The sequence below is a fragment of the Parabacteroides sp. AF14-59 genome (assembly GCF_003479515.1).
Classification (GTDB): Bacteria; Bacteroidota; Bacteroidia; order Bacteroidales; family Tannerellaceae; genus Parabacteroides; species Parabacteroides faecis.
On the sequence record NZ_QUHH01000014.1, the window covers coordinates 1 to 57671 of the forward strand.

Genomic DNA, 57671 nt, shown 5'->3' on the forward strand with positions numbered 1-57671 from the left:
CAAAGATATAGATCATTTACTAAACCGTCAGTTAAAACTGACGGCAAATAAACTTGTAACTAAGTATGTCTTATTTATGAACGATCTCTTATGCTCGGATAGGTTCTCATTTCTAAAATTGAATCTTTATTCTTCTTCCTTTTTATAATAATGTATCCTATTTTCCGTTCTAATATACATTGAGCATGAATTTTAGATTATGAGCAGTATATATGATTCCCGGCAACGGCTGAAATATCTTTTTATTTTAATTGCCACATTGATTGCGATCGTATCTGTGTTCGTTTCTGATAAACTTGTGAAGAGTTTGGCACAGGAAGAACGCCAGAAGGTTGAGATTTGGGCAGAAGCGCAACGTATGATCGCTTCTGAAACGAATGGGTCGAATATGGCTCTTATCCTGAAAATTCTGGAGAGTAATACGACTATCCCGGTTCTTTGGTGTAATGAAAAGGATAGTGTCATCGCTGAGAAGAATATCGAACTTCCCGAAAAGGAGGTCGACCAGTTTCTCAAAAATAAGGTACGTGAATTAAAGAGTAAGAATCCTCCCATTCTGATCGATATGCAGGATGGAACTTTCCAGTATCTGTATTATGATGATTCCATTATCCTGAAAAGGCTTCTTATTTATCCTTATGCCCAGTTGACAGTTGTATTCATATTTATCCTGATCGCTTTCCTTGCTCTTGCCAGCACGAAGAAAGCCGAACAAAATAAAGTATGGGTCGGACTATCCAAGGAAACAGCCCATCAGCTCGGAACCCCTATATCTTCGCTGATCGCGTGGGTGGAATATCTCCGTACCAAAGAAATAGATCCGTCGTTGCTCAGTGAGATGGAAAAAGACGTGAAGCGTTTGGAGATGATTGCAGAGCGTTTCTCAAAGATCGGATCTAATCCGGACCCAATGCCTGTCAATATCAGTAATTCGATCCGTACGGCTTTAAGTTACATGGAAACGCGCATTTCTTCCAAAGTAAAGATATATACTCATCTTCCGGAAAAACCGGTATTGGTTTTAATGAACGATTCTTTATTTGCCTGGGTGATTGAGAACCTGACAAAAAATGCAGTGGATGCTATGGAAGGACAGGGTGAAATCACTTTCCAGGTAGAAGAACGCGATAAGACGGTACGTATCGACATTACGGATTCAGGTAAAGGCATTCCCAAATCAAAATACAAAACAGTCTTCAATCCGGGCTATACGACCAAGAAACGCGGATGGGGACTCGGGCTGTCTTTGGTTAAGCGTATCATTGAATCTTATCATGGAGGTAAGATATTCGTTAAGAACTCGGAAGTAGGAAAAGGTACGACATTTCGTATAGAGCTTCGGAAATATAGAGGCTAATTCATTCAATAATAAAAAATAACTGTAAAGGTATTGCATTTGTGTTTAGTTTTTTCGTACCTTTGCAAGGTTTTTACACTAAAAGGCTTTGGGAAAATTTAAATTATATAATGTAGATTTGAAAAATCTCGCTCCAGGAGTACACGAATTCGAGTATTTACTGGAGAACAAGTTTTTTGTGGACATTGACGGAGATGAAGTCCAGAAGGGCAAAGTCAAGGTTCACCTGACGGTGAAACGTACGTCAGTGGCTTTTGAAATGAACTTTCAGATTGAAGGTGTAGCAATCGTTCCGTGCGACAGATGTCTGGACGACATGGAGATCCCGGTTGATACCCATAATCGCTTGGTGGTGAAGTTCGGTAAAGAATATGCCGAAGAGAGCGACGAAGTGGTAGTAATACCCGAAGAGGAAGGTGCCATAAATCTGGCATGGTTCCTTTATGAGTTTATTGCATTGGCAGTACCGATGAAGCATGTACATGCTCCGGGCAAATGCAATAAGACTATGTCGACGAAGCTGAAGAAGCACACTGCTAAAAGTACAGATGACGGAGATGATGATTACGAAGAAGAAGAAGTGGACGATATTTCCATGGATGATGACGTAAGCGGTAATTCTGATCCTCGCTGGGATGCCCTGAAAGGTTTAATAGAGAATGATAACAATTAAATAAATTAAAACATGGCACATCCTAAAAGAAGACAAGGTAAGACAAGAACAGCCAAGAGAAGAACTCATGACAAGGCTGTCACTCCAACAATGGCTATTTGCCCGAACTGCGGCGCATGGCATATTTATCACACTGTATGCGGCGAATGCGGCTACTACAGAGGTAAATTAGCTATCGAAAAAGAAGCAGCTGTGTAAGTTTGTCACGAACATAACAGGTTCTGATAAACGAAAGAAATAGCCCTAAAAGTATTTTTAGGGCTAATTTTTTAATTGGGATATAGTCTCTATTATTTTTTAAGTTATGGATAAATTAAATGCGGTTATAACAGGTGTAGGCGGATACGTTCCTGAAGATGTATTGACAAATGAGGATATCTCGAAGTTGGTCGATACGACGGATGAATGGATCATGACACGTGTTGGTATCAAAGAACGCCGAATTTTGAAAGGAGAGGGCGTAGGAACCTCTTACATGGGCATACGTGCTGTGAAGCAACTGCTTGAGAAAACGAATGTAAACCCGGAAGAGATAGAAGTGATTCTGACGGCTACTACGACAGCCGATCATCATTTCCCAACTACCTCTTCAATCATCGCTTACCATACGGGATGCAAGAATGCAATGACTTTCGATTTGCAGGGTGCTTGCGCAGGTTTTCTGTATGGTCTGGAAACAGGTGCAAACTATATTCGTTCGGGACGTTATAAGAAAGTAATTGTTGTTGCCGGTGATAAGATGACATCAATTACTAATTATGAAGATCGTTCGACTTGTCCTTTGTTTGGCGATGCTTGTGGTGCCGTCCTACTGGAACCGACAACGGAAGATGTCGGTGTTATCGATACGATCTTGCGTACGGATGGTACAGGCTATTCTCACCTGATTATGAAATCGGGTGGCTCGGCATATCCTTCCAGCCATGAAACTGTTGATAATCGTGAACATTTCGTTTTCCAGGATGGTAAATATGTATTTAAGTATGCTGTTTCTTATATGGCCGATGTGGCTGCTGAGATAGCAGAGAAAAATAACTTGACTCACGACGATATTACATGGATCGTACCTCATCAGGCCAATTTGCGCATCATCGATGCAACTGCAAAACGCTTGGGTGTGGATATGGAGAAGGTAATGATCAATATCCAGAAATACGGTAATACAAGTGCCGGAACAATTCCTATCTGCCTTTGGGAGTGGGAAGACAGGCTGAAGAAAGGGGATAACCTGATCCTGGCTGCATTCGGTGCCGGTTTTACCTGGGGTGCAATTTATCTTAAATGGGGTTATAATGGAAAACAAGCATAAGTCCGGCTTTGTTAATATTGTCGGTAATCCTAATGTAGGGAAGTCTACGCTGATGAACCGTCTGGTGGGGGAACGTATCTCCATCATCACATCGAAGGCTCAGACTACCCGCCATCGTATCATGGGGATTGTGAATACCGACGATATGCAGATCGTGTATTCAGACACGCCGGGAGTCCTGCATCCAAACTATAAGTTGCAGGAATCTATGCTGAATTTTTCGGAGTCGGCACTAGGTGATGCCGACGTGTTACTCTATGTGACCGATGTCGTTGAGACAATCGATAAAAATGAAGAGTTTCTTCAACGGGTAAAAACGGTAGAATGTCCGGTCCTGTTGCTGATCAATAAGATCGATACAAGTAATCAGGCCGAACTGGAAAAGCTGGTCGCCCATTGGAAAGAGATACTTCCGAAGGCAGAGATCATTCCGATCTCAGCGCTTTCGAACTTCAATATTGATTATGTGAAGCAACGGGTGGAGACTTTGATGCCCGAATCTCCCCCTTATTTTGAAAAAGACGCACTTACCGATAAACCGGCCCGCTTCTTTGTGACGGAGATCATTCGTGAGAAGATACTCCTGTACTATCAGAAGGAGATTCCGTATGCGGTGGAAGTCGTTGTAGAGCTGTTTAAGGAAGAAGAAGAAATGATTCACATCAAAGCGCTCATCATTGTGGAACGGGATTCCCAGAAAGGGATTATCATCGGGCATAAGGGACAGGCTCTGAAAAAGGTCGGAGCGATGGCCCGCAAGGATATTGAACGTTTCTTTGATAAGAAGGTATTCCTGGAAATGTTTGTCAAGGTAGAAAAAGACTGGCGTAACAGGGATAACATTCTGAAGAATTTTGGTTATCAGCTGGATTAATAACAGCGTACAGAAAGGAAATTTATGGGAAATATTGTAGCAATCGTTGGTAGGCCCAACGTAGGAAAGTCCACCCTGTTCAACCGTCTGACACAATCGCGTCAGGCTATCGTGAACGATGAAGCAGGGACTACCCGCGACCGTCAATACGGTAAAGTGGACTGGACCGGTAAAGAGTTTTCGCTGGTAGATACAGGCGGATGGGTAATTAACTCGGATGACGTTTTTGAAGAAGAGATAAACAAACAGGTACAGGTCGCACTCGACGAAGCAGATGTGATCTTGTTTGTCGTAGATGTATTGAACGGTATTACCGACCTGGATATTGAAGTGGCTAAGATTCTGCGCCGCAACAAGAAGCCGGTTATTGTTGTTGCTAATAAGGCAGACAATTTTGAGATGCATGCTGCTTCTGCGGAGTTCTATTCATTCGGTTTGGGTGATCCTTTCTGTGTATCGGCTATCAACGGTTCCAACTCGGGCGACCTGTTGGATAAGATCATTGAAACGCTTCCTGAAGACAAACCGGAGGAATTGGAAGAAGAACTGCCCCGTATTGCCATCATCGGCCGTCCGAATGCCGGCAAGTCTTCCCTGATCAATGCGTTTATCGGCGAAGAGCGTCATATCGTAACGGATATTGCCGGTACGACCCGCGATTCGATCTATACGAAATACAATAAATTCGGCCTGAATTTCTATTTGGTGGATACAGCCGGTATTCGTAAGAAAGGAAAAGTGAACGAAGATCTGGAATATTATTCTGTGATCCGTTCGATCCGTGCTATTGAAAATTCCGATGTTTGTATCTTGATGGTGGATGCCACCCGTGGTATCGAGAGTCAGGATCTGAATATATTTTCTTTGGTGCAGAAGAATAAAAAGGGTTTGGTTGTCTGTGTAAACAAATGGGATCTGGTGGAAGATAAGAGCCAGCAGGTGATCGACAGTTATACGAATGCCATTCGTGAACGTTTGGCTCCGTTTACCGATTTCCCTATTCTGTTTATCTCGGCGTTGACCAAGCAGCGTATCCTGAAAGTGTTGGAAACGGCTAAAGAAGTCTACGACAACCGCCAGAAACGTATTCCTACAGCGAAATTGAATGAGGTCATGTTGCCGATCATCGAGAACTATCCGCCTCCTGCATGGAAAGGAAAGTATATCAAGATCAAATATATTACCCAATTGCCTGCCGGATCTGTTCCTTCGTTTGTTTTCTTTGCCAACCTGCCGCAATGGATCAAGGAACCTTATAAACGCTTCCTGGAGAACAAGATACGGGATAACTGGGATTTCACCGGGACACCGATCAATATTTTCATTCGTGAGAAATAAGAAATAAAGGGGACTATCCGATTTTGGACAGTCCCTTTTTATTTGGTTGAAAATCATGTCATGTTTATTTTTTTACATCGTTCCAACCACTGAGTTTGCCTAAGGATCTACTCTCCAGATGTTTAACTTTATTGTTGGGAGTTCCTGAATAAATGGTCTGCTGATGTGTTTCTCTTTCGTCATTCTGTAGGATAATATACTCTGTATTTGTTTTGGTTGTAAAAGATATAACATCTCCGGATTCTATCTTAAATTTTACTTTGTTCTGATTATCAGTTTGCCGGATTATAATATTTTTGTTACCGGACCAGGGATTTTGGATTCTACAAATATTCCCTTTTAAACTTTTTATCCCTATTTGGCTAACCTGAGCTTGCTCGTCTCTTTCAGACGATACAATAAATGCTCCTCTGGCAAGCAATGTAAAAGCAATTCTAGTCGTGTCCCAGGCTGTAGGTATAGCAGGGAATACTCTGATTTTATTTTCGTTGCTTTGTAACATCATTTCATTTATAGCTGTTCCGTAATTACTAATCGCTTCCATTCCACATTGGAAAAATGCCTGGGAGCGTATTGTATATTTATGGTCCAACAAGTCATGAATCGATTTAAGATCATAAATGTTATCTGGATAACCAGTCACGTTATGCATCAATCCCTGAGGATACATTTGATGAATATTGACCCCATTTATCAGATATTGTAAAGCTTCGTTTCCCAACCCCATTCGGGCTGCAATTTCCGGAACTGGATAGTGGGCATTAGCTTCATCCTTTGATTTTACCAAATTGATTACAGCTTTTCCTAAACGAGAGTCTTTATCATCAATGCCGATCAACCCGGTGGGGAATGCAACAGAGCCGCCGCTAGCCCAGCTCCAGGGTGAATAACGTTTTTCTGTGTAATATTCTTCTGCAGGGGCTATCATTTCTTCATCTGTCCCAAATGGCTGATACGATCTTTTCCATAAATGATCCACTACATGATTCCATTTAGTTCTTTTATCTTTGTCGGTATGTAGCAGAGAGGAGGCCTCTATACAGTTATTAAAGAGTTGTTCAATGCAGTTCCTGTCGCTGATTGTATTCTTTACATGGTCGATTGGTGCTGATTCATACAAGGAAGACAGAAGATAGTATTCTTTTTTATCTTCATCCCACTGTAATTTGTCAAGATAAAAATTTGCAGCCTTTTTCATGAAGACGTAGGCTTTGTTCTTTAAAAACTCTTTGTCTCCGGTAAAAGTATAATAGTCCCAAAAGAGAGAGGCTATTTGTGAAGCTGGGGTAAAATTGTTTTTCATATTATTCCAGTCTTTACTTATTTGCTCTCCTGTGAAGCTGTGGGCTTCGGTTATGAGTAAAGCATCATTCGGGGCATTTTTCTCTTTTGCCAAAGCATCTCCGAACGGGATCATTTGAAAATAAGTGTTCAAGTAGGGGAGCATTAATTGACAATCGTTTTGAGCACATAATCCCCAATACTGTTGTTGGGTATTCCAATGATGGGGAGTAACCCAGTTTAATACATCTCGGTTCCAACGCCACAATCCACCGTTGAAAGCGACGGGAAATTTTCCTTGAGAGCCGGCAGCCATTAGGTATCTGCGTAAATAATAGATATTTTCAAGGTAATCGTTACCCAGCTTGACAAAAGAGTTTGACCAAAAATTTCTATACCAACTATTTTTTTCTTCTTTTAGCTTTTCAATGCCGTCTATCTCTGCTTCGTCAAGCAATCTTTTGGCTGCCTCTGTTGGGTGTGGATTTTCCTGTTTTGTAACTACACTTATAAGAATAGTGAATTTGTTTTTTTCAGTTTTTAGCTCGGTCCTGCGTGAATTGATTATGGTTGGTGAGGTCATTTCTTTAATAATTCTGCAAGCAACAGTAAAATCCAATCCTTCTCCTGTCTCTTCTATGATCATATCACGGTTGTTAATAGATGACTGTGTTTTACCGAGTCCGACTGCCGGATCATTCGGAAACCATCCACCGTACCAACCGGCAAAGGAACGGCTTCCTAATCGTTCTAGTGAAATTGTTGTAATCAGACTATCTCCTAAAAGACGATTATCAGGTAAATTTTCACATTCTAAAATCCAAATGTTTTTACTGTGGGCCAGCCATGTCTTAATATTTGTCGATGAATAAGCTGTTACAGCTTTATAGCTGGCTTCACCGTTTTGCAACGTTAGTCTGCCTTCGAAGTTTTTGAGATGAATCCAACTAAAAACAGGAATACCGAAATCGATTTTTAAACGTGCTGCATGTTTGAGAATCGAAGTATTTCCTTCGTCAGGACTTAATGCAGTCCATAAATCATTCTTGTTGATCTGTAATTCGATACCATTATCGTTATTCCAGATCATGCCTCCGATATTTCCATTCCCCATGGGAAAACCTTCGGCTTCAAGTTGGGTAGGGGAAAAGTAAACAATATCGTGTTTCTGAAGATAATTTTCATCTACGATAAAAGGAGAAGATGCCAATTTCAGATATTCATACTTTGCCCCTTCCTGAGCATTGGAAAATAAGCTCATTAATATAAAAAGAAGTAGGATAATTTTTTTCATATACAGAATTATAGTTTATTTCTCGCAAAAAGTAATATTGCTTGTACTACATATTTTTAATTTCATTCAGTTTCCTGCTGAAAAAACTTTTGTTTCATTGGCAGGAAACTGTTTTGGCACAATGAGACAAATGTCATCAGTGTTCTGATTCTTTTTGGGGCTTGCTTACTTTTACGTAGTCCACCTCCATTATAGCTGGTAAATTCGCATCATCCACTGCTCCAGCCCACGAACCGGTATCTCCTAAAGACATATTTAAGATCAGATAGAAAGCCGATTTTTCACTAAATGGCCATTGCATAACTTCACTTTCATTGGGTAGTCGAAGATTTGGGTAACGTAGAGTTTCTACTCCGTTGACATAAAAAATGATCTCGTCAGCATTCCATTCCATACCGTAAAGATTATAATTTTCATAATCGCAAACTACATTGGTTGTATTTATAGGATCTTTAATTTCCAAATTGAAAGTATAATTGGAATGTACTGTTTGATGAATACAATTTTCCTGTTTTACATGTTCCATTATATCTATTTCTCCACTGATAGGATTGGTATTTATACCGGAAGGCGGATAGATAGGTTTTTCCGGCATCATCCAAATGGCCGGGAAGTTTCCGTCCGGATGGCGCGTAACACGTGCGCGAATTTCTACTTTACCAAAAGTAAAACAGAATTTACCGAGCGTTTGTACACGGCCTAATTTATAGATGTTACCGTCTATGTCTGCTTTTAAGACCAGATTGCCATTCTCTGCGTAACAATAATCGTTACTTTCCACCCATTTGTTGATAGCTTCACCTTTTTTCCTTTCAAAATAAAACGGAACCCATTTTTTTCTATCGAGAGGACCGTCTGTATCAAAGTCGTCATAGAAAATAATATCTCCCGATTCTTCCTTATAATCGGGGAGTTCGATAGTATATATGGTTTCCGTTCCATTTTTCGTTGTTACAGTTACTTCCTGTTTTTGTTTCCACTTTCCTAAAAAAGTGTTGGGATCGGGGGATATGGTAGCTTCGTCGTTTACCAATGTGTATTCCACATCTGTGATTACATAAGGATTTTCAATAGAACCAATAGTTACTTTACGAGTTTCTTGGTCTATACTGCCATGGTAACGGATGGTACCGACTTTTACTGCAAAAGAGGTTAAAGGTGGGAGAGGTACATTATTCAATTCATTATCATTGTTGCTGGAACAATTTGTACTCAACAAACAAAAGCTTATTAATATCAGTAAAATGTTAATATGTTTATACATGATAATTATGGTATTTAATAGACATTATATCGAATAAGATTTTAGGATGCTGAAAATCCGCAAACCTGTTCCTTATTCAATATAAACTATAATGTTTATTGTTTTATATACTATTTTATAATTGGTACTTATACGAATCAGTAGTTAAATATATCCGCCTTTTCGTCTTATAACTCTGTCGGTTATCTTATTGAAATATTGCAGATTGCATTAGTTAGTAATTTTGGTAGAAATAACCATTTCTACTGCTTATATTAATTAATAACTTGCTTTGACCTCCATTTAATGGTTCGCAGGAAACAGATACAGTTTCTTCTGCGCCTTTCTTCATTACAGGTATCTGCCCACGGATGAGTTTATCAGCAATAACCTTGTGTTCAGAATTATAAACACATATCCAAGGGACTGAAAAGGGGATTGCTAGATATTCGCCAGGCTGTAATACCATCGGTATTTCGATGAGTTGATCGCCGAATTGAACTTTTATGTTCTTAACTCCGGAAGGGGCATTACAGGGTACACGTGCCACAAATTGGAAATGTTGCCCTTCACATGTCATTTTCCATTGAGAAGGAGTTGTACCTTTTGTATGAATCAGATCGTCAGAGAGAATAACTTCATCACAAGTGCCCGGGTTATGTGTCCAAAACCAGCTGATGCTACAAGGCGCTATTGTCTCCTTACCACCACTTATTGGACGAAGGTTAAATACAGAAGAAGAGAGCTGCTTAAAATTGGGACTCTGCCAAAACTTGCCAAACATAAGATGCCATTTTCCATCACTCTCTTTTTTCAATGAGTATTCAACATCGGCCTGCCGTAATAACATTTTCTGCTCTTTGGTAAATATCTTTTCATCGCGTGCGTCTGTCCACAATGCAGATTGTTCAATGATACGTTTACGGTTAGGATTTTTGGCAAATTTATTCAAATCCAATTGAAAATCTACTCCAGAATTCCATCCGGTAGAGATTCCCATGGCCCATTCTATATCCTCAACCGAAGCATTATCCGGATAGTATTGTCCCATCTTTTTGGGGATAAGATTCTTTCCCAATTGTATTTGTCGGCAGATGCGATAGTCGAGCATTGAGCCGCGCATACCCCTCTTCAAGTCCCATTCCCCCCAGCTCATATGAGAGAGCATATGCCAAGTGTACTGAGTTATGTTAGAACCAGTGATCAATGTCTCATGTTTTGCTTTCCGGCAAATATCATAATAGTTTTTCAAGAATGTATTACCACCATAACAACCATATCCCAACTCCAGACAACTTTCAAACCCATCAACAACAAAGTTTTCCGCACCTGTTTGCAGAGTCCGTTTCGCCAATGTTGTAGATACTTCGTTGCTCAAGTTTAATGTGCCTGGGTAAAAATTGTGATAACCAGATACATACATTAGTATAGCCTTACTTTGTTTCGTATGATTGGTTATTGCTGTATGGAATGTACCACGTTGGCATTTGTCTGTCACTATATGTGTGCCATCTTCAGTAAAGTTCTTGAACTCTATTATTTCGTTGTCAACCCTTACCACCTTATTGGCTGCAGCATTTAAAGTGGCGATCAATTCATCGCTTTTTTGGAATGTCATAACCGTATCGTCTTTGTTGAAATCTTTGGCTAATACAGCTTGGACTTTCCAAGTCTGAAGACGGTGGTCTGGAATAGGGGCTATATAAGGTTCACGTTCGTTCATCGGTTTCAAGAAAGATGTCAAAGTATAGACAGTTGTTGTTAGTCCTTTCGTTTTGGCTTTCTCTCCATCTCTTTTGACAGCCTCAATACCACTGGGGTATGAACTTTTATCGATGTCGAAATGTCCCCAATTAGCGAAGAATCCATTCGGGCGGCAGATAATACGGGCTTTCATTTGCGATGCAATCTCCAAGAAGTCGTCGAACGTATCCTCTGTGTAGTAACCCCATAGGCAGAATTTCTGTCCCTCTTTTGTGCGCTTATTCCATTCTCCGTGAAACATGGGATGTGGTAGGTGTTCTGCCAGCTCAATCTTCTCGATCTGTGCCAATTCGTTATCTTTGCCCGAATTCGATCCATATAGTGCCACTGCAGATCCTTTAACGGTTACATTATGAAGAGGCTCGACATGACGGAGTGTTTCGTTGTTATTATGACCATGATAAAATCTGTCGCGTGTGTAATCGCGAGATACTAGGTGTAGTGATGATCCATCATTGGTATATGATGCTACTTCTGTCATATGACTGTCTGCGTCAGTGTTAGGTTCTAGCCCCATTAAACCGATAGTAAAATTATCGCTACGGGTCATTCCCAACCAGTGAGCCGTAAGCCCCATCATGGTCGTATGGTAAGGGCCCCAATTGACTTGGCTTACAATTCCTTTGGGGGCTACATTTATTATCTCCATTCGAATATAGTCTGACTTCTCTGCAAGGCTGACAGTAATTTCAATTTCTTTTTCATATCTTAAACAGATTACGGACTTTCCATTCCCTCTTTTTAGTACTTCTGCTGAAAGTGGAGGCATAACCTCTCCATCTCTGTTTTGCTCGTTATAGATCTGGCATGTAAGCAAGTAACTATCTTTGGATGGAGAGATATAGTTTACCTTATGAACAATATCTTCCAAACAGATAATATGTCCATTGTTGTCTAATTCCAGCCGGAGGTTGTTGGTTTGATGTTTAATCAATATATCCGACGCACTGGCTGAAAATATTCCTATATAAAGAAATATCACTATAAAATATACATCTTTTGATATTTTCATATGTAAATATATTTAGATATTAACCATTAGATTTTATATCGGATAAGGAGTGTGCTTTTTTATTTTCAATATTTTAAAGCCTTATTTGATATAGTATAGTATTAATCTATAAATCCTTAATTCTGTACTAAATAGAACTAAGGATTTATGTGAAATTAAAGTGTTTTTTATTCGTAGGGTTCGTAATTTATCGATTTAACGATCAGATAATCTCCTTCTGCAGCTTCTGGATATTGGATATACATACCATATCCGTTGGGGAATTTATCGGGTACTAAAGTAAAAGGATTGACACCTCCGCCAATGGACACTTTTTCGAGGCCGTTGATAAGTAAACGATAGCGAAGTTTAGCATTGTCAGCCGGATCATCTTCAATAAAAATCTCAACTTTTTTAACAGCTTTCAGCTCTTCTTCCCTAAAAGTCACAGCTTGTTCGTTTCCTTCCCATGTACCGTCCGGACGTACAATGTTGCGTGTAGTGAAACTTCCGTTACAAGTCATTTTGTAATTGTAGAAGGAGGCATATCCATCTATACGGTCCCCATCCATATTAAATAATAGCTGACTTCCGTCACTCAAATTTACTTCTTCAAACTCGAAAGTTAAATGACATTTTTTGTAGTTGTATATTGCTTGAATGGTTGTACCGCCTTGGTTGGCACTTGTTATCTTTATATTCCCATTTTCATCGGGTAGTGCACCATTAGGGAACATATACAATATGTTTTGTGTTAATTCAATATCGATATCCTTAGATCCTTCCATCGGCTCTTTTGTTGTCAAGGTAACAATACCTTTTCGCGGAATAAACAATTTGTTATTTTTCAACATCAAACTTACTTCATTATTGTTTATTTGGGTGGCAGTGATCCATTCTTTATATTCTGGTGCAATGGATACTTGCCAATCGATGTCTGTATTCAGCTTAATTATCTTTTCTGTTGCCCATCCATCTAAATCTATTTTATTTTCATTCGGATTTTCGAGATCTAAAAAATGTCCATCTTGATGCACTGTGAACTCTTGAAGATAAGTGTCGGTCTTTATTGTTATTTTTCCGTCACGAGCAAAGCCATTATTAGGAGTGAAGGTTACGGTAAAAGTTTCCGCTTCTCCGTTTTCATTCCCGTTTCCGGATACTTTATCTATAGAAAGAAACGTATCTTCCGTCTCTATTTTCCAAACTTTGTTAGCAATGATTTTGAAAGTCGCCTTTCCTCCTTTACTTGGGATTTCTTCTTCAAAAGCTTCTACTACAAATTCGTCGCGTCCGGCTTGGACGATTTCAATTGTCTGTTTCTCCTCGATACCTTTGCCCGATATAGTTAAATTAGCCTTACGATTTTTCCATTCATTATTTTTTTCCAGCATGACAGAAATGGAGGTGACTAATGAACTGGTTGAACTTTCGGTCGGAGTCACTGTACACCATGTTTGGTCGCTTTTAATATCCCATGGTGTATTTGAATTAATATTAAATTCTATGGAAGTTGAAGTTGGAGAAACTATATAGCTCTCCTTGGCATCCGTCTCTACTTTAGGTGCCATCTCCGGCTGAGAATCAATAGAATTCTCTTGACATGCGCTCAAATTAAATAAGCAAAGTGCAACAGTAAGTTGCAGTAATATATTCTTGTATATCATAACTTTATATTTTACAATGAATTAGATTTAAATGTAATACATCTTTCATATAGTATTTATTGATGATTTTTCAGCGAAAGCTCCTCATTGATTGCTTTCAGTAGTTTTTTATTTCCGTTTTCCGCATCGTAAAACAATTGCCAGATCATCACTCCACCTAACTTTTCGTCAATAACATATCGGCATTTTTTACGAATGGTTGTTTCTCCGTTAAAATAAGTACGTCCAATAATATCGTCGTTCAATGTAATCTTTCCTGCATGATCAGACAATATCTGTTCATAAGTGAAACTCATAACGTTTTCTTTGTCCCATGACCATCCGTAAAAAGGAAGACCAATCACTAATTTTTTATGGGGAACTTTTAAAGTTTTTGTCCAAGTCTTCACTCCGTCTACCATTTGTTGAAAAGGAGCGTGAGGTCCTTCTTGTGCCCAAGGTCCTGTGGCATCATAAGCCATCATATTGATAAAATCAAAATATTTGTGCCACTTGTCCGTGTACCCTCCCTCTTTTGTCGGATTAAAACAGGGAACCGCACAGGTTTGTAACATTTTTCGACTTTTCACCTTATGTATTTCTTTTGCAAATAGAACTAATTCGGGACAAATATGATCATACAGCTCATAATCCAAATCGAAGCCATCTAAGTTGTTCGCTTTTACGTAGTCGATTATATTCTGAGCCAGTTTTTTCCGGACCAGCGGATTCTTTACGGCCTTGTAAAAACCATCCCCGTCACTTTGTAAAGAGATCAATACTTTTACATTGTTCTGATGTGCTGTTTCTGTAATTTCAGGCAAACGCTGTTTTATACCATCGTCTTTCAATTCTCCGTTTGGACCGATAAGCATAAATGCTACATTCAAGTGAGTAAGGTAATCCCAACGAAGATCTGAAAATTTTTGGTCGAATTTATTGTCGTCCATGATATAACCTACCACACGAGGATTTGAAGCGTAAATACACAAGGTGTTAAAAATTAAAACGATGATTGTTACTATTTTTTTTATCATTTTTATTTTCTTTAAAAGAGGGTATATCAAATAAAAATTATGATATTGTTTGATATGCCCTCTGTTTACTAAATCAATTATTTTTACGGTCTGTTATTCACCCCAATCAACAGGAGGTGTGTATTCGTACCAGTCATATTTGGCACTGCCTGCCATATTACCAAAGTAAACGGTAAAACTGGTATTATACAATGTTTCTATCGTGCTGGAGCAGATTGCTTCACCGTCAAGATACCATGTACAATAGAAATATTTGCCACTAGTCTCATCCAAGTTCATATCAAGGGCTATGATATGCGGTTTCTTCATGTCATAGGGTTTATTGTCAATACCGGGTCCCCATGGATTGGAACTGATTTGAGTAGAACCTCCTCCTATATGATAACGGATTTCATGTCCATCGTCCGTCACAAACCACAATGACGGGTTGGAATCTTCAGAAGTTTCCATGATATTAAAGGTGTAAAGGCCCGGACGGAAACCACTTCTTACCAAACGAGCAGCACCCGGTCCGAGATGTGCATCGCCATCGAATACGACTTTACCTGGTCTACCGCCTTCGACTGACCATAAACCAAGCTCTGAATCGGTAAATTCATAACGTGTGGTTCTGGGTTTGTAACCTTGCTTTAAAGTTATGACTTTTGTGACAGGTTGAATGCCTTCAGTAGCTTTCGTTTCCAGAACAATAAGAGAAGAACGTGTTTCCCCTCCCGGATTCTCATTGAATGTAATGGAGATTTCACCGTTACCGTCGAATGAGGTATTTTCCAATTGGAACCAAACATCATCTTCGTTATCTTTTTTCACTGTCCATTCTCCATTGCTTTCTACAGGGATCTTCAGCGTTTGTTTTTGATAGAATACCTTGAAAAGTTCCTTCGCTGGTAATAAAACGACACCTTCCTGAGTAACATCCACTGTTCCGCATTCTACTTCATGACGGTCATACACCGTAATTTGTCCCGAACGTTTTTCACCTGTGTTCTTTGTGCAATGTACGGTCACTTCTCCATTTAACTTTCCTGTATTCCCCTTTGTAATAGAAATCCATTCTTCTCCTTCGGTTACCTTGGCACTCCAATCTTGATTAGAAATTATGTTAAATGTACGTTCGCTACTTTCGAGCGGAAGCACAAAGTTTTCAGTGTTTTCCAAATTCAGGAAAGCGGTACCCTTTTGGGTAATGACAAAGCGCTTGCCTATCCGGAAATCACTTTTAATAGTAATGGTATCTATACGGTCATCCAGATCCGTATTGTCTTCGCAAAGGATGGAAACTGTGGTGGTCTCTCCCGGATCACCGTGGTCTGGGGTGATACTATGCCAATTTTGGCTGCCAAATACCTCCCAAGGATCGGATGACTTTACCTGAATTTCTATTTTCTGGGCATTCGTTGCATCTACGAGATAAGGTTCATCAACCTTATAACGCAAATCAACATATTTCAATGTCTCTTCGTTATCACAACTTATAAATACCCCTAAAGTTGTAAAAAGTAATGTTGTGAATAGAATACCATATTTAATATTTAATTTTTGCATAATAAATACTTATTAATTTGTAATACAAATATTTTTATCACCAACCTGGATTCTGAGGTAAGAGATTGGTGTTTTTATACAATTCTGATTTAGAAATGGGATACAAATACATTCGGTCATTCCAGAATCTTGATTCATAAATTACTTTCTTGTATGATTTTGTTCCTGACTCATTTTTGGTAATGGATACTCCATACAATTCTTTTTGAGTTTCCGGTCCCATTTTCCAACGACGGATATCCCAAAAACGATGGTCTTCAAATGCGAATTCTACGCGCCATTCATTACGTAACTTGATCAAAAATTCTTCTTTACCACAAGGTTGGATAGCTGGCATACCTGCATTGCTACGAACTTGATTGATTGCCCATAATGCAGAATATTTATATGTACCATCTGTATATCCAGGGTCGTCAAATGCTTCAACCATGGATTCTGCATAAGTAAGTAAGGTCTCTGCATAACGATAAATTACCCAGTGATGTTTTTTCATTACTTCATTATCACGTACAAAATTAGCTTCTTCTTGAATGTATTTTTTCAAAAAATAGCCGGTTACTGAACCTCCGGCAGATCTTTCCAGGTCATCTTTTCCTCCTGTAAAAAGCTCTATTGTTTCGCCTTTGAATTCATCGCCATCAGCAATGAGAGTTCTAGCCATGCGAGGATCACGATTCTTGTAAGGATGGAGCGGATCGAATTGAGGATCTGCAGATTCATAACCTGTGCTGGTTAATGTGACGGAGTAACCATTAATGGTTTCGAAAGCGGAAGCCAGGTTTTCTGAAGGGAAAGTGGAAGAAGTCAAAAAGCCTCTTCTGCCTTCAGTGAATCGAATGGGGAAATTGTTTAATTCAAAACTGAAATCATCACCATTCATACGACAAAGCACCAATTCTTTCGATACATTATTATTGACAACAGCATCCTTGTCTAATTGGTAGAGCTCGGTATTTATTAAATCTAATGCGGCTTTAGCAGATCGTTCCCATTTTTTCTTGTCCATGGATGGGTTGTGTAACTTACTGGACGCATAAAGGAGCGCTTTAGATTTCAATGCCATGGCGAAACCTTTGGTAACCCTGCCTGTTTCACTGCCTAGCACATTATGATAAGTTTCTGGCAGTTCGGGGGCACAAGCATCACACTCGTTAGTAATAAATTCTATAACGTCGTCGAACTTTGTTTTTGTTACAGTATTGGCTTCGTCCATTCCTAATACGGTTAACGGCATGGCAATATCTCCATATCTGCGAGCCAACTCAAAAAAGTAAAAAGCTCTCAACACTCTTGCTTCATAAGGAAAATATTTCAATTGATCCATCCATTGTTTATACGATCCGTTATATTGATAATCCGAAAAGTCCACATTTTCTATTTCAACCAGAAATCCATTTGCTGCACGAATTGCGTTATAAAGTCCCCAAGCGTTGTCATGTGTATTTAATGAAGACCAGTTTCCATTGTTGAAATCCTGTACAGCTGCACCTATATAAGCATATTCTGCATCATCCGAAGCACAGTCACGCATAGCTCCATCCAAGCTGCCAAAATCTTGTGGCATATAAGAATAAATATGGGTTAACATCGACTTGGTATTATCGAAGTAGCGATAAATATCCTCTTTGGTTCTCAGTCCACTGGTTTCATCGAAATCCAGATAATTACATGAGGAGACCAAGGAGAATGAGATCGCTAGAAATAAATATTTTGCTTTCATATTTATGTGAATTTATAAGTATTAAAAATTAAACTTTACACCTGTCCAATAGGCTGTAACAGATGGGTATCCGGCACCCAACATTTCAGGGTCGGCAAAATCGATTTTGTCAATCGAGAACAAGTCGCTGCCTTGTACGAATACTTTCAGGTCTGCCAGGCGAATCTTTGATTTAGGAATCGTATAACTGATCATCAAGTTTCTTAATTTCAGGAATGAACCATCGCGATACCACATAGAACTACTACGGTAATTATTCGCATTGGCTTGTGTGGTAAGCCGAGGCATTGTCGCGTTTTCAGAATTGGCAGTCCAGGGTATTTCCCTATCCAGGAAAGTTTGAGAAATGTTTCCATTGTTAACCAATGGTCGATACAACGGGCTGTTTAACAAATTCACCGTTACACCTCTTCTACCTTGTAAGTCTGCGGAAATCTCGAAATTCTTATAAGAAAGTTTAATATTCAAACCAAAATAAAAACGTGGTGATCCCGTATCATACATACGAACCACATCTTTATCATCGATTTTATTATCTCCATTCTGGTCTTTGTACTTAATATCGCCGGGACGAACTTCTGAAAAAGTCTGATGTGGACTGTTATTGATCTCTGTTTGGTCTTTGAAGAAACCTAGCGCTTCCAAACCATAGCTTTGACCGATTCTATCGCCCATGTGATATAAATAATCAAACTCTTCAAACGCTTGGTTTTCATTAATCACCTCGCTATTTAGACAAGAAACGTTTGCGATGATTCCATAGCCGAAATCACCTATTTGATCCTGCCAACCTAATGACAGGTCTGCGCCTTTATACTTATATATTCCGGCATTGATTTGGTTCATGCCAATACCGATGATGGATGATATGGAGTTGGAGGCAGATACCAGTATATCACTTCTTTTTTCATAGAATAAATCACCGGAAAAATTTAGTCGGTTATTGAAAACAGCAAGGTCAATACCTAATGTGGCCTTTTCAGATTTCTCGACTGTAAGGTTTTCCACAGGAAGAGTACCTTCGGCAGATCCCCCTTGACCACCTACGCCATCACCGAATGCGTAAGAGCCACCTCCACCGTAAGATTGGCGGAACAATTCATGTCCAATACTTCCATCCCATCCTGAGAGACCATAAGAAGCCCTAACTTTTAGCAAGTTTAAGAAATCAATCTCTTTTAAAAAACTTTCGTTAGATGCTACCCACGTAGCTGATACTGCCGGATAAGACCTGTATTGATCATTAGGTGGTAGAACTGCACTTCCGGAATAACTGAATGCTCCGTTTACAATATAACGGTCCTTGTAATTATAAGTTGCGGTTGCCATTATGGATTGGCGCTTATGTGAATTGTTTCGACCGTTTCTGGTGAAAGCTTGCTGGTCATATAAAAGTGCGCCACTTACCCTATGTGCTCCGGCAAACAGACGTTCGTATCCTATTTTGGCCTGTAAATCAGTTCTCATATAGAGACTGGAGAATCCGGAAGGATGCGATAGCGTTTCTGAATCCTTACCATATATAACAGGGGCGGTAGTCAAAACACCTTCATTAGTAAATTGAGGCCGGAGATCCATGTAACGATATTCTTTTGATGTTCCATCATACATGGCTCCACTATTGTCAAATGAAATAGCAATAGAAGCCTTAAGGCCTGGAGTCAGCATATCCAGGTCTTGAGTGAGGTTCAAATCGGCCAGTAATGTACCATATGTACTTGCCGAGTTTCCTGAGTCGAAAAGCATACCGACCGGGTTATTTTTCCATATATCGGTACCACCGTATATTCCTCCCTCATGCTTAACCGGGAATGCGGCCGACGGAGTGCCGTAAATAGCAGAAATCACACCTCCACAGGCAGCAGCTTGATTAACTTCCTGCAATTTACCATACAATCCCAGTTTCATATGAGTTGTATTGGTAATTTCAGCTAAAATATTGGTGCGCAAATTGAGTCGCGTATCGGTAGGATTCACATTATAACGATTGTCTTCATTGGAATGATTATACATGGCTTGATCTCTAAAATACTCTACGGTTGTAAAATATTTAACGCGCTGGTTCCCGCCGGTGAATGTCAAATCCAGCCGATGATTGGAACCAGTATTGTTCATCGCCTCATTCCACCAGTCTACATTTGGAAATTCGTTAGGATAAGAACCGTTTTTAAAAGCATCCAATGCGTATTGATTATACCGTTCTTCAAGCCCGTCATTTTTTAATGCCGTATTTACGTTTTGTGCATAAGTATAAGCATCTGCAAATCGGGGTTTTCTGAATGCATGATTGATACCAAACTGATATCCTACTTTTACATTCAGTTTACTTTCTTTCCCCTGTTTTGTAGTCACAAGTATTACGCCATTAGCTCCTCTCACACCATAAAGAGTTGCTGCCAAGGCATCTTTTAACACTGCAACCGATTCGATCTCGGTTGTCAACAAATCTTTTATGTCGCGTGGAAATCCGTCGACCAATACAAGTGGAGCATGGCCATGAAGGCTTAATCCTGAAAAATTATCGGCAGAAGTACCAGAACCTTGCGATACATTAAGTCCGGCAATTTTCCCATACAAAGCTTTTGCGATATCAGTTTGTGGTGCATTTTCAAACACCTCTTTTCCAACACCGGATACGGAAAATGCGCTCGTTTTTTGAGGCACAGATATTTCATAGCCGATATTTAAAGAATCAGCGAACTGATTATTAAATGGCTTGTCGGTTTGTTGGGCGAAAGCCGCACATCCTAAGCCATTGAGTAATATAGTTATAATATATTTTTTCATGTTTTTTCTCAATATTAAATTAATCCATTACCAACCCGGATTTTGAGTCATTCCATAATTTTTATTCACTTCTTTCTGTGGAATAGGAGCGAGATACCATTTCGTATCCCATTTCGTATTCCAGTTGCGGGTTTCCAGCAAGAATGGTTCATAAGTATATCCTGTAGGATGATATACATCGGATCCAAGTCCTTTGGTACGCAATCCATATAAAGGTTTACGGAAATCTTTCTCCATTTTCCAGCGCACTAAATCATACCAGCGTACTTCTTCGAATCCAAGCTCACAAGCCCGTTCTTGCAATAAAGCTTCCCGGAATTCAGTTTGGTTCATATTCTCTTTTAAATCAGAGAGTCCTACGCGACGACGTACATCATTTACACAATCGTAGGCGGTGGCGTCAGGACCATTTTTATATTCATTGATAGCTTCTGCATAACTCAGTAATGATTCCGCAAAACGTAAATAAGGCCAATGGGAGAGATGCCCTTCACGATCTGCTCCGGAAGGTAGATCCCATTTCATTAAATAAAATCCAGAAAGTTTTTTATTATAATTCGGACTGTTTGTATAGCTGGCAACAATATTACCATCCCAGTAATGTGAACCAGGGACAGCCACAGTTTCATACAACCGCGGATCACGAGTGGGGCTTAAACCTTCACCGTCTTTCTCTGAATATTCTTCATAAAAAGGAGCTTTCGTCGGATTTTTCCAATCAAAATCTTCGGGGAATTTTTCACCATCGGCCCAAGGGAACATATTGACATAATTCAGTGTAGGACATCCTGCACTACTGTTCCAATGAAATTCTGAATTTACATTACTTGAAGAAACGCGTGTGGAAATAAGTGACTCGCTAGTTCCACGATCGTAGTAAGCTTCACGGAATGCTAAACGGCGATCTATATGACTATCTCCTTTAGGCTGTACCAATCCGTAGTATCCGTTATTTTGGATAGCTTTCATCAACTCTTCGCCAGCTTCCATTGCTCTTTTCCAACGGTTGCGGTCTTCGTTGCCATAACATGCATATTCGTTGGCATTTGGATGATATGGAGTATTGGAGTTGAATGCCGGACTGGCTGCAAATGTCAGTACGCGTAGTTTCAAAGCCATAGCACCTGCTTTGGTCATGCGTCCGTCATCGGCCTCGGTCTGTGTCCATTTCAAGTTGGGGATTGCTTCATCAATAAGCCCGATAATACGGTCTACTGTTTCTGCAAATGTCAGACGAGGATAATTCATGTCTTCATTCGGTTGTACCGCATGGTCGAGCCAAGGTACACCGCCAATGTTACGAAACATTCCGGCATATGAAATGGCAATAATCATTTTGGCTTCAGCTATGCGCTGTGCCTTTTCAGATTCGCTCATATCCGGTACTTTTTCTACATTTTCGATAAATAGCCAGCCATAACGAATTGCAGTCCAGTCATTTTCTCCAGTAAAATAATATGCAGCACTACCATTTATGCTATTGGCACTTAATGCTCCAGTATAATATAGTTCACGTGCCCCGTTTCCGGTCCATTCCAAATTATCCTGGGCAAAATCCGTGATCGCTTCCAGGATACTGGGACCTAATCTATCTCTTCCGCCTACGGGCAGTCCATAAGGCAGTTCTGTATATGCTTTTGTCAATACTTTGTCGGCATTTACTTTCGAGCAAAACATTGAATCTAAAGTAGCACCTGTTCCTTCCGGTTGTTGATTGAGTAATTCATCGCCAAATTTTAAATCTGAGCATGAAAACAGTAAATGGATTATACCCAATATACAAACTGTTTTTAATGGAAATTTTATATTCATATTCGATTCAATTTCTTTAAAAATTAATATTTAATCCTAAGCTATACAGTTTAACCAATGGGTAATCACCGTTGTTGGTTGTATTTCCTTCCGGGTCAATGATGTTAAGCGAAGTAAAAGTCAACAGGTTGTATCCTGTAAGATTGAGTCCCAAGGAATTAATCCCCAACTTCTTCAATAAGGGCTTGTTACTGAATGTATAGCCGATATTCAAATTCTTCAAACGGAGATAAGAAGAATTTTTCAACCACAAAGTAGAATTTTCCGAGTTCCAGGCTTCAGATGTTTCTGAGGCTCTTGGTAATTGTGCTCCTAATTGATTTTCTGGTGTCCAGCACTGTTCATAGAAATAATCAATCAAGCCACGTCCACCTGAATTGGTAAAGGGAATACGGAATTCTATTTCCATCATTTTATTTACGTGGGTAGCTCCGGTCCACTGCATAGAGAAATTAAATCCTTTCCAATTGAATCCTGCATTCAAACCGAATACATATTCCGGGCGATCTGAATAACCTGTCACCATTTTATCGTCGGCATTTACAATATTATCGCCATTCAAATCATCATACATAGCATCTCCCGGATGAACATTGAAATAAGGTTGCGGAAGTGACGGATTCAGGATTTTATTGCCATCTTCATTTGTAATGAAATCACTTTCCTGATATAGACGGATGTATTTATACATGCCGGAATAACGTCCGGTAGATCCTCCGGTAAAATTTTGATAATCGTATGTATTAGGAACTTCATCCTGGAAGATTATCTTGTTTTTAGCATAAGAAACATTGGCATCAATATAATAATCAAAATCATTGCTGACTTTATCTTTCCAACTCAATGCTATTTCATAACCTTGGTTGTCTACGATACCAAGATTTAAATTGGGAAGTGGCGTTGCTATGATTCCCGGTGTACTATTGGGAGAAAGCAAAATATTAGTACGATGTTCAAAGAAATAGTCGGCTGTCAATGACAAGCGGTTTTTTAGAAAATTAATTTCTACACCGTAGTTTTGTTTGAAGGCTGTTTCCCATGTTACATCTGGGTTACCAGGGGTACCGATTCCAAAGGCAGGGCGATTTATCGGGTTGTTCACTCCAAAACTGTATCCTCCCGATCCGGACCAGACTGCCGGCATATACATGAAGCGTGTTTCATTTGCATCGCTACCAACTTTACCGTAAGAAATTCTCCATTTCAAATAATCTATTACATTTTGTTCCTGCATGAATTTTTCCGCAGACATTACCCAGCCTGCAGAAATAGAAGGAAATAACCCATATCTTGTTTTACCCGGGGCAAAGTTTTCCGAACCATTATATCCAACACTGAAGTCCAGTAAATACTTTGTCTTATAATCGTAGGTTGCTCTTCCCACCAAACCGACATATCCTTTAGGTATATATATATATCCACCTTTATCCGGATAATAATTACGCGATTGATTATAAAGAAGCAAGCCGCTTACCTTATGGTCTCCAAAAGAACGTTCGTAATTGATTCTTGCTTCCATGTACCAGTTTCTATCACGCCCGTTGCTTTCAGAGTATGATAAAGGGGAGTCTTTGCCTGACGGGATAAACACATGTGTGCGGTCATAATCAGGATCCGTAATAGGTTTTTGGCCACCTGAATCCAGATAAGACTTATAATATACCATTTGGCTTTCCATTCCATAGCCTTGATGGTTTTTGTCCAATGAAAAATTATTGTCATAGGACGCCTTGATAGACGCACTTAAGCCTTTGGTAATAAAATCGAGTTTTTGGGTGATATCAACATCCATATTCAAAGATGTATTATATTTCTGATGATATCCGTAGCCGTAGAACGTAAACAAACCGTCACGCATAGCTTCCGTCTCCGGTGTCTGTTCAAGCGGTGCATTTGTCCTGCGTCCATTCACAATACCCGGGCCGGCAAAAGGCAATGACCAGATTTGGGTACAGGTCCATGCATGTGGAATGTTTTCAATTGCATTCGGTTCTTGCACCTGTCCTGCTACACCGCCGATGTTAAGTTTCATGCTAGTAGTGGAAGTCAGGGCTACATCCAAATTTGCGCGGTAATTATAACGGTTATATTTATAGTTACTATCATATGGAAGTGAGTCGAATTGCTTCATCACCCCGTTTTGCCACAAATAACCTAAGGATACGAAATATTTCAACCGGTCTGTACCGCCAGAAATATTGACATTGTTTTTACTTTGCAAAAATACGTCATTAAAACAATAATCACTCCAGTCCATATTGGGATACAGCATCGGGTCGGCTCCCGTACGGAATAATTCTATCTGCTCATCTGTCCAATAACGTTTAGGGTCGGTTATGCCGTCGGCCTCCATTTTGGTATTCCAAAAACGGGCGAACTGTTCACTGGTTGTTTGATGTACCAGCGAGATAGGTTGCTGGACGCCTATGGTGGAATTGATATTGATAACCGGTTTGCCTGTTGTTCCCCTACGGGTTGTTACCAAAACAACTCCATTGGCACCTCGCACACCGAATACCGCTGTAGAAGATGCATCTTTCAAAATGGAGATGCTCTCTATTTCGTTGGGATCCAATTGGGAGAAATCACGTTCCACGCCGTCAACCATGACAAGCGGTTTTGCCAAACTATTATTCAACGATCCGCAACCACGGATATAAATATCTGCTGCATCTTGTCCGGGTTTACCTGTAGTTTGCACAGCTGACACACCAGGCATTGCTCCTGCCAATACATTCGTGACGCTGGCTACAGGAGGTGCCTTTGTTAAATCTTTGTTATTCATGGTGGAGGTTGCACCGGTAATAGTCGCTTTGGTTTTGGTTCCATAGGCAACAACTACTACCTCTTCCAAGGCTTGCGAGTCGTCTTCTAAAATGACCGTAATTTTTTGATTGTTGTCCACTGTCACTTCTTGTGTCGCATAGCCAATAAAAGAAATGACAAGTATGGCTTTTTTGTTCGGTACAGTGATTGTGAAATTACCGTCTACATCAGTAATTGTACCCAGATTAGTACCTTTAATAGCAACATTTGCTCCAGGAATTCCTTCTTTTGATGCATCTATAACCTTACCTGTGATTTTAATATCCTGCATGATTTCGTCAGGTGAAGCCTGCAAGACAGGGTTAGTAAATAGAAACATTATAAGAAAGCAGATCCTCCAATAAGATAAAAAGTTTCTCATAATACACATTAGTTAAATTGTGAATAAATATTTCAGATTCGAAATAAGCATATACCTCTGAAACTCACGGGTACAATCCTTTCGAATAAGTACACTATTTTACATGAGAAGCTTTTATGTCATTTTGTGTACTTTTTGTAGCGAAAAATGCACATCCTTCTTTAAAGGAGAAAGGAAAATGAATAGTTGATTTTGTTGTTCTGCTCTTGATAAAGTCTATTTTTTATTAAATTTGTAATTTGTATGAGATCGATAATTTAAGATATGAAAAGACTAAGATACTTATTTGTTTGCCTGTTCATCCTTTTCTGTTTGTCTGATGTTGTTCCTCTCCGGGCTGCGTCCGGATTTTATTATAAACAATTGGGAGTAGAGCAAGGATTGTCACAATCCAGAGTTCAATGTTTATTATACGATTATAAAGGATACCTGTGGATCGGTACGCAGTACGGACTCAATTGTTATGATCGGGATGAGTTGAAGAATTATTTTCATGAACCGGCGAATGAACAGTCGTTAACTTCAAATGATATTGTTTTTATAGTAGAAGACTCTTTGAAAAATTTGTGGGTCGGTACACGGGAAGATGGACTTTGCCTTTTTGACCGGACTCATTCCTGTTTTAAACGTATCATGTATGAAGGTAACCCGTTACAAGCAACTTCCTGTTTATTAGTCGAAGGGGGAATTTTATTTGGTGGAATCGGTGATATATATAAGTACGCCTATTCCGGAAAAAGTTTTACAAAACTACCTTTGAAAGGAGAAGACAGGACATTTAGTTACTATACCCATTTGATCAGATTTGACGAAAAAACGATTCTGGCTAATACGCGTTGGTATGGTATTTACTCTTTGGATATAGAAACAAATGAAATAAAGAAGCTGAAAGGTTCCGGTGAGAATACATATACTTCTTTGTTTGTCGATTCAAGGCAACGAATGTGGGTCGGTTCCTATGGGAATGGATTGTACTGTTATGAAGATAAAAAACTGATAAAACATTTTACTACGAAAAATTCTCCATTGTCCTGTAATATTATTCAGGATATAAAAGAGAAAGACGATTCACTGTGGGTTGCGACAGACGGCGGTGGCATCAATCTTATCTCTTTATCGGATTTTTCTTTTAACCATATGATGCAGATACAAGATGACGTTACCTCCTTCCCTTCAAATGCTCTTTACTGTCTTTACCAGGATCCGATGAATAATATGTGGGTGGGAAGTATTCGGAATGGACTGATCGGAATAAAGCAAGTGTATGCCAAATCATATACGAATGTACCTTTCAACAATCGATACGGATTGAGTAACCGTACGATAAGTTGTTTTTTTCAAGATGATAACGGACTGATATGGATCGGGACCGACGGGGGAGGGATAAATTGTTATGATCCGCAGACGGATACTTTTAAACATTTCGAAAAAACAAGATATGAGAAAGTCACTTCTATCGTTGAGTTCAGTGAACAGGAGCTGCTCGTCAGTTTGTTTAACAAAGGACTTTTTTATTTTGAAAAACGAAGTGGCAGTTTACGTCCTTTTATTATTCTGAATGAGGAAGAAAATAAGAAAATCAGCCTGAGCGAATCTCCGGTGGAGATTAAAAGAACTGATCAAAATGAAATCCTGATCAGTTCTGAAGATATCTATACATATAATATTGCGAATAAAAGTTTTAAACGAATCGCATCGAAAGGAAAGGATTTTGTACGAGGTTATCCTGTTATGAAAACGGGCGAACAACCGAACCGGACTTTAGTGGTAGATTACCGGAATATTTGTGAATATGACAGTCAGACCGATTCTTTTTCGATCGTTTATGAAGGAGAGCGGGTAATTGCTGACATGTGTATCGATACTTACGGAAATTTTTGGATAGGGTGTTCGGACGGACTTTATTATTTTAACAGGGCTTCCGGAGTTATGGATAGAATAGAAACTACTTTGTTTGACGGTGTGAGTCTGTTGGTGGCTGACAATAAAGGGCGGATTTGGGTCGGAACGCAGAGTAATCTGTTGTTTTCCTATGATATAGATTCGGGAATCTTTGTTTTGATGGGTGAGTCGGACGGAGTCAAAACGAATGAGTACCGTAAAGGGTTGAGGACGGCAGAAGGCGATGTTTATATTGGAGGAGGAATGGGAATGACACGTATCGACCGGGATATTCAATTCGGTAGCGTTCAACAGCAGAATGTAGAGCTGATCGATGTGTTTTTTAATGGAATACCGGTACGGAAAGGTATAGACTCCACTTCGCCAAGTCTTTCTTTACCCTGGAATTTTTCCTCGATTCAATTGAAAGTACTGGTTAATGAAGATGATATTTTTAGAAAGAATGTATTTCGTTATGCGATCAAAGGTACGGGTCGACAGGAAGAGTTCCAGTCATTCAACCATTCTTATTTTATCAATTATTTGCCGGTAGGCGACTATGTGGTCTCGGTTTCTTATATTACTAAAAGTGGGGAGTGGAGTAATCCCGATGAGGTCTTACATCTGGTTATTACGCCTCCCTGGTGGAGAACGGTATGGTTTATCTGTTTATGTTTGTTTTTGTTGGCAGCTATTGGTTTTAGGATAGCCCGGGTCATTTATAAGAGAAAAAAAGAGAAGCAGTTGCAGGAAATCGAACAATTGAAAGGAAAGATGTATGAAGATAAAATACATCTTCTGATTCATATTAATCATGAATTAAGAACGCCTCTTACGCTAATTTGCGCACCTTTGAAGAGAATTTTAGATCATTCGCTGGCTGTACCTAATCTGGAAATGATGCTTAGCGAGATATTTAAGCAGGCAAAGCAAATGAAGAATATCATCGACATGGTTCTGGACGTACAAAAATTGGAAGAAGGAGCAAATACTTTACAGATAACGATGAATCCGCTCAATGACTGGATACGAACTGTTGCCGACCAGTTCAAGAACGAGTTTGCCAGTAAACGAGTCGAGATGATTTATCAGCTGGATGAACGGATAAAAGATATTCCGTTCGACCAACATAAATGTGACTTCGTTTTGTCAAACTTACTGATGAATGCACTTAAGTTCAGTGAATCGGACACGACCATTACCCTCATTACTTCTTTTTTCGAAGAGCGTAAAAGTGTCAGGGTAGAAGTAAGAGACCAGGGAATAGGATTGGGAACAGTGGAACCTGAGAAATTATTCAGTCTTTTTTATCAGGGAAAACATGGAAAAAGCGGAAGTGGCATAGGTCTGTCTTATTCTAAAACCTTGATCGAATTGCATGGAGGGACGATAGGTGCCTTTGATAATGAAAATGCCGGAGCCTGTTTCTTTTTTGAGCTTCCGTCGGATGAAAATAACTTTGTCATTCCCCCGGAAACGAGTAATAACGAGGATATAATACCTTCTACCAACTATCCGGAAAAGAATGATTTTTCATTTTTGAAAACTTTCTCGATCCTGGTCGTAGAAGATGTGTATGATTTGAGATCGTATATGAAAACATCCTTTACCGATTATTTTGCGCATGTATTTGTGGCGAAAGATGGATATGAAGCATTGGATCTGATTGCACAACATCAACCGGATATCGTGGTCAGCGATGTGATGATGCCTCGCTTGGACGGTTTCGAACTTTGCAGTGCGATAAAAGAGAATCTCCATATCAGTCATATACCGGTGATTTTGCTGACGGCTTATAGCCAGGCTTCGAACATGTCTACGGGTTACAAGCTAGGGGCCGACGGTTTTATAGCGAAACCTTTCGAGATGGATGTGTTGCTGGCGTTGATCGTAAATCAGTTAAAAACACGTGAAGTGATAAAAAGCAGATACAGGGATAATGCTGCACTTTCTTTGCAGGAAATTACGTTCAGCAATGCTGACGAAGTCTTTTTGGAAAAACTAAATTTACTGATTGCCGAACATATGACTGATCAGGAAATGGATGTCGCTTTCATTGCAAAGGAAATGGGGGTTAGCCGTTCCCTCCTGTTTAATAAGATAAAGGCTTTGACGGGACTGGGAATAATCGATTATGTAAATAAACTTCGTATCGACCAGGCTTCTTATTTGCTACTGAACACCTCCATGAATCTTACGGAGATATCGGAGAAAGTCGGTTTTTCGACATTACGTTATTTCAGCCGTGTTTTCAAAAACCAGAGAGGAATGACACCTTCTGCTTATAAAAAAGAAGGATCGGCTGGAGAAGAATTAAAAGAGAATTATTAAAAACTAATATTATGATAAAATTAGGAACCCATAACTCAATGACTTACCTGACGCCTATCGGGGCACTTCAGGTATTGGCTTGGCCTACCGGAAAATGCCAGGATCTGACTATCGAAGAACAATATGAATTTGGTGTCAGGCTTTTTGATCTGCGAATCCGTTTCGAGGACAAAGACACGCCTTATTTTGCACACGGATTTTTAGAGTTTCGCAAGAAAAAAGTGACGGACGTTCTTGACTTCTTAAACGGGAAGCGGGATTGTGTCGTTAATCTGGTAATGGAAAGTTTTGGTAAAGTGCAGGATACTCAGGATGCCTTTTTCGTTGATTTCTGCAAGATGTCCGAAGCCACCTATAAAGACATTACTTTTATTGGCGGATGGAGTAAATTCCCGGCGAGCGGACATTCCCTTTATACTTTTGCCCCCAAAGAGCGGATTCAAAAAAAAGAAGTCTATAAGGTGTTTACTTTGTTGAATCAAGGGATCCAGGAAGGCAAGTCCGAGATCCAAAATCCTAGCGGTAACGGAAAGGATGTCCTGAAAAAGATCGTCGATGGAGGTGTTGAACTTTTGAAAAGCCCTGCGTTCTTTGCACAACAGAACAATCCGGAATACTGGAAGAACGTAAATGAAGATTCGTATACAATGATGGACTTTGTCCAGATCGGAGCTTCGGATGACTATCTGTCCAAATTGCCAGCATCATTGCAGGAGAGGATACGTCAACTGGCAAAGACCAGACCGAAGTTTGAATAGAGCTTTGTAAGAATAAAAAAGGTTGTAAGTGAAAGGATATTTCCGTTTCTTACAACCTTTTTTGGAGTGGTTAGGAAAAGAATATATTATCCTTTATTCGATTTCCGGAAACCGGTTTACACCGTTAAAAAATGCTTCCCGGATTTCCGGAAGGCGACTTCACTTATTGGAGTCTTCTTTTTCTTTGGAAAATTGTTTCAAAAGATATTCCACATTTATATAATGACGGGTATATTCTGCATGCATCTTTCTTATAACCGAACTGGCAGACGCCATTTGGGCAAGGAATTGTAGATGTTTACCCAGAGAAACATTCATCTCTAATCTTTCTTTTTTGGGGATAGAATCCTGCACGGAACAGATTCCGCAGGCCGTTTGTATTTCCAGCATGCCTTCGTCCCATGCATGTTGCGTGTATTTACATAATATTCCGAGGTTTCTCTTCAACTCTTTACGGAGTATGTTCAATACTTCGAATTCATTGCGATGAGGGGAACATGCGCTCGGATTAATCAGACGGGCCAGTTTGAGGTAAAAATCTTTTAGTTCCTCTTCGGAAAGGGGAGAGGGGTTTCCACTTAGCTTTTGCAAGTCTTCACTTTGTTGGACAGTTAAAAAATCTGTTTCCATACCTATTAATATTAGATGTGAAGGCGAATATTTTCTGAATATAAGAGCGGTTCCGCCTGTCCCGTTGCATTTCATCATTCCTTAGAAGACAGTAGATGCATTGACATTCTACACGGGGGTACGGAACCGCCATATAGAATGGTCGCAGGCGGGCATAAAAATGCCCGCTACGAAAATAGGCGGGATTTCCCGTCTCTAAGGATTTAATGAAATGCACGACAAATATACGGTAATAATTAAAGCCTGCAATGAAATAGATGTAATCTTTATCAGAAAAATTTATGCTTTTATCTCATAGGGCTTTTGGCTTTTTAGAATATCTCCGGCTTTTTCCGAATATAATAGGATATATATTTCTTAAATAAAAAGCCGGTGCGTTAACCCTAATGACACACCGGCTTCTCATTATTTTTTGAGGAATAATTTATCAATACGAATTCAGCACCTTGTTCAATTCGTTCACCATTTCCGTAGCCGACTTTTGTGTTTTAGCCAACCCTTCCGGGGTAAACATGGCAACAGTCTTGTTCAATTTTTCCAGTTTGCCGCCTTTCAACTCTTCGCGGAGGATACGGATTTTTTCTGCATCCTGAAGACCTTCTACCAGGCGTTCGAAACGGATACTGCTGCGAGGACCCGGATAGATACTGTACGTATCGCCGGCAGCCCAGGTACGGAAGCGGGAGTCGCGCAACGGATCTTTTGTCCAGCTGTTGACAGCCCAGCGCAGATAACCGTCGTAACCTCCGGCAACAGCGTGCAGGATTGTCCACGGAGCTTCTGCCGGCTCAGAGAAGGTAAATGTATTCGGGAAAGCCTCCGAGCAGCAAGTGTAAACGGTACTGATCTGGCCTTTGCGGTCGCGTTCAGCTTTTACGTCTTCCGGGAATTTGTGGCCGTAGGGGATACTCAGGTAATACAGGTCGCCTTGTATCTCTTTATGATAGTTTCCAGCCAGCGTGATCTTAAATTCAGGGTCAGCTTGCTTGATCACCTTGATAGCTTCTTGCATGGCTTCCAACGGACGTTCATCCATAGAAATCGCAGTCTTTTCAAACCAACCTTTTGCACGCAGGTGGCGGGAGAAATCTTTCAGGAAAGAACCCCAGTAGTCGGCATAAGCTGCATCACCCGGTTTGGCTTCGATGAACTGGATGCGATTGGTTGCCTGGTCGTAATAGTCGAAGCTGAGCGCCCACGGGATCATCGTATAGCAGCTGATCAGATCCTTGATACCCACTTCGTTCATCATAAATTCGACCCATTTATCGAAGACCGTATAATCGTATTCCCATGTGCCGTCAATCTTTTTCATGCGGAATACCATACTGTCGAAATGATCTTCCGTCTGTCCGGCCCACGGTTTGTGCATGATACTGGTCGTGATGGCACGTTGTCCGGCGTTAGCCAGCATCTTCATGATCGGAAGCATTGCATCGAAATGTTCCTTGCTCCAGAGAGGCACGTTGTAGAAACGGGCAACGGAGTATGGGTTTTGCCACAAATCCAGATGGAATTTCCAGTCCTGCGGTTCAGGCAAGGTACGGTTCAGGACGTCTATTTCAACCTGCAGGTTCATCGGCTGGAAGTTTTTACCTGAAACGGTCAGCGTTCCTTTATATTTTCCGGGGCGTGCATCCGACGGCACCCATACATTCATCCAGATAGGTTGTGTCGTACGGGCCTTGATGTCGTGCATTTTTACAATATCAAGCACGTCGGCAACAATCGAAGAATCCCATTCTGCTTTATTTTCACGGTGTCCGCAGCCGCCGTTACGTTCTTTATTCAATTCGTCGGTCATGACGTAGCGTACGAAATTGGTTGTGACGGCAGAGGCCGGGATGACTGACGAGCCGTTCTTCAGCTCACTGACTGTGATGGTCGCATCCGACAGGTCGTTGGTAGTCCATAGAACAGCCTGTGCATTCACCCGTTCCCCTTTCCAGGCTTTTGTCTGCCAGCGGGAATTTTTAGTAACGGTCGGGATACTGAGTTTCGGATAACGTACATCCGTACTTGCCCAGCTAAGTTGCGTAGGTGTGGTTATTTTATTCCAGACAGCCTCACTATCGTGTGGCTTGGTGTCGGTTAGTTCGGTGTAATCGGTGGTAACTTTATAATCCGATTGCTGCGCGTAACAGACCGGGCCTAGCGTTAGCAGGGCACAAAGGATAAGCGAGTTTTTCATGTATAAATGTTTTAGAAGTTTATTCGGGGGATAAAGATAGGAAAAAGATGGGATATTGTACCAAAGGCTATTGCTGCAAAATTATTTATTTCGGTTTTTGTCTGAAATAGACCCCCCTTTTCCAGTTGACAAGTGACAGTTGACAGATGACAGTTTTTTCGGCTTTCAGCCGACTTAATTTACCGAGCGCGAAGCCTAACTGTCAACTGTCACTTGTCAACTGTCAACTGGAAAAAGTTTACTTGATCCTGTTATAATGGCAAAACAGCAGGTTGCCGTCATCATCATATAAGTGCATGCCGTTACCTTCACAGTATCTGTACATTTTGCAGTCGGCACATTGGCCTTTGCGGGTCCATTTGCGGTTACGGTAAGGCTTGAACTCATTGTTCCAGATGTCGATGAATTTGTCTTTGTAGATATTTCCCTGATGGAAGTTGGCACGGATACTCGGACAACCGGAAATGGAACCATCCGCCAGAACCGATGCTGTGCTGATACCTGCGTTGCATTGGAAGATCGAATCGCGTACTTCCGCTTCGTAGTTTCCGAGAAAACCTTCACATCCGTAGCTGACCTGTATCTTTCCTTCTTTCCGGCAGTAACGGATGAAGTTGAGCAGCCAGGTAAACTGTTCGTTGTCCAGTTGCAACTCTGCTTCTTCGGCGGCACGTCCGACCGGGAAGATCGTAAATAGCCGCCATTGCTTAACTCCCATTTCAACCAGGAACTCCTTGAAAAGTTTCAGGTCCTTGAAATTTTTCTGATTGACGCAGGTTACGACATCCCAGATGATTTCCTTTTCTTCCGCCAGCATGCAGATGGCATTGACTGCATTTTCGAAGCTTTTCGGGTGACGGCGCAACCAGTTGTGTGCTTCTTCAAAGCCGTCGAGGCTGATTGTTGCCGAATGAAGTCCGGAAGCCAATAACGAATCGAGCCGTTCGCGGGTCAGCAACAGGCCGTTTGAAACGATTCCCCAAGGATAACCCCGGCGGTAAAGTTCCATCCCGCAGGTCTCGATATCTTTGCGCACCAGCGCTTCGCCTCCGGTAAAGATAACCAACACCTTATTCGGTTCCACGAAAGGAGTGATATCATCCACTACTTTCAGAAAATCCTCCATCGGCATATCCTTTATGCCTGCCGATACATGGCAATCGCTGCCGCAATGACGGCAGGATGCATTGCACCGAAGCGTACATTCCCAAAAGAGCGTGCGTAGTTCGTGTAATTTGGCTTTGTTCCTCCTGATGCTTCGGGCGAGTTCCAGAGCGATGCGCTTACGAAATCCGGGGCGTTTGTCCATCCTTATCGTTTTTAGTTACTATTTCTTTTTCAGAGTGAAGTTTACTTCTTTTGATCCTTTTCCGATCAACATCCCTTTACCCCCTGATAATTCAATTTCTGCAAAGTTAATAATTTCTGATTTCATTTCATAGGAATTCCCGTATCCTTCTAAAGGCGATGTTTCGATCGTGTATTCTTCTATCGCCTCCAGGTCGCATGTGAAACTGTACATGCCATGTCTGTTTGTAATAGCCAGATATTTCGATGCATTGCCAGGGATATTCGGCAGCAGGGAGGGGGTAGTGCTGATGACTATGGCACCCATCGGATGACCTTCGTCGTTTGTGACCTGTCCGTGGATCGTATAAAAAGCATGGGGCGCCTTATGTGTGTCGACATATCGGTCGAGCGTTATTTCCGTTTCCAGCGAAGCGGCTCCTTCATACCAGGTGCCTCCGCCTTTAAAATTCGCATTTCTGAATGAGACGAAAGAGGTCTTGGTGACGAACTGGCCGCCGTTATCTTCTTCATCGATATCTCTGGAAATCAGTTGGAAGGTGCTTCCCGGAAAATCTCCTCTCTTCCACTGGAATTTTCCGTCCGAATCGGTGTAAAGCGTATCTTTCTGCATCCATCCGCTTTCAGGGATAGAATCGCTGATCTCTATTTGTATGTTTGCGATCGGGTAGCCTTGGTTGTCCACCACTTTCCCTTTGATCTCATAATCGGCGTAAGGAGTGCCGTATTCGCAAGTTCCCCCTTTATCGCAGGCAGCCAGTGAGAAACCCAGTAATGTGAGAAGTCCTGCCAGAAGTTTATTCATACTGATCAGGAACAATTGGTTTGCTTTATCCATAATAATGTTGTTTGTGTAGTGTTATATCTAATAGATGCAAAGATCGTAATAAACGTTGCACCACCTGTTTTTTATGAGTAACTTGCGCGCCGAATCCAATCGACTAAATAAACATGAAAGATTTTCTACGCATATTAAGGCGTTTTGTACCTCCTTATAAGAAGTATATGGTGTTGAATATTGTATTCAACATATTGTCTGCCATACTGAATCTTTTCTCTTTCGCACTGATCATTCCTATTTTGAATATATTGTTCAAGCTGAATGATGATGTGTATTCTTACAAAGCCTGGGTCTTTGATCCCTGGACATGGGAAAGCTGGAAAGGTACTCCCGAATTGATAAAAAACAATTTCTTTTGGTTCGTCAGCGACCTGATCGAAAAGGAAGGCGGTTCGTTTACTTTGATCGTTTTGGGGGCCTTCCTTATTATCTCCACTTTTTTGAAGGTGGGTACTATGTACATGGCTTTTTTTACTATGATTCCTATCCGTACAGGGGTTGTCCGTGATATTCGTAACCAGATCAATAAGAAAATAACTGAACTGCCGTTAGGTTTTTTCTCGGAAGAACGTAAGGGAGACATCATCGCCCGTGTGTCCGGTGATGTGAATGAAGTGGAAGCATCCATTATGAGCTCTTTGGATATGTTGTTCAAGAATCCGATTCTGATCATCATCTATCTGATCGGTATGATTGTGATCAGTTGGCAACTGACGATCTTCGTCCTGATACTCCTGCCGGTAGCCGGTTATATCATGGGGCAGGTTGGAAAGAAGCTGAAACGCAAATCGTTGGAAGGACAGCAGATGTGGGGCGGCCTGATGAGCCAGATAGAAGAAACGCTGGGTGGCTTACGCATTATTAAAGCATTTAATGCCGAGAAGAAGATACAGACCCGTTTTGAGAACAGCAACGATCAGTTCCGCCGTATGACTAACCGTATCTATCGCCGCCAGCAGATGGCGCATCCGATGAGTGAGTTCCTGGGGACGGCAACGATTGCCATTGTGCTTTGGTATGGAGGTACTCTTATTCTTAGTAACAACAGTTCGATTGACGCATCTACTTTTATTTATTATCTGGTGATCTTCTACAGTATAATCAATCCGGCAAAAGATTTGAGCAAATCGGTTTATGCCATCCAAAAAGGGTTAGCTTCTATGGAACGTATCGATAAGATATTGAAAGCTGAAAGTGATATCAACGACCCGGTTCATCCTCAAAAGATTGCACTGCAAAAAGAGATACGATATAATAATGTCTGGTTTAAATATCAGAATGACTGGATCATAAAAGGCATTGACCTGGAAATCCCCAAAGGGAAAACAGTTGCTCTGGTAGGCCAGTCCGGTTCCGGTAAAAGTACGCTGGTGGATCTGTTACCTCGTTTTTATGATGTGGAAAAGGGAAGCATTACCATCGACGGTACGGATATCCGTGATGCATCCCTTTATGACCTGCGTGGTCTGATGGGGAACGTGAACCAGGAAGCGATCCTGTTTAACGATACTTTCTTCAATAACATCTCTTTCGGTGTGGAAGGTGCGACACCGGAGCAGGTTCAGGAAGCTGCCCGTATTGCAAATGCCCACGAGTTTATCATGGCAAGTGAAGAAGGATATAACACAAATATCGGTGACCGCGGAGGAAAACTGTCCGGCGGACAACGGCAGCGTATCAGTATTGCCCGTGCTATCCTGAAGAACCCACCGATACTGATCCTCGATGAAGCAACTTCAGCATTGGATACGGAGTCGGAACGCCTTGTCCAGGAAGCTCTGGAGAACCTGATGCGTAACCGTACCACTATCGTTATCGCCCACCGTCTTTCTACGATCCGTAATGCGGACGAAATATGCGTGATGCATGAGGGAGAGATCGTGGAACGCGGACGCCATGAAGAACTGTTGAATTTGAATGGGTATTATAAGAGACTGTGTGATATGCAGAGTTTCTGATACCGGATTAGAATAATTATTTTTATTTTATAATACTATGAACTCAATTCGATTAAAGGAGATAGGGCGGAAAATGATTCGTCCTTCTGTTGCCGTCTTATTGGTCTTACTGACAGCCTGCGATATGCCGGAAATGAAAACAGCCAACAAGATTGCTTATCATTTTGATGAACCTGCCCGTATCTGGGAGGAAACACTACCATTGGGAAACGGCCGCTTGGGAATGATGCCTGACGGCGGGGTCGACAAGGAGAACATTCTGTTGAATGAAATATCCATGTGGTCGGGAAGTAAACAGGACACGGATAATCCGCAAGCTGTATGGTCACTGGCGAACATACGTCGTCTGCTCTTTGAAGGAAAGAATGACGAAGCACAGGACCTGATGTATCGTACTTTTGTTTGTAAAGGTGCGGGTAGCGGTCAGGGGCAAGGTGCCAATGTACCGTATGGCAGTTATCAGTTGCTGGGAAATCTCGTTCTGGATTATATCTATGTTGGTGATTCGGATTCGGTGGCTGCTTACCGAAGGGAACTGAATCTGAATGATGCGATCGCTTCAACTTCATTCCGTAAAGGAAAAGTGAACTATAGCCGTGAATCGTTTACCTCTTTTTCCGGAGATCTGGGGGTGGTACATCTGGTGGCGGATGCTGATAAGGCGCTTAATTTCACGGTAGGTATGAACCGCCCCGAGCATTATGCATTGTCGGTCGACGGCAAAGACTTGCTGATGAAAGGCCAGTTGCCCGACGGTGTGGATACATTGGAGATGAAAGGTACCAAATATGCGGCACGTGTACGTGTCGTCCTGCCGAAAGGAGGTTCACTTATTCCCGGGGATAGTTCGCTGACCGTTCAGAATGCTTCCGAGGCTATTCTTCTGGTAAGCATGGCTACCAATTATAAGAATGAAGGATTCGAGGATCAGATATTCTCGTTGTTGGCTGAATCGGAAAGAAAAGATTATCCGACTTTAAAAAAAGAGCATGTGAATGCCTACCGTTCCTTGTTTGACCGGGTCGATCTGGATCTGGGACGTTCCGAAAAGGACGATATGCCGATCGATGAACGTTTGCAGGCTTTTCAGCAAGACCGGAACGATCCCTCATTGGGTGCCCTTTATTTCCAGTTCGGACGTTATCTGCTGATTTCTTCGACCCGTACCGGTTCGTTACCTCCCAATCTTCAGGGATTGTGGTGTAATACGATCAATACTCCCTGGAACGGAGATTATCATTTGAATATCAATTTTCAGATGAATCATTGGCCTGCAGAAGTGGCCAACCTTTCCGAACTGCATCTTCCGATGACGGAATGGATCAAACAACAGGTGGAAAGTGGAGAACGTACGGCGAAAGTCTTTTATAATGCCCGTGGATGGGTGACTCATATCCTGGGGAATGTATGGGAATTTACGGCTCCGGGCGAGCATCCTTCGTGGGGGGCGACCAATACCTCTGCCGCGTGGCTTTGTGAACATCTGTTCACCCATTATCAATACACACTGGATAAAGAATATCTGAAAGAAGTATATCCGGTAATGAAAGGGGCGGCCCTGTTCTTTACGGATATGTTGGTACGTGATCCCCGAAGTAATTATTTGGTAACGGCTCCTACTACTTCGCCGGAAAATGCTTATCGCATGCCGAACGGCAAAGTGGTGCATATCTGTGCCGGATCGACAATGGATAACCAGATCGTTCGTGAGTTATTTACCAATACGATTCAAGCCGCCAACATTCTCGGTGTCGATTCTGCTTTTTGTCAGGAGCTGGCTGATAAACGTTCCCGTTTGATGCCGACTACGATCGGGAAAGATGGCCGTATCATGGAATGGCTGGAACAATTTGAAGAGGTAGAACCTCATCATCGCCATGTCTCTCATCTGTATGGCCTGTATCCGGGAAATGAAATTTCGATGGAGCATACACCTGAACTGGCTGAAGCAGCCCGTAAGACCTTGGAGGCCCGTGGTGATAAAAGCACCGGTTGGTCGATGGCCTGGAAGATCAATTTCTGGGCACGCCTGCATGATGGCGACCATGCTTATAAATTGCTGGTAGACCTGCTTCGTCCTTGTGTGGAGAAGGGGACGAACATGGTGAACGGAGGCGGTTCTTATCCGAACCTGTTCTGTGCGCATCCGCCTTTCCAGATCGATGGTAATTATGGTGGTTGTGCCGGTATTGCCGAAATGTTGATACAGAGCCAGACCGGAAATATAGAGTTGCTTCCTGCTTTACCGTCTGCCTGGAAGACCGGTAGTTTTAAAGGCTTAAAGGTACAGGGTGGCGGCGAAGTTTCAGCTAAATGGGCGGAAGGTCAACTGACAGAAGCCGGATTGAAAGCAACTGTACCGGGAACATTCCGGATCAAGCTTCCCGCTCAATCGGCAAATCTGAGTATCAAAATGAATCAGAATCCGGCATCCCTCCCTGTTATCGACGGTATGCTGACAGTAGATATGAAGGCAGGGGATTCGTTGTTATTACAGTTCTAGAATAAAGGTATTTTATATACAAACCCGATGGAAAGGCGTCCGGTGTTCTCGACAGAGGCATCGAGCGCCTTTGCTCTTTCTGTCAGACTGTAAGCCCGTCCGGTTCCGGTAATGAAAAGATGGAGATTATCGTCGCCCAGCGGGTAGAACTCGACACCTCCCTGATATCCCCAGGAAGTACGGTATTTGCCGGATTCGAATAGGTTGTTCGTTTTGTAGACAGAGGCTGTTTCATACATCCCTTTTACAAAAAGATTCCATTTCGGATGTATTTGATAGTTTAGTCGGGCTACCAGAGATAGATAGCCGGTATTGGCAATTTCGGCTCCCGATTCTTCATCTTCCGGTTCAAATTGTTCTGCTAACAATCCCAGCGGATCCATTTTCCCCCGTGTATACATGATGTCGAAATATCCGAGAAATTTACCGGCTTCTACCTGTTGTCCGCCCCAGACCATCCACATCCAGTTTCCTTTTGCTTGTTGTCCGGCGGTAACCGAATAGCGAAGCGATAACATTTCGTCCAGATAACTGCTGTTCCATCCCAGATTATAGAATGAAGGAGATTTGCTACGGTTCTCGTTACCGTTAGTCACTTGCAAACAGATTTCCTGTGTTTCGACGGGTTCATAACTGACTCCGATTCCGGTAAAATAACAATCCATCCAGTCGTTCATATCGCTGTAGTCATAAATCCGGTAAGGATACTCGTCATATTCAAATCCTCCCCAGGCAGCATCCTGTTTCCCGGCTGTCACGGAAAACTTCTCCGATAACTGGAAATTTACCCAGGCATTCTCGATATAGGAACCGAATCCGTTTGCCCGTACCCATTCATTCCGGTAACAAAGAACCTGCCGGTAAGCATAAGAAAGCCAGGTGGTAACGGTTCCTGTCGCTTCCATTTTAAGATCATTCAGCAGAAAACGGTCCCGTTCCGCTTCTCCGGAAAGAGCTTCGTTGTAAGATCCATGTGTTTCCAGAAATAATTTGAAAACTTCCGTGTTGTTCGGAATCAATGGCTTTTGAGAAGAAGCGGTAAAAGTAGTCCCTGCCAGAAAGGCGGACAGGCAAAGTACCAGTAGTCGTTTCATGAATCTTTTTTCTGTTTGTTGATTTGGGGTGCAAAGATATATATAAACCGGCAACGAAACAATATAGGATACTTTTGCTCATTTGTTCTAAAAATTAGTACAGATCGCTTTTTCTTCTTCTCTTCGACATATATGGCAAAATGGGACAAAAGGATGATAATTCGGGCAAAAAGACTTTTTATTATCCCTGTACATTTGAGCAAGAAATTACCTAAATCACAAGCCATGAAGTTGAAATTTGTTTTTATTAGCGTATTGACAATCCAGCTATGCTCCTGTTCATTATCCGGTGAAAAGAAGACAACCGGGGATGAAATTTATTCGCAGTCATTTATTAAAGAAAAGATGCTCGAGGTTTTTCGATGGCAGATTGGTCATCCGGTAGATCTGAATGCAGAACAGGAACAATGGGCTCGTTCCGTATTCTATTCAGGAATAATGTACGCCTACCAGACAACTTCCGACCCTGTTTATCTGGAACAGACCAAGAAATGGGCCGATGGATGGGATTGGAAAAGAGGACGCCGGTTTCGTCATGCGGATGATCTGGCTTGCGGACAGGCTTATTTGGATGTATATAAAGTAGAAAGCGATCCTAAAATGCTTTGGGGAATCCAACAGGCGGTAGACAGTCTGATTGCTGATCCGAAGCCCGGGCGTGTCGATTGGTGGTGGTGTGATGCTTTATATATGGAACCTCCGGTATTAGCCCGGTTGGCTGATATAACAGGAGATACTAAGTATTATGAATATCTTCAGGATATGTATTGGGATTCGACTGATTTTCTGTATAGTAAGGAAGATAGCCTTTTTTTCAGAGATAAACGTTATTTTAATGCATTGACTGCTAATGGACAAAAAGTGTTCTGGGGCCGCGGAAACGCCTGGGTGATAGGAGGACTGGCCCAACTGCTTTCACTTGTTCCGAAAAATAACCCTATTTATAAAGATTACCAGGAATTGTATATACAGATGATGACGAAAATAGCTTCAGTACAGCAACCGGATGGCCTTTGGCGGGCCAGCCTTCTCGATCCGGATGAGGTTCCGGTAAAAGAAACCAGCAGCAGTACATTTTTCACTTTTGCCATGATCTGGGGAATCAATAACGGATTATTACCGCAGGATACTTATTTGCCGAAGGTGCGTCGGGCATGGACTGCTTTACTGGACTGTATCGACGAAAATGGTAAATTGGGATATGTACAGGCGATTGGGGCCAGTCCGGAAAATGTAAAAGCTTCCGACAACCAGGAATACGGTAGTGGAGCTTTTCTGATGGCAGCTTCCGAGATGTACAAGTTTGCAGAACGTGAGAAATAAAAAAATATATGTTTAACCTTTTTAGTTGTTTTGACACATGAAAAAACTAAGTATTTATTTCAGTGCATTTTTATGCCTGGTTTGCATTTGTTTTGGTTGTGGAAGTGAGGATGTGAGCGATTATCCACCTTCCAATATGCGTAGTATAGTCAGGTTTACCTTGAATCCGGCACAAAACGGGGGGAATGTGTATGTGCAGCATATAGCAACAATCGACCAAAGTAAAAAAACAATTACATTGAAATTGCCTCCTCATCTGGATTTGAAAAATATCCGTCCGGAGATTGTAGCAGCCCCCTGGAGTGATGTCACTCCTAAAAGTTTGGAGGCAATAGATTTTTCTGCAGATCTGATTGAATATACGGTTGTGGCCGAAAGTGGTAAAAAGGCCGTATATGAGGTGATTAAGGATATGACATACCAGTATGCGGCATGTCAGCTATATGCCGTTACTTTCCCGGGAGTGGCTGATCCGGAAACAGGTGAACCGATCAGGGCGATCTGTAATGAAAATAATAAAACTGCGACTCTGAAAGTGCCCGCAAACACTGATATTACAAAACTGGTCCCGAAGTTTGAACTGTCTCCTGAATCATTTAATGCCTCGTTTGACAAGCCGGATGGGAAAGCATATGATTTTACGGACCCTGTTAAGTTTACTGTCACTTCGGAAGATAGAAAAAAGACAGCTACTTATACAATCACTGTGACAACAATACAAGAATAATAACAATAAATCCAGTACATAATGAACCACATTAATACATATAGACAGTTTTTGCTCTTTATGCTTTTTATAAGTATAGGGACTTTCCTTTCTGCCCAGAATATACAAGTTACCGGAACGGTGAATGACAAATTAGGCCCGATGGCAGGAGTCAATATCGTGTTGAAAGGAACGCAAACCGGAACCATGACCGATATGGATGGTAAATACTCTATTCAGGTACCTCCTACAGGTGTTTTGGAATTCACATTTCTTGGATATAATACACATACGGTAAATGTAAACAGCCGGGTAATTATCAATGTGAATATGGAAGAATCTTCCCAGGCGTTGGATGAAGTCGTTGTTGTCGGCTACGGTTCGATGAAAAAGAGGGATATAACCGGTTCTATTGTTTCTGTGAGTGACAAGGACTTGCAATCGAATGAACCTGTCAATATCGCATCTGCTTTGCAAGGGAAGGTATCCGGACTGGATATCATGAGTACTTCCGAACCAGGTACTGATGCTACATTTCGTATCCGTGGTACATCCACTTTAAGTGATGGAGGGTCCAACCCGTTGTTTATCGTTGACGGAATGGAAGTTTCAAGCATTGATAATATCAATCCGCGTGATATCGCTTCTGTTGAAGTTTTGAAAGATGCTGCATCAGCAGCAATTTACGGTTCCCGTTCAGCTAATGGTGTTGTAATCATTTCAACGAAGCAGGGACAAGAAGGAAAGGCTAAAGTTTCAGCCAACTATTCATTAAAACAATCGCGTATTGGAAAGAAATTAGCACAGATGAGCCGTTTACAAGGTATCCAGTATGAAACATTGCGTAATTTCCTGAATGGAAACTATACGACAATAGCCAATCGTGACTCTTTGAACCCCTCTATGACCGCTGATAATTTTTATCAGGATCTGCTGTTCAGACATGCCTGGACCAACCAGGTGGATGTCAGTGTATCCGGTGCGGAAAAGAAAATAAAATATTTTATCAGTGCCGGTTATCTGGGTGAGCAGGGGATTCAGATCAATACCTTTAACAAACGCCTGACCACCCGTATCAATGCGGATTATAATGCGACACCGCGATTGACTATCGGTAATCGTTTGGCACTGACTATTTCCAATCAACGGAGATCAACCAGTGAATCCCGGTCACGACTCCTCCAGCGGCCCGCTAATTATAATGTAATAGAACCTGACGGTAGTTACACTCCGATCCTTGCCAGTCGTAGTAACCCATTGGCTGAAAGTATGGTGGGGAAGAATAACTATAAAATATACAATCTGGATATATATGAATTTCTGGAATATAAGATATTAGATGAATTAAAATTCAAGGCAAGTATTGCCGGTAGTATCAATTTGCAAAAATATCAGAGCTTCCGTCCGGCTATCCTGGATGTAAATGAACGGCGTAAAGCAACTAATCAGGATGATACAAAGACCAGTTGGACGCACGAAGATGTACTGACCTATAACAAGACATTTAATAAAGATCATTCATTGACCGTATTGGGAGGTTTCAGTATCCAGGAATTTAAAACAGAAATGACAAAACTGGCTGTAGTGGATAATATCAGCGATGCCATTGAGATCTCCAATGCCTATGGTGGTGTAGATATGACCAATACGAAAGCGACCTGGACGGCAAACCGACTAGCTTCTTTCTTCGGACGCGTGTCTTATAGCTATAAAGGTAAGTATCTGTTTAATTCGAATTTGCGTTATGATGGTTCTTCCCGTTTCGGTACTGACAAACGTTGGGGGTTTTTCCCTTCCGCATCGATCGGGTGGCGGTTCTCTGACGAGATTTTTATGCAATGGATGAAACCTGTAGTCAGTGACTCCAAATTGCGTTTGAGTTATGGTGTAACAGGTAATCAGGTAGCCGGAAATTTCTCGTCTTTGGGTTTATACACGACCAACTTTTATGCAGATATGCCGGGTATTTATCCGAACCAGTTGGAAAACAGGAATTTGGGATGGGAACAAACCAAGCAATATAATATAGGTCTCGATGTGTCTTTCCTGGATGGACGGATCGGATTAATAGCTGATTATTATAATAAAAAGACCTCAGATGTCCTTTATCAGGTAAAATTACCTCAGACATCCGGTTTTAGTAGTTCTTATCAGAATATCGGGGATGTGAAAAATACCGGTTGGGAGATTACGATCAATTCAACAAACATCGATACGAAAGATTTCCAGTGGAGTACCTCTTTGAATCTTTCTTTCAATAAAAATAAGATTGTTTCTATTCCGGAAGGTGGCCAGCAGTTTATCAATACCGTGTATATCCTTGATAAAGGCTATGCCGTAGGAACAATGTACGGTTGGAAAGCAAAAGCTATTTTCCCGTATGATGAATCCAACGCTTTTACTTCCGACTGGCGGCAATTGACTCCGATATTTGATGCGAAAGACCGTTTTACCGGATATGAGTTGGATGGAAAAGCCTATGATGGTGAGATCAAACAATATCGTTATAATACGGCCAACGGAGATGTATTCAAAGGTGGTGATGTGATGTGGGATGACGTGAATAAAGATGGTATTATCGATGCTAAAGACCGTCAGGTACTGGGGTGTGGTCAACCGGATGTGATCGGAGGTTTCAATAACGATTTTACCTATAAAGGTTTTACGCTTTCTTTATTCTTCTCATTTGCTTTGGGAGGGGATGTTTTCAATGCCTATGAACAGAGCCGTTCTGAACATAAATGGTCGGCTATTACCCGTGGAAATCCGGCCAATATAGCAAACTCGTGGAAGGCTCCCGGTGATATTGCCAAGTTCCCGAAACCGAACGGTGCGGCTGTAATGGATAACACCCGTTTTGCCAGCAGTCTCTGGATTGAAGACGGCTCTTATATCCGTCTGAAGAATATCCGTCTGGCTTATGAGGTTCCCAGGAATATAGTGAAAAAGATCGGTCTTGAATCTCTGAGTGTATCGGCTATGATGCAGAACTTCTTTACCTGGTCGAACTATTCAGGATTCGATCCGGAATTACCTAGTAGCGGATTTTCAGTAGGTTATGATAATAACTCCTATCCGAAAGCAAAAGATATTTTGTTTGGCGTAAATGTTAATTTTTAAATGTATACAAATATGAAAAAGATATATGCAGTTTTCTTATCGGCTCTTTTGTTCACCTCTTGTCTGAATGACTTTTTGGATGTGAACCCAGTGAGCGACATTGCAACTTCTACTTTCTGGCAAACAGACAATGATGTGCGCGCCGCGTTGAATTCAATTTATGCAGATTTTCAGACGAATTATAATAAGAATAGCGGGGGGAATTATATGACCTGGTTTGAGATGCGTTCCGATAATTTTATTGGCACGACAGTCTCATCCAGTATGCCTACATTTGCGGCCAATACAAATAAACTGAATTCTTCCCATGCTTCTGCAGACTGGAATGTATGGTATAAATCAATTTCTACAGCAAATTATGCTTTGTATTATATTCCGGATGTGCAAGGTCTGACGGAAATTAAGAAGAATAATTATATGGCTGAGGCTTATTTTTTACGTGCTTTTTGTTATTTCAACCTGACGCGAATATGGGGAAATGTGCCTTTGATTGAAAAACCGACCCTTTCTTTGACGGATGTTGAAAAACCGACCCAGTCTTCTCAGGTCCAGATTTTGGAACTCATAGGGAAGGACCTGGAAGAAGCGGTTAAACTGGTAGATGAAGGATTAAATGATGTTTTTCGTTTTAATCCAGGAGCTTTATATGCTCTTTACACTGATTATGCTATGTGGATACACGATTATGATAAAGCGATATTATATTCCGGAAAGTTGATGGACCTGCAACGTTATTCACTGGTCAAAGGTACTGAGTTCGGACAGGTTTGTGCAGATGGTACGACTAGCGAAAATATCTGGACCATGAAATGGTCTTACCAGAATAACAAACAGAACTGGATCATTTATATGATGTGCCGTACGTCTGCCCCTCAGATGATCCCATCGGAAGGGGTAAAGAATTTGTGGAATACCGAGGAGTATCAGGCTGATCTTCGCCGATACCAGACGATCGATACGACAGTAGTCTATGCTTCCAATCATATTTCCAGTCCGAACGGGGATGCGGCTATCTGGAAGTGGCAACCTGGTGAACGGGTCATTGAAGCAAATGAAAAATATTTCCCATTCTATCGTTATGCCGATATTCTGTTGTTGAGGGCTGAGGCACTGAATAAGCAACAAAGGCAGGTAGAAGCTCTGGAACTTTTGAATATGATCCGTGAACGTGCCGGTCTGTCTCTGAAAACGATGAATGATTTTACACAAGCATCAGATAAGACACTAGCTATGGAAGATGCCATCTTACAAGAAAGACAACTGGAGCTATTAGGGGAGGGGCATCGTTGGTTTGACCTGATCCGTACGGGACGGGCCATGAAAGTAATGAACAACTATTTTGAGAATTATATTGAAGCGCAGACAAGTGATGTATGTCCCCGCTTCACAGAAGAATGGCAACTCTATTGGCCTGTTTATTATAACAATATACTGGAAAATGCGAATTTGGTTCAAAACGGTAATTATTAAAAAGATATAGATATGAAAAAGATACTATTACAATTGACTATAGCTTGTTTCATGGTTCCCTTATTCTGTTCATGTAATTTGTTCGGGCTTGACTTACAAAAGGATTTTGAATATGAATACAGTCCGGTAGAGCTAACAATGGATATGAGTGCTTATGCTTTTATTGAAAGTCGTAAAAATATGGATATGTCCTTGTTGTTTGATGCCATTAACCTGGCAGGTTATCAGCAGGAATATGAAACCGAAGGACGGACCTTTATTGTCCTCAATGATGTAGCATTTACCAGCTATTTGAAAGATCAGCATTATTCTGGTTTGCAGGCGATGAAAATTGAGGATATTAAGACTTTGTTGAATTCTTACATAATAAAAGGACGTTATCATTCTTTGGATTTGACCACGACACCGGTCAAAGTGGAAACAATGAATCCGAATACGACCATGTATCTTAGTCTGAGGGCTCAGAACAATGATGCACAGAATAAATTTGAGGTTAGAATCAATGAAGTGGTAAACTCTGGAAAAATCGTTTCTGTGGTAACGTCTAATCTGCAACCGACTAATGGTATCATGCATGTTGTCAATGCTTATCCTGAATATAAACTGAAATGATCGGATGATCGATCTGTCGTGTACCGGATTTTCCGGAAGGAATCCGGTACATTTGTTTTTTATTAATTTAGTTGGCTGAAAGGAGGAAAGAATGAAACAGTATATCCAATTGATCATGCTACTATTATTACCGGTAGTTTTGCATGCGCAGTCGTTATCCGGAGTCTCTTCGAACGAGGTAATCCCGGATCATCCCCGTCTTCTTTTATTGAAGGGGGAAGAGAAGATCCTGAAAGACAAAATAGCTACCGAACCATTGTTGAAGAATCTGCATGAGGAGATCATTCAGGAGTGTAACAGGATGTTACCGTTGTCTGCTCTTACCCGTAACCAGCAAGGACGTAGGATATTACATACTTCACGGGAAGCTATCCGGAGAATTTTCTACCTCTCGTATGCTTTTCGTCTGACCGGAGATGGGAAATATTTCAAGCGGGCCGAGAAAGAGCTGTTGGCGATGGCGGCCTTATCGGATTGGAATCCAAGCCATTTTCTGGACGTAGCAGAGATGACCGCTGCGGTGTCGGTCGGATATGACTGGTTATATCACGAACTGTCCGAAAACTCGAGGAAGGAGATTGCTTCGGCGATCAGAAGTAAGGGGTTGCAACCTTCTTTGGAAAAGCAATATAATGGCTGGTTGGCTGGTAATAACAACTGGAACCAGGTGTGTAACGGAGGAATAACTTTCGGAGCATTGGCTTTATATGAGCTGCAACCGGAAGAATCGGCAGCTTTGGTCAATCGTGCTTTGGAATCCATACGTAGACCAATGACCGTCTATGTGAATAACGGTGCTTATCCGGAAGGGTATGGTTACTGGATTTATGGTACAACTTATAATGTTTTGTTTATAAATATGCTGGAAACGATCTGGAAGAAAGATTTCGGCCTTTGCGAAGCTCCCGGATTTCTGAACACGGCCACTTTCATGCAACATATGGAAGGAATTGCGAAAGTCGTAAATAAATTGGCTGTTAAGTCGTTGGAACGTGTAACGGAATCGAAGCAGGCTAACCTGCAGTGTTTTAACTTTGCAGATAACGGAAGCTCAACTGTTATTAATCCGGTCATGTACTGGTTTGCAGGTAAAACTAAGAATTTATCACTTATCTGGCGGGAATTGGATAAGCTGGCGACACTGGAGGTCAAGAAAGACCCGAGTCTGACAAAAGACCGCTATCTCCCTATGTTGCTTGTATGGAGTAAGGATGTATCGTTCAGGAATGTGAAAACTCCTGCAGAACGGATGTATACCGGACAGGGAAAAAGTGCTCTGGCCATTATGCGAACTTCCTGGGATTCGGATCATTCGATCTATTTAGGTGTAAAAGGTGGAACGCCGAATGAAAGTCACGGTCATATGGATATCGGCTCTTTTGTAATGGAGGCGGATGGTATCCGTTGGGCGATGGATTTCGGAGCACAGGATTATCATTCCCTGGAATCGAAAGGCATTGATCTGTGGAATATGAAGCAGGAATCTCCGAGGTGGGATGTGTTCCGCTATAATAATATGGCCCATAATACGCTGACAATAAATGGGAAGAAACAGATTATAGCCGGTCATGCTCCGATTGAAAATAGTACGGAGAAAAGGGGACAAATGTCTGTGTCGATGGATTTGACTTCTTTGTATGAGACGGAAGTCAGTAGCCTGAAAAGAGGTGCCGGGATCATAAATGATGAATATGTATTGATTCGTGATGAGGTCCGGACCGGCAATAAAGAGGCTTCCGTTCGCTGGAATCTTTTGACTGCTGCAACTCCGGAACTCATAGACGATCACACTATCCAGCTTTCAATGGATAACCGGAAACTGACCATTAAAGCTAACGGAACGGTATCTTTGAAAAACAAGATCTGGAGTACCGAGTCGCCCCATGATTATGATACATCGAATGCCGGAACGACTTTTGTCGGTTTTGAGTTCGATGTTCCGGCAAATACCCGGCAGTCTATCGATGTGATCCTGATACCGGGTGATAAACAACCGGTAATGGAATGTTCTGAGATACAATTATTTTAAATACATATAGTTTACCATGAAAAAATACATTTTACTATTTAGTCTTTTGTCATTTGCGCTGACGGCACAAGTTCCAAAAAGTATACCGTTTGAAGAAAATAACCGGCAGCGGATCGACGAGATTACCAGTTATCTTGATGATGAACCGGCTGGTTTCGGTTATTCTTACAAGAATCGTACGGAATGGGAAAAGGTCAGGAATAAGATAGATTATAAAGCTGTAATGGAACGGGCAGAGGAAGTATTGAATACGGAAATGCCTCCCTGGGATGATGATCTTTATCTGGAGTTCTCGAGAAATGGGGTCAGACCTCCTGGCGAAAAAATGCTGAATGCCCGTAAATCACGTCTGGCACCTTTAGTGTGGGCTGAATGTATGGAGAATAAAGGACGTTTCGTTCCTAAGATAGAATCGACTTTGAGAGAGTTGATCTCTCATCGCTCCTGGATACTTCCTGCCCATGATACTTATCTGAATGTCTTTTATGGAAAGAAACATGAGGTGGATTTGGTTGCGGCAGCTTTTGTACATGAATTGGCGGAAACCCTTTATTTTCTGGATGATAAAATAAGCGAACCAGTACGTCTGGAAGTGATCGATTCCATGTATGTTCGTGCTTTTGATCCGGTTAAAGATGCATTGAAAACCGGAAAGGGATATACGTTCGGTTGGTTTAACAATACGAATAACTGGAATGCGGTTTGTCTTGCCGGAGTAACCAGTGCGGCTGTAGGTATCATAAAAGATAAGAGAGAACGTGCTTTTTTTGTGGCGGCGGCTGAATATTATTCTCAAAACAGTGTGTTGGGCTATACTGACGACGGGTATTGTACCGAAGGATTGGGCTATTTCAATTATGGGTTTCAACATTATATTATTTTGCGTGAACAGTTATATCAACGGACAAAAGGAGCTATCGACCTGTTCAAGAGTGAGAAGATGAAGAAAATAGCGATGTATGGTATCAATTTTGAGATTATAAACGGTACTTATCCGGCATTTGCAGATTGCCGGATCGGAACGACTGTGTCTCCTTTGATCCTGTGGTACTGTAATCATAACCTGGGACTAGGGTTAGCTGCTTATGACAGACTTGACGACAACGATCTGCGGCCTTCGGTTTTAACTGCGATGCTTCTTTTTCCCAATACGGCTCAACAGACTTCCAGTCATATTGACGGTAGTGTAAAAGTGGAAGGAAAACAGCCGGTCAGAATGTTTTTTGATAAAGCTGGTGTTCTGATCTGCCGTCCGGAAAAATTGTCTGATCATTCTATGGGGGTAGCTCTTAAAGGAGGAAACAATGCTGAACATCATAATCACAATGATGTAGGGAGCTATTCGTTGATCGTAGGAAATGAAACGTTGGCAGGCGATCCCGGAGGCCCTTATCATTATGCCGGTGCTATGTGGACGGACAAGCGATATACATTTAAATCCATCTCTTCATTCGGGCATCCGGTTGCTGTGGTGGATCAGACCTTGCAGGGAGCCGGTAAAGAATATGAGGCAGAAATAGCCGGAACCGATTTTACTGCACTTCGTGATGAATATGTGCTCGATCTGACAAAGGCGTATGATTGCCCCAATCTTAAATCCTATATCCGCAAATTCGTTTATGACCGGACCGGAACTGGTAGCCTGTCAATAGAAGACCGGTTCGAATTGAAAAATGCCGGATCATTCGAATCTGCAATTATAACTTTGGCCAATTGGCAGGAGAATGGAGGTAAAACTCTGAAGTTGTCGGGAAAGCAACATACAGTGAATGTGAAGATTGAAACCTCTTCTCCAAAAGGATATACACTTATTCCTGAGAAAATTCAGGAGAATGGTCCTGAATTTTCCCGTATCGGAATCCGTCTGAATGAAAAAATAAAAACGGGTTACATTCGTGTGTTTTTCAAGGTTGAATAAAAACATATCCCCCGAATATCTTTATATTTGGGGGAATCTTTGTTTTACACCAAAAAGGGATTTCCATGGGGATCTGGAGAAAAAATCATAGAATATATAAGCTGATACTGTTTATCTGCCTGTTTTTTAGTTTGCCGTGTCCGGCTGAAAATATAAAGAACTACAAATTCCATACGTTATCGCCGGAGGGAGGTTTTTATTATGATGGTGTAAAATCTATCCAGCAAGACAGCGACGGGTTTATTTGGATCGTCATGGAAAATGACCTTTTTCGTTTTGACGGTTACCAGTTCAAAAGGTATTATTCTTATTTCAGGATGCTGGATACCTCTGATAAATGGTATTTCAGAGAAGTCGAACTGGATGCGTCCGGACATTTGTTCGTTTCTACCAATAAAGGTCTTTTTATTTATGATAAAGTGACCGATTCTTTTAAAAGAATGTTTAAACCCGATGTCAGGAGTCTTAAAACTGATTCGCGAGGGAACCTTTGGCTGTTAAGCGCCAGCTTAGGGATATTTGATATAGAAAAAAGAACATTTTTTGGAATGGAATCGGAAAAAGGATTGTTGCAAAACGCAGTGGCTTTGTGTGCTGATGGAGATGAGTTTATTACCGGTACTTCAAATGGTGAAATTTACCGTTTTGAGTATGATAAAACACAATTTGAGCTGCTTAGTACACTTCCGGATAACCAATCTATCATTCAACTGAAGAAATTTAAAGACGAGTTGTGGGTGCTTACCGAAAGTTATGGATTGTATAAACTGAATTACAAAACATTGTCTATAACCAACCATTACAGTTTTTTTTGTACGTTGAATAATGAATTTGTTCCAGCTAAAACATTATATGTCGATAAAAACGGATATGTCTGGATTGGTACACAACGGGGTTTGTATATCATGAATCCGGAGAGTGAAGAGTATACCCATTTTACGAATTCAAAATCAGATATTTTTACATTGCCCAGCAACTCCGTCTGGACAATAAAAGAAGATGCCCAAAAAAATGTCTGGATAGGTACTTATTCCGGTGGTTTATGCTATCTTAATTTCCAGGAGACCTCGCGGTTCCGGACTTTTACTCCCCGCGAGAATGGCTTGAACCATAAAGTTGTAAGTGGTTTTGCCGAGAATGACGATTTTTTATGGATTGCAACGGAAGGAGGAGGTATTAACCGGATGGATAAGAAAACCGGGGAGTTTAAATATTATACTCATAATCCCTTGATGAATAGTCTTACTTATGACAATGTTAAGTCGTTGGTAATTGATCCGAGCCACAATTTGTGGGTGGCTATGTTCCGGGGTGGGCTGGATTGTTTCTCCCATAATTCTTCGACTTTCAGAAGATTCAATCATAAATATCGCTCTGATAACAGGATGCTGACAAACGATTTGAGAAAGATTATACTAGAGGCTGATTCCGGTCTGTGGATTAGTTACCAGTCGACGGGCATCTCTTTTTATTCATTTGCATCGGATCGTTTTACCCATTATATGTTGAAAAGAGATAATAACAATAGCAGTATTTCTGACCTTTGCAGGGGAGAAAATGACGATTTGTGGATTATCAATAATGAGGAACTCTATTATATGGATGTCAGTAAGAAGGAGTTTAAAAAGATTGTTCCTGATTCGGTTAGTAGCCTCAGAGCGCAGGTATTGTGCCTGGATAAATCGGGAAATGTTTGGGTGGGAACTGTCGGTAGCGGATTAGTAAAATATGATGTAAAGGAGAATCGCTTTTACTCGGTAAACGATATTTTGAGATATGAAGTATCCACTATCTACAGCCTTTGTGCAGATGACGAGAATGATCTTTGGATGGGAACGGATAATGGTTTATTCAAATACAATATAGAGAAAAATACGTTTTTCCGCTTTGATAAAAAAGATGGGATACAAGGAATTGTCTTTTATCCGAAAGCCTGTATGAAAGGAAAAAACGGAGAGTTGTATTTTGGTGGTACCAATGGTTTTACTATTGTCAATCCAAAGGAAGTATTGCTCAGCGAATTTAAACCTACTGCTATTATTACTGATTTTTATATAGATAATGAGATTGTCAAACCGGACTCAACAGGGTCTCCTTTGCATCAGTCTATATCTACAACCAAAGAGATCGCGTTGGATTATAATCAGATCAATTTTGGTTTTAAAATATCTTCTAATAATTATCTTATCCCTGAGAAAAACCGGTTTAAATACCGGTTGGTCGGATATGATAACCGTTGGATCGAGATCGATGCGACTAATCGTATCATATCCTATGCTAAAGTACCTTCCGGAACTTATACTTTAGAGGTGATGGCATCCAATAATGATGGTGTTTGGAATGAAGTACCGACGACGATACAGATCAGAAGGTTACCTGCTCCCTGGTTCAGTTGGTGGGCCTATACAATTTATGGGTTGCTGTTTTTGGGGCTGGTCTGTACAATCATGCATTATTACAATCATCAGAAGAAACTGAAACTGGAACTTTATATGGAATCTCTGGAAATGCAACGGAAGGAGGAGAATCATCAGGCTCAATTGCGTTTCTTTACGAATATCTCCCATGACTTCCGTACCCCATTGTCACTGATTATGGCGGCAGTCGAGCATATGCAGCAACAATACGGGAACAATCATTATATCCAATTGCTGAATAGTAATGCCCGCCGGTTGCTAAATCTGGTCAATGAATTGATGGATTTCAGGACGGTGGAGAATGGTAAAATGAAATTGAAGGTACAATCTTCAAATATTAACAGCTTTGTAAAGGAGATAGCTTCCGACTTTCAGGAATATGCTTTGCAGAAAGAGATAAATTATACAATTTCTTGCGATCCGTCTTTATCCGATCCTGTTTATTTCGATGAGCAGGTCATGGAGAAGGTAATTATGAACCTCTTGAATAATGCTTTTAAATATACGGGGAACGGAGGACATATCATTATTGAGACACGCTTGGATGAGAAACCTTTTCATTCGGATTTCCAGAATAATTACAGAATACAGCGTAATCCGAATTTAAACCGGACTTTTAGCATTTTAGTAAAAGATACAGGGGTCGGTATATCTGCAGAATCTATTGCTCAGGTGTTTGAGCGTTTCTATAAAGTCGACTCAAATGATACGGAAGCCCATATCGGATCAGGGATCGGACTGGCTTTGGTAAAGAGTTTGGTACTACTTCATAAAGGAGCGGTTTCTATTTATAGCGAAAGAAATGAAGGAACGGAAATGCTTGTACAGTTTCCTTTGGATAAGGATTTGTATGATATGACGGAACTGTCTGAAAGTGAAGTACCAATGCGACATATGATATCATATGTCGTTGAACCGGATGTCCGGTTCAACGAGTATGACGGTAAGCAGGAATCTTTGTTGTTGAGAGTACAGAAGCGTATACTTTTAGTCGAAGATAATACAGACTTGCGCGGTTTAATAGCAGAATATCTTCGTTCTTCTTTTGATGTTGTTGAGGCAGGAGACGGAGGTGAGGCGACTGATCTGATGGAAAAAATAGAGATAGATCTTATTATCAGTGATATAATGATGCCGGTAAAGAACGGAATCACCCTGTGTAGGGAGGTGAAAGAGAATATAAACTTTTCTCATATCCCATTTGTAATGTTAACAGCTAAAAGTGGATTGGAGAACCAGTTGGAAGGATTGGATTCCGGAGCTGATGCTTATTTTGAAAAACCGCTCGATTTTGGGCTTTTGAAACTTACTGTACAGAATATATTCAAGCAACAACAGAAATTGAAAGAACATTATGCCCGAAATTATTTTGTTGATAGCCGGGAACTGGCTGCAAACCAGCAGGACAATAAGTTTATCACCCGTTTGATCGAAATTATCGAGAGCCGGATCGACCAACCGGATATGGACGTGAATTATATTGCTTCCGAATTATCTATGAGCCGCAGTAAATTATATGCTAAGGTTAAATCGTTGACGGATAAATCGATCGTGGAGTTTATCAGAAGCTATCGTTTACGGAAAGCTGCGGCTTTGCTGATAGAAGAAAATTTGTCAATCCGTGACACGATGGAACGGATTGGTATAGAAAGCCAGTCCTATTTTACCCGCATATTTAAAAATGAGTTTGGAATGATCCCTACGGCTTTTATTCAGAAAAATAAGAAAAGAGAGTGAGAGCCTCTTTGAGCAATAGTGATTTTGGGGGAACTCTGATTGTGAAAAGCAATGCCGGTTCACAGAAAGTATGTTTTTCTGATAAACCGGCGATTTATAGTGGGAGTAAATATTAATTCTCTGTTTTTCCGATATGCTTCATCACCTTGGCATCCAGATAGAAGATCAGTTCTTCGGCTATGTTGGTACAATGGTCGCCGAAACGTTCCATCTTGCGGATAACTCCTGCCATATACAGACCTACCAGGGCACTTCCGGGATGCTTTTCGATATAGTCGGCAATGATTTTGGTTGAGTTATGGTTGATTTCGTCGATGAAGTTGTCTTTTAAAAAGATACGCGATGCAATTTCCGAACTTTCTTTTTCGAAAGCTTCCTGGCTGAGGGTGAGCATACTTAATAATTCATGTAACATTTCCTCTACCCGGGTTTCTTTGATCAATTGCGGGTCGACGGGAGCACCTTCCGGCAGATTACCTGCAAAACGTGCGATGCTTTCAGCAAAGTCACCCAGACGTTCCAGGTTTGTGTTGATCTTGTACATGGCAAGGACAAAGCGCAGATCGACGGCAACCGGAGCATACAGGGCAATGATATCTTCGCAATCGCTGTCTATCTTCAATTCAAAAGCATTTACACGGCGTTCGCGACTGATCACTTTATAAGCCAGTTCCTTGTCTCCGGTAAGCATTGCTTCCCCTGCATTATATAACTGTTGATGGACCAAAGCCCACATTTCGCTGATACTGTTTTTTAAGGAGGCAATCTCCTGATCTATTACTTTCATATGTAATTATCGATTTTCAATTATCAATTTTCAATTACCCGAATCGTCCCGTAATATAATTCTGAGTCGATTCTTTCTCCGGATTCGTGAATATCTTTCGCGTATTGTCGAACTCAATCAACTCTCCCAGATAAAAATACCCCGTCTTGTCGCTGACACGTGCAGCCTGCTGCATATTATGGGTAACGATGACGATCGT

General features: G+C 41.2%; 35 protein-coding genes (1 of these 35 running past the window's edge). 18 read left to right on the forward strand and 17 right to left on the reverse strand.

The genetic code is table 11. The features are described 5' to 3' along the window. Window positions 1–199 precede the first annotated feature (199 nt). The 6 genes from DWW23_RS15385 to der all read left to right on the forward strand — a co-directional run bounded on the left by DWW23_RS15385 (window position 200) and on the right by der (window position 5551). Window positions 200–1357 (forward strand): HAMP domain-containing sensor histidine kinase, encoded by a 1158-nt coding sequence (locus DWW23_RS15385; protein WP_122354165.1) that lies wholly within the window; start codon window positions 200–202, stop codon window positions 1355–1357. A gap of 88 nt (window positions 1358–1445) precedes the next feature. Next, window positions 1446–2030: a DUF177 domain-containing protein gene (locus DWW23_RS15390; RefSeq protein ID WP_122354166.1), complete on the forward strand. Its 585-nt coding sequence runs from the start codon at window positions 1446–1448 to the stop codon at window positions 2028–2030. 12 nt (window positions 2031–2042) lie between these two features. Then, window positions 2043–2228: a 50S ribosomal protein L32 gene (rpmF, locus tag DWW23_RS15395; RefSeq protein WP_122354167.1), complete on the forward strand. Its 186-nt coding sequence runs from the start codon at window positions 2043–2045 to the stop codon at window positions 2226–2228. Window positions 2229–2334: 106 nt separating this feature from the next. Next, entirely contained in the window at window positions 2335–3339 is a 1005-nt protein-coding gene (locus DWW23_RS15400) for a beta-ketoacyl-ACP synthase III (protein WP_122354168.1), read from the forward strand. Then, on the forward strand, window positions 3323–4213 hold the full coding sequence (gene era, locus DWW23_RS15405) for a GTPase Era (protein ID WP_122354169.1): 891 nt from the start codon (window positions 3323–3325) through the stop codon (window positions 4211–4213). Before DWW23_RS15400 ends, era begins: the two co-directional genes overlap by 17 nt. 24 nt (window positions 4214–4237) lie before the next feature. Continuing rightward, window positions 4238–5551, forward strand: a complete 1314-nt coding sequence (der, locus tag DWW23_RS15410; RefSeq protein ID WP_122354170.1) for a ribosome biogenesis GTPase Der — start codon at window positions 4238–4240, stop codon at window positions 5549–5551. 64 nt (window positions 5552–5615) lie between these two features. Here der and DWW23_RS15415 read toward each other — a convergent pair whose 3' ends face one another. The 10 genes from DWW23_RS15415 to DWW23_RS15460 all read right to left on the reverse strand — a co-directional run bounded on the left by DWW23_RS15415 (window position 5616) and on the right by DWW23_RS15460 (window position 25858). After that, complete coding sequence (locus DWW23_RS15415) at window positions 5616–8126, reverse strand: glycoside hydrolase family 95-like protein (protein ID WP_122354171.1); 2511 nt, start codon at window positions 8124–8126, stop codon at window positions 5616–5618. Between the two features lie 136 nt (window positions 8127–8262). After that, window positions 8263–9390: a DUF4971 domain-containing protein gene (locus DWW23_RS15420; RefSeq protein ID WP_122354172.1), complete on the reverse strand. Its 1128-nt coding sequence runs from the start codon at window positions 9388–9390 to the stop codon at window positions 8263–8265. A gap of 214 nt (window positions 9391–9604) precedes the next feature. After that, window positions 9605–12145, reverse strand: coding sequence for a hypothetical protein (locus DWW23_RS15425; RefSeq protein WP_122354173.1), 2541 nt, complete (start codon window positions 12143–12145; stop codon window positions 9605–9607). A 167-nt stretch (window positions 12146–12312) separates the two neighbouring features. Further along, entirely contained in the window at window positions 12313–13791 is a 1479-nt protein-coding gene (locus DWW23_RS15430; protein ID WP_122354174.1) for a BACON domain-containing protein, read from the reverse strand. 56 nt (window positions 13792–13847) lie between these two features. Continuing rightward, window positions 13848–14807 (reverse strand): glycosyl hydrolase family 18 protein, encoded by a 960-nt coding sequence (locus DWW23_RS15435; protein WP_122354175.1) that lies wholly within the window; start codon window positions 14805–14807, stop codon window positions 13848–13850. 93 nt (window positions 14808–14900) lie between these two features. Then, window positions 14901–16352, reverse strand: a complete 1452-nt coding sequence (locus DWW23_RS15440) for a BACON domain-containing protein (RefSeq protein WP_122354176.1) — start codon at window positions 16350–16352, stop codon at window positions 14901–14903. A gap of 37 nt (window positions 16353–16389) precedes the next feature. After that, window positions 16390–18072 carry a RagB/SusD family nutrient uptake outer membrane protein gene (locus tag DWW23_RS15445; RefSeq protein ID WP_122354177.1) on the reverse strand — a complete coding sequence of 561 codons (1683 nt, stop codon included), beginning with the start codon at window positions 18070–18072 and terminating at the stop codon, window positions 16390–16392. Window positions 18073–18093: 21 nt separating this feature from the next. Then, entirely contained in the window at window positions 18094–20859 is a 2766-nt protein-coding gene (locus tag DWW23_RS15450) for a SusC/RagA family TonB-linked outer membrane protein (RefSeq protein ID WP_122354178.1), read from the reverse strand. A gap of 27 nt (window positions 20860–20886) precedes the next feature. Further along, window positions 20887–22671 (reverse strand): RagB/SusD family nutrient uptake outer membrane protein, encoded by a 1785-nt coding sequence (locus DWW23_RS15455; RefSeq protein ID WP_122354179.1) that lies wholly within the window; start codon window positions 22669–22671, stop codon window positions 20887–20889. 16 nt (window positions 22672–22687) lie between these two features. Then, complete coding sequence (locus DWW23_RS15460) at window positions 22688–25858, reverse strand: TonB-dependent receptor (RefSeq protein WP_122354180.1); 3171 nt, start codon at window positions 25856–25858, stop codon at window positions 22688–22690. A 264-nt stretch (window positions 25859–26122) separates the two neighbouring features. Between DWW23_RS15460 and DWW23_RS15465 the strand changes: the two genes are divergently transcribed. Both DWW23_RS15465 and DWW23_RS26750 read left to right on the forward strand, forming a co-directional pair. Next, complete coding sequence (locus DWW23_RS15465) at window positions 26123–30070, forward strand: hybrid sensor histidine kinase/response regulator transcription factor (protein ID WP_122354181.1); 3948 nt, start codon at window positions 26123–26125, stop codon at window positions 30068–30070. An 11-nt stretch (window positions 30071–30081) separates the two neighbouring features. Continuing rightward, window positions 30082–30828, forward strand: a complete 747-nt coding sequence (locus DWW23_RS26750) for a hypothetical protein (RefSeq protein WP_233564353.1) — start codon at window positions 30082–30084, stop codon at window positions 30826–30828. 159 nt (window positions 30829–30987) lie between these two features. Here the strand turns inward: DWW23_RS26750 and DWW23_RS15480 are convergent, their stop codons facing one another. From DWW23_RS15480 to DWW23_RS15495, 4 genes are all read right to left on the reverse strand, one after another. Continuing rightward, window positions 30988–31458 carry a hypothetical protein gene (locus DWW23_RS15480; protein WP_122354182.1) on the reverse strand — a complete coding sequence of 157 codons (471 nt, stop codon included), beginning with the start codon at window positions 31456–31458 and terminating at the stop codon, window positions 30988–30990. 427 nt (window positions 31459–31885) lie between these two features. Next, a complete protein-coding gene (locus tag DWW23_RS15485; protein ID WP_122354183.1) occupies window positions 31886–33649 on the reverse strand; it encodes a DUF4091 domain-containing protein in 1764 nt (587 codons plus the stop codon). A gap of 238 nt (window positions 33650–33887) precedes the next feature. Then, the gene (locus DWW23_RS15490; protein WP_122354184.1) at window positions 33888–34958 is read right to left on the reverse strand and encodes a TIGR04133 family radical SAM/SPASM protein; all 1071 of its coding nucleotides are present in this window, start codon (window positions 34956–34958) and stop codon (window positions 33888–33890) included. Between the two features lie 18 nt (window positions 34959–34976). Next, window positions 34977–35795 (reverse strand): radical SAM-associated putative lipoprotein, encoded by an 819-nt coding sequence (locus tag DWW23_RS15495; RefSeq protein ID WP_122354185.1) that lies wholly within the window; start codon window positions 35793–35795, stop codon window positions 34977–34979. 113 nt (window positions 35796–35908) lie between these two features. On the opposite strand from DWW23_RS15495, the gene DWW23_RS15500 reads away from it, so the two are divergent. Continuing rightward, entirely contained in the window at window positions 35909–37756 is a 1848-nt protein-coding gene (locus tag DWW23_RS15500) for an ABC transporter ATP-binding protein (RefSeq protein WP_122354186.1), read from the forward strand. 73 nt (window positions 37757–37829) lie between these two features. After that, a complete protein-coding gene (locus tag DWW23_RS15505; RefSeq protein ID WP_187576744.1) occupies window positions 37830–40259 on the forward strand; it encodes a glycoside hydrolase N-terminal domain-containing protein in 2430 nt (809 codons plus the stop codon). Here DWW23_RS15505 and DWW23_RS15510 read toward each other — a convergent pair. After that, on the reverse strand, window positions 40256–41353 hold the full coding sequence (locus tag DWW23_RS15510; RefSeq protein WP_122354188.1) for a porin: 1098 nt from the start codon (window positions 41351–41353) through the stop codon (window positions 40256–40258). The genes DWW23_RS15505 and DWW23_RS15510 overlap by 4 nt on opposite strands. Before the next feature lie 225 nt (window positions 41354–41578). Between DWW23_RS15510 and DWW23_RS15520 the strand changes: the two genes are divergently transcribed. From DWW23_RS15520 to DWW23_RS15550, 8 genes are all read left to right on the forward strand, one after another. Further along, window positions 41579–42676 (forward strand): glycoside hydrolase family 105 protein, encoded by a 1098-nt coding sequence (locus DWW23_RS15520; RefSeq protein WP_122354190.1) that lies wholly within the window; start codon window positions 41579–41581, stop codon window positions 42674–42676. A gap of 37 nt (window positions 42677–42713) precedes the next feature. Then, window positions 42714–43403, forward strand: a complete 690-nt coding sequence (locus tag DWW23_RS15525) for a DUF5018 domain-containing protein (RefSeq protein ID WP_233564354.1) — start codon at window positions 42714–42716, stop codon at window positions 43401–43403. A gap of 60 nt (window positions 43404–43463) precedes the next feature. Next, window positions 43464–46502 (forward strand): TonB-dependent receptor, encoded by a 3039-nt coding sequence (locus tag DWW23_RS15530; RefSeq protein WP_229801158.1) that lies wholly within the window; start codon window positions 43464–43466, stop codon window positions 46500–46502. 12 nt (window positions 46503–46514) lie between these two features. Beyond that, complete coding sequence (locus tag DWW23_RS15535) at window positions 46515–47972, forward strand: RagB/SusD family nutrient uptake outer membrane protein (protein ID WP_122354287.1); 1458 nt, start codon at window positions 46515–46517, stop codon at window positions 47970–47972. A gap of 12 nt (window positions 47973–47984) precedes the next feature. Next, complete coding sequence (locus DWW23_RS15540; protein ID WP_122354192.1) at window positions 47985–48584, forward strand: fasciclin domain-containing protein; 600 nt, start codon at window positions 47985–47987, stop codon at window positions 48582–48584. A gap of 91 nt (window positions 48585–48675) precedes the next feature. Further along, a complete protein-coding gene (locus tag DWW23_RS26755) occupies window positions 48676–50613 on the forward strand; it encodes a heparinase II/III family protein (RefSeq protein WP_233564355.1) in 1938 nt (645 codons plus the stop codon). A 16-nt stretch (window positions 50614–50629) separates the two neighbouring features. After that, entirely contained in the window at window positions 50630–52531 is a 1902-nt protein-coding gene (locus DWW23_RS26760) for a heparinase II/III family protein (RefSeq protein WP_233564356.1), read from the forward strand. Window positions 52532–52596: 65 nt separating this feature from the next. Beyond that, complete coding sequence (locus tag DWW23_RS15550) at window positions 52597–56685, forward strand: two-component regulator propeller domain-containing protein (protein ID WP_122354193.1); 4089 nt, start codon at window positions 52597–52599, stop codon at window positions 56683–56685. A 112-nt stretch (window positions 56686–56797) separates the two neighbouring features. Here the strand turns inward: DWW23_RS15550 and phoU are convergent, their stop codons facing one another. Both phoU and pstB read right to left on the reverse strand, forming a co-directional pair. Next, on the reverse strand, window positions 56798–57472 hold the full coding sequence (gene phoU, locus DWW23_RS15555) for a phosphate signaling complex protein PhoU (protein WP_122354194.1): 675 nt from the start codon (window positions 57470–57472) through the stop codon (window positions 56798–56800). Between the two features lie 34 nt (window positions 57473–57506). Beyond that, window positions 57507–57671, reverse strand: partial view of a phosphate ABC transporter ATP-binding protein PstB gene (pstB, locus tag DWW23_RS15560; protein WP_122354195.1) — the 3' portion only. 588 nt of this gene lie beyond the right edge of the window; only the last 165 of its 753 coding nucleotides appear in the window; its start codon lies off the right edge, out of view; the stop codon is at window positions 57507–57509.

Excerpts from the sequence above, each read along its gene's own strand:
- DWW23_RS15505 (WP_187576744.1), top strand. The coding sequence starts at position 37,830 with ATGATTCGTCCTTCTGTTGCCGTCTTATTGGTCTTACTGACAGCCTGC.
- DWW23_RS15540 (WP_122354192.1), top strand. The coding sequence starts at position 47,985 with ATGAAAAAGATACTATTACAATTGACTATAGCTTGTTTCATGGTTCCC.
- DWW23_RS15435 (WP_122354175.1), bottom strand. The coding sequence starts at position 14,807 with ATGATAAAAAAAATAGTAACAATCATCGTTTTAATTTTTAACACCTTG.
- phoU (WP_122354194.1), bottom strand. The coding sequence starts at position 57,472 with ATGAAAGTAATAGATCAGGAGATTGCCTCCTTAAAAAACAGTATCAGC.
- DWW23_RS15490 (WP_122354184.1), bottom strand. The coding sequence starts at position 34,958 with ATGGACAAACGCCCCGGATTTCGTAAGCGCATCGCTCTGGAACTCGCC.
- rpmF (WP_122354167.1), top strand. The coding sequence starts at position 2,043 with ATGGCACATCCTAAAAGAAGACAAGGTAAGACAAGAACAGCCAAGAGA.
- DWW23_RS15550 (WP_122354193.1), top strand. The coding sequence starts at position 52,597 with ATGGGGATCTGGAGAAAAAATCATAGAATATATAAGCTGATACTGTTT.
- DWW23_RS26755 (WP_233564355.1), top strand. The coding sequence starts at position 48,676 with ATGAAACAGTATATCCAATTGATCATGCTACTATTATTACCGGTAGTT.
- DWW23_RS15385 (WP_122354165.1), top strand. The coding sequence starts at position 200 with ATGAGCAGTATATATGATTCCCGGCAACGGCTGAAATATCTTTTTATT.
- DWW23_RS15525 (WP_233564354.1), top strand. The coding sequence starts at position 42,714 with ATGAAAAAACTAAGTATTTATTTCAGTGCATTTTTATGCCTGGTTTGC.
- DWW23_RS15535 (WP_122354287.1), top strand. The coding sequence starts at position 46,515 with ATGAAAAAGATATATGCAGTTTTCTTATCGGCTCTTTTGTTCACCTCT.
- DWW23_RS15415 (WP_122354171.1), bottom strand. The coding sequence starts at position 8,126 with ATGAAAAAAATTATCCTACTTCTTTTTATATTAATGAGCTTATTTTCC.
- DWW23_RS15425 (WP_122354173.1), bottom strand. The coding sequence starts at position 12,145 with ATGAAAATATCAAAAGATGTATATTTTATAGTGATATTTCTTTATATA.
- DWW23_RS15500 (WP_122354186.1), top strand. The coding sequence starts at position 35,909 with ATGAAAGATTTTCTACGCATATTAAGGCGTTTTGTACCTCCTTATAAG.
- DWW23_RS15530 (WP_229801158.1), top strand. The coding sequence starts at position 43,464 with ATGCTTTTTATAAGTATAGGGACTTTCCTTTCTGCCCAGAATATACAA.
- DWW23_RS26760 (WP_233564356.1), top strand. The coding sequence starts at position 50,630 with ATGAAAAAATACATTTTACTATTTAGTCTTTTGTCATTTGCGCTGACG.
- DWW23_RS15480 (WP_122354182.1), bottom strand. The coding sequence starts at position 31,458 with ATGGAAACAGATTTTTTAACTGTCCAACAAAGTGAAGACTTGCAAAAG.
- DWW23_RS15430 (WP_122354174.1), bottom strand. The coding sequence starts at position 13,791 with ATGATATACAAGAATATATTACTGCAACTTACTGTTGCACTTTGCTTA.
- DWW23_RS26750 (WP_233564353.1), top strand. The coding sequence starts at position 30,082 with ATGATAAAATTAGGAACCCATAACTCAATGACTTACCTGACGCCTATC.
- DWW23_RS15445 (WP_122354177.1), bottom strand. The coding sequence starts at position 18,072 with ATGAAAGCAAAATATTTATTTCTAGCGATCTCATTCTCCTTGGTCTCC.
- DWW23_RS15455 (WP_122354179.1), bottom strand. The coding sequence starts at position 22,671 with ATGAATATAAAATTTCCATTAAAAACAGTTTGTATATTGGGTATAATC.
- DWW23_RS15520 (WP_122354190.1), top strand. The coding sequence starts at position 41,579 with ATGAAGTTGAAATTTGTTTTTATTAGCGTATTGACAATCCAGCTATGC.
- era (WP_122354169.1), top strand. The coding sequence starts at position 3,323 with ATGGAAAACAAGCATAAGTCCGGCTTTGTTAATATTGTCGGTAATCCT.
- DWW23_RS15440 (WP_122354176.1), bottom strand. The coding sequence starts at position 16,352 with ATGCAAAAATTAAATATTAAATATGGTATTCTATTCACAACATTACTT.
- DWW23_RS15510 (WP_122354188.1), bottom strand. The coding sequence starts at position 41,353 with ATGAAACGACTACTGGTACTTTGCCTGTCCGCCTTTCTGGCAGGGACT.
- DWW23_RS15465 (WP_122354181.1), top strand. The coding sequence starts at position 26,123 with ATGAAAAGACTAAGATACTTATTTGTTTGCCTGTTCATCCTTTTCTGT.
- DWW23_RS15420 (WP_122354172.1), bottom strand. The coding sequence starts at position 9,390 with ATGTATAAACATATTAACATTTTACTGATATTAATAAGCTTTTGTTTG.
- DWW23_RS15400 (WP_122354168.1), top strand. The coding sequence starts at position 2,335 with ATGGATAAATTAAATGCGGTTATAACAGGTGTAGGCGGATACGTTCCT.
- DWW23_RS15450 (WP_122354178.1), bottom strand. The coding sequence starts at position 20,859 with ATGAAAAAATATATTATAACTATATTACTCAATGGCTTAGGATGTGCG.
- DWW23_RS15460 (WP_122354180.1), bottom strand. The coding sequence starts at position 25,858 with ATGAGAAACTTTTTATCTTATTGGAGGATCTGCTTTCTTATAATGTTT.
- der (WP_122354170.1), top strand. The coding sequence starts at position 4,238 with ATGGGAAATATTGTAGCAATCGTTGGTAGGCCCAACGTAGGAAAGTCC.
- DWW23_RS15495 (WP_122354185.1), bottom strand. The coding sequence starts at position 35,795 with ATGGATAAAGCAAACCAATTGTTCCTGATCAGTATGAATAAACTTCTG.
- DWW23_RS15485 (WP_122354183.1), bottom strand. The coding sequence starts at position 33,649 with ATGAAAAACTCGCTTATCCTTTGTGCCCTGCTAACGCTAGGCCCGGTC.